This is a genomic window from Bacillus sp. PS196 (genome assembly GCF_037963555.1).
Taxonomy (GTDB): domain Bacteria; phylum Bacillota; class Bacilli; order Bacillales; family Bacillaceae; genus Bacillus; species Bacillus subtilis.
The window spans coordinates 1610718-1668388 of sequence record NZ_CP150159.1 but is presented as its reverse complement, the minus strand read 5'-3'; the positions used below and the strand labels follow the sequence as shown (position 1 = coordinate 1668388).

Below are 57671 nucleotides of genomic sequence, written 5' to 3'. Positions count from 1 at the left end.
CTCTTTCAGCACCTTGATTAAGGTTTCACCCATGACAGAAGGTGTCTCTGCAACTTCGATTCCGCATGCATTAAGGGTTTTGATTTTTTCATCAGCTGTCCCTTTCCCGCCGGAAATAATGGCGCCTGCATGCCCCATGCGCTTCCCAGGAGGTGCTGTTTTACCGCCGATAAAACCGACTACCGGTTTTGTCATGTTGGCTTTTACCCACTCTGCCGCTTCCTCTTCGGCCGTACCGCCGATTTCGCCAATCATGATGACTGCGTGTGTGTCAGGATCTTCGTTAAACGCTTTTAAAACGTCAATAAAGTTTGTTCCATTTACAGGGTCGCCGCCGATTCCAACAGCTGTAGATTGCCCTACACCCGCTTCTGAGAGCTGGTGCACCGCTTCGTATGTTAATGTTCCTGAACGTGATACAACGCCTACATGACCCTTTTTATGGATGTATCCGGGCATAATGCCGATTTTACTTTCTTCAGGCGTAATGACACCAGGACAGTTCGGCCCTATCAGTCTCGTTTTCTTGCCTTCCATGAAGCGTTTGACCTTCACCATATCCAAAACCGGGATATGTTCTGTGATACAAATCACGAGATCAAGCTCCGCATCTACCGCTTCCATAATCGCATCAGCTGCAAACGGTGCGGGCACATATATAACAGACGCGTTAGCGCCGGTCGTTTGAACTGCTTCAGCCACTGTATTAAATACAGGAACACCTTCCGCTTCTGTTCCGCCTTTTCCAGGTGTTACACCGCCAACGATATTTGTGCCGTATTCAAGCATCTGCTTCGTATGAAATAAAGCGGTAGAACCTGTAATCCCTTGCACAATAACTCTTGTATCTTTATTAATGAAAACACTCATTATTTGGTCCCCTGCCTTTCATTCTTTCTTAAACTAAGGATACGATTTTCTGCGCGCCGTCAGCCATTGATTCCGCAGATGTAATGTTTAATCCTGATTCACTAAGGATTTTCTTCCCTAGATCCACGTTTGTGCCTTCAAGACGGACGACAAGCGGCAATGTCAAACCAACTTGTCTAGTCGCTTCAACAACCCCTTCTGCGATGACATCACATTTCATAATGCCGCCGAAAATGTTGACAAAAATCCCTTTAACGTTTTGATCAGAAAGAATGATTTTAAATGCTTCCGTGACTTTTTCAGCGGTTGCACCGCCGCCCACATCAAGGAAGTTGGCCGGTTCTCCTCCATAATGCTTGATAATATCCATCGTGGACATTGCAAGCCCCGCGCCGTTTACCATACAGCCGATATTTCCATCAAGGGAAATGTAGCTTAGATCATATTTGGACGCTTCAATTTCTTTCGGATCTTCTTCATCCAAATCTCTGTATTCCATAATGTCCTTTTGTCGGTACAACGCATTGCTGTCAAAATTCAATTTTGCATCAAGCGCCATCACATTTCCGTCGCCGGTAACAACAAGCGGATTGATTTCGGCGATTGAGCAGTCTTTCTCAACAAACGCTTTATATAGTCCAAGCATAAATTTAGCAGCTTTTCCCACGAGCTCTTTTGGAATATTAATAGCGAATGCAATTTCTCTGGCTTGATAGCCTTGAAGGCCAACAGCCGGATCAATGACAGCTTTTTTGATTTTTTCCGGTGTTTTCTCCGCAACCTCTTCAATTTCCGTTCCGCCTTCTTCAGAAGCCATCAAAACGATTCTTGAAGTGGCGCGGTCAAGCACTAGACCGATGTAATATTCTTTTTTAATATCGCAGCCTTCTTCAATAAGTAAGCGTTTTATTACTTGGCCGTCCGGACCCGTCTGATGTGTAACTAGGGTCTTCCCTAATAGTTCTTCGGCATACGCTTTTACTTCGTCTAATGATTTTGCTATTTTTACCCCACCAGCTTTGCCTCGACCGCCAGCATGAATTTGAGCCTTTACGACATAAACCGAGCTGGATAAGCTCTTTGCACTCTCAACTGCTTCTTCTGCTGTAAAAGCCACTTTACCTTCAGGAACAGATACCCCATATTTTCTGAGGACTTCTTTTCCCTGGTACTCATGGATATTCATTTCCCATCCTCCTAACTTATGTAACAAAACTAAAATAGACTGCGCTTTCATTCTATAATAATACTGGAAGAATTGTCTACAGTTCGATGCAAAATCTTTTAATCCTTCTAAACATTCAAACTTTTACTTTATTAAAAACATAAATTTCAAAGGAGGATGGGGAATATTTTAGCTATTTTTTGTTTTTTACGCTTTCGTCCAATTTGTAAATGAATGAAAAAATCTCGGCTACCGTTTCATAAAGAGCTTCAGGAATTTGATCATCTACCGTCAAATGGCGCATTAATTCGACAAGGGTCCGATCTTCTTGAATCGGGACCCCTGCTTTTTTCGCTTCTTTGATAATGTTGTCAGCTACATGGCCCTTCCCTGTGGCAATCACTCTCGGCGCCTTGTCTTTTTGTTCGTCATAATGGAGAGCAACAGCTTTTCTGATCGGTGTCTGCTCTTTCATATTTTCACATCCACTTCCTGATCACTGATACTTGTTATATATTGATCGATTGAAGCCTTTTCTTCGGTGTGAACCCTTTTTTTAGCGTTTACCCCTGAAAGGCTGTACCCCATTTCCTTTAGCCCCTGTTTAAGCGCGGGCACCATCGGATCGATCGCAGCCTGCAGCTCGAAATCAGTCTCTATTGTAATGGTCATGACTTTTTGTTGTACCAAGCAATCAACGACGGTTTCTTTTAGTGTATCAAGCTGCAGCAAAAACAAAAGGCGGCAATGGGAAGGATCAAGCTTTCCATCCGCTTCTTTCTTTCCTTTAAACAGAACAGTCATGTCCTGAACCCCTGACTTCGAAAACATCGGAAATGACATTACAATTTGGCTGTATGATGGATGGTCCTGCTGCATGAAAAGCTGGCCATTTAATTTATGAAAAAGCTGATCGGCTTCTTGTTTGACTGGTTCGGCTACCTCATGCGATGCTCTTAAGGCAGAAAGAGCCAGCTTGATGGATTGCATTTCGCCAGATGTGACTGCGCTTCCTTGTTCAAACGCTTTAATGAACGCAACCTCGTCCCTTGCGCCGATTGCCGTTTTCACTTTGGATAAGAAAGAAAGAACATCTGCCTTATCCGCCAAATGGGGTGCTGTCTGCTGAACAGCCTTTAAAAAGACTTCGGCTTCCTGGTCTGTGACTTGTGCCGCCTGTAAAACAGCTGAAGCTGCAAGTGACTTACTATCACCCGATGAAGCAGCCGCTTTAATCCAATTTGCTGCTTCTTTCACAATTTGGAGACTGTTTTTTTCAGCAGATTCCGTCAGCTTCATCAGCAGCTGGCGAGCTTCTTTAATTGGAATGTCTGCTGCTGTTTTAACAGACTCTTCTTGTATGCTTCTCTGTTCTGCTGTGTGATTTGCAATCGGCAGGCTGGCTTTTCCGGGGGAGCCAGCTGGTGTGCTAAGCTCCCTGCTTCCAGCAGTATTGGCCGGAGAAGGTGCTTTCGTATTGTCGGTTAAAGAAATAAGCTTATCAATCAGCCGTTCTGCATGGACATCGATTTCACTATTTAAAAGCACCGTGACTGCTTCCTTTAGCTTTGACATCATTTGGCTCTGCTGAGGGTTTTGGTCGATTGCCTGTAGCAGCTGGGATACGTGCTGATGCAACGGAACAGGCGATTTCACAGCGTGAACACCATTCAAAATCTCGGAGTGAATGGGAAGATCACGCTTTAAAGCGAAGAGAACCGTTTCAACTGCTTTTTTTGTGTCTTGCGAAGGCAGCGTGTCCATCCAGCGGACAGCTGTTTTGATATCATTTTCTGTTACGGGTGTTTTGCTTTTCAGCATCGCTCCTGTCATCATGAGAGCTGCGTTTGACGTCTTCACTGAAATAGCATTTAAAAGTTTGCCAGCTGCATCCTGAATGGTTTTAGGATTTTGATCAAAGCTTTGAACGACCTGAAGACGGCCTGTTTGCTCTGCCGTTTTTTTTTCGTAGGAAAACCAATAGTATGCCTGAGGACGAAGCTGAGTTTCAAGTTTTCCCTGAACAGTTTGATTGCCGACTTGGATCAGGGCATGCTGATCTCCTAGTAAACGAAGCACTTTTCCTAAGAGGAGACGCTTCTCCCCGTTTAGCGCTTCGTTTACTTTTGATGTTTCCTGCGGGACGGCTGTACGCCCGAAAAGGTGCTGCAGCGCCTTTTGCACATCATTTCGTATGTTCATTTTAAAAAGGTGCCTCCTTGTCCATGGTGATTTATCTGAAAGATTGAACAGGAGCGAAAGTTTTGCGGTGCAATTCAGTTGGGCCGTATGCAGCGAGAGCTTCCAAATGTTCTTTTGTCCCATAGCCTTTATTTTTTTCAAAGCCGTACATGGGATACGTTTCGGCATAAGCGCTCATCATTCGGTCCCTCGTCACTTTTGCGATACACGCACCTGCCGCAATAGACACGCTTTTGGCATCGCCTTTTATAATTGACGCCTGAGCCGTGTCGAGCGGAAGTGTCATTGCGTCAACAAGCAAATAATCAGGTGTATCCGACAAATCCTGTATCGCTCTCACCATTGCCATTTTTGAAGCTTCATATATATTGATCTCATCAATCACAGTAGCTTCTACAATTCCTATCCCGACCGCCAGTGCTTCCTTCATAATAAGCTCGTAATATTCCTCGCGTTTTTTCTCTGAAAGCTTTTTGGAGTCTGTCAGCCCAAGTATTTCACATTCCTCTGGAAGGATGACTGCGCTGGCGACAACTGGTCCTGCCAATGGCCCCCGGCCGACCTCGTCAACACCTGCAATCAAGCGAAATCCTTTGTTTCTTGCCAGCCTTTCATAGGAAGTCATATTCACCCATTGTTCTTTCAGCGCTTTTTCTTTCGCTTGCTTTTTAAGCCATTGCTCTACAAGCGTTTGAACGCTTTTTCTCGGGTCGTTTTCGCATTGGGCAATAAATGGGTCTTGTGCATCCTTCACTTCCTGCAAACGGTCTTTAATGTCCTTTACGGTTAATGTATTCACTTTCTCTTCTCCCTTACTGTATGTATCGGTTCAGCCAAGAAAAAATAAAGACCCGCATTTCTGCGCGCCTTTACATCGTCGGCTGTTCAAATGACAGCCTGCCGAACTTTTCAGTGCGAATATCGCGAATGATGACTTCAGTCGTCTTATCGTAGTTGATGAGCCCACCGCTCATGAGACAGCCCCGCTTTTCACCTATTGCATCAAACAGCTCGGCAATGTCCTCTGGGATCTCATCAAGGCCATAACGCTCTTTAAGCCGTTCTGGGTAATGTTCTTCGAGAAAACGAAGACCAAACACGGCCACGTCCTGCAAATTGATAATCGAGTCTTTAATAGCCCCGGTGACTGCCAGTCTCAAACCGACAAGCTCATCCTCAAATTTAGGCCACAAAATTCCCGGTGTATCTAATAGCTCTAATTCTTTCCCAACTTTGACCCACTGTTGAGAAGTCGTAATACCAGGTCTGTCTCCCGTTTTTGCTATGTTTTTCTTTGCAAGCCGGTTGATGAGTGTTGATTTTCCGACGTTTGGAATACCGATAATCAAAGCACGAATCGCTCTCGGCTTCACACCTTTCGCACGCATCCGGTCAAATTTTTCTTGGAGGATCTCTTTTGATGCAGGCACAATTTGATTTAACCCTTGTCCATTTACAGAATTAATAGACAGAGAGCGGATCCCCTGCTTCTCAAAGTGCTCTTTCCACTGCTGTGTAACTGCCGCATCTGCTTTGTCAGCCTTGTTTAACAGCATAATTCGCGGCTTGTTTTTTAGAATATCTTCAATCATTGGGTTTCTTGATGACATTGGAATTCTGGCATCTACCAATTCATATACGATATCGATTAATTTTAATTTTTCGGTTACTTCCCTTCTTGCTTTTGCCATATGGCCCGGGAACCATTGAATTGTCATGTGACACGAACACCGCCTTTATCTTCAGTATGCATGATTCATTGTTGTCCTTTATGTATTTTACGATGCCTGTCCGGCATTTTCAAATTCTGTATAAAAAAAGAGCTTGTTACAGGTAACAAGCTCTTTTCGTTCGTTATCATTATCGTCTGATCTCTTTAATACGAGCCGCTTTTCCGCGAAGTTCACGCAGGTAGTAAAGTTTAGCACGGCGTACTTTACCGTAACGTACAACTTCGATTTTCGCGATTTTTGGTGTGTGTACTGGGAAAGTACGTTCAACGCCAACACCGTAAGAAATCTTACGAACTGTGAACGTTTCGCTGATTCCACCACCACGACGCTTAATCACAACACCTTCAAAGATCTGGATACGCTCACGGTTACCCTCAACAACTTTAACGTGTACACGTAAAGTGTCACCAGGACGGAACGCAGGAAGATCAGTACGAAGCTGTTCTTTTGTGATATCTTCAATTAGTTTTTGCATCGTTTTCAACTCCTTCCAACAGATGCTCTTGGCCACAAAAACCGGCACAGCGGAACATCGTTTTCAAGCTTGCAGCGGATAAGCCCGCTTAAGCCACAAGTAGTATCTTATCACAATTTCATAGCCTATGCAATAAAATCTATTCTTTTTCCCATTCAGAAATCCACTTTCTTTGCTGCTCTGTAAGCGGGTAGTCTTTCAACAGATCCGGACGTCTTAGGTAGGTCCTTCTGATCGATTCTTTATTCCGCCATTCTTCAATTTTTGCATGGTTTCCTGACATGAGTGTTTCAGGCACTTTTAAACCTTTGTAATCTGCCGGTCTTGTATAATGCGGGTGCTCTAAAAGTCCGGTGCTGAAGGAATCCTCAATATGGGAAGCCTCTTTACCCAGTACACCCGGAAGCAGTCTGACCACACTGTCTGCGATCATCATTGCAGGGAGCTCACCGCCCGTCAGAACAAAGTCGCCAATTGATATTTCATCCGTTACCAAGTGCTCGCGAATGCGTTCATCATAGCCTTCATAGTGGCCGCAAATGAACAGCAAATGCTCTTCCTTAGCTAATTGCTCGGCTTTTTTTTGGGTAAAACGCTCACCTTGCGGGCATACGAGGATAATACGCGGAGCAGCGGCTGCCTTTGATGTCAGGTCCTCAACCGCGTCAAAAACAGGCTGGGGCTTGAGAACCATGCCTGCCCCGCCGCCATAAGGATAATCATCAACAGTATTGTGCTTGTTATCAGAGTACTCCCGGAAATTTACGACTTGAAACTGCACCGCATCTTTTTCCTGGGCTTTTTGAAGAATCGATGAGCCGAGCACGCCTTCAAACATTTCGGGAAACAGCGTCAAAAAATCGATTTTCATTCGTCTATTAACCCTTCCATGAGTTCAATCTCAATTTTCTTTTCCCTGACATCGATATGTTTAACCACTGATTCAATGTAAGGAATGAGTGCGTCTTTTTTTCCTTTTCGTCCGATGACCCAAACGTCATTGGCTCCAGGCGTCAAAATTTCTTTGACCTTTCCGATGAGTTCGCCTTCTTCAGTAAATACTTCACACCCAATAATTTCGTGGAAATAAAATTCACCCTCATTCAGCTCTCCTAATTCTTCTTCAGGAACTTTAATGATTGCGTTTTTCAGCTCTTCTACTTCATTTAGGTTTTGTCTTTCTTTAAACTGCAGGAGATGAAATTGCTTATGCAGTCTATGTGTGTTTACCGTTACCTCCACTGGTTCGTTACGGCCGTCCATAAACAAATACAGCGTGTTTCCCGGCTTGTATCGTTCTTCGGCAAAATCTGTTTTTGAAATCACCCGCACTTCGCCTTTGATTCCGTGGGTATTTACGATTTTGCCTACATTAAACCATCGCTTTGTCATTATGATCACCTCTGGCGAATTTCAATTACTTTTCCGTCTTTTATGACGATGGTGTTCGCTGCTGTTTTCTCATGCCAGTCATCCCCGGCTTCAATCGTCAGCAGCGCATCGACTTCCTTTTCTTTCAACTCACTGCCAAGCGGCAATGTATGTACTTGAGCAATTTGAAAATCGATGATTTTCATATCATCTTTTCGCTTTTCTATTGCCTTTTTAAATTGTTCTATCATATCAGGGTTTTGCTGTTCTTTCTCATGTTTTCTAAGCTGAAAATAGAGCTGGCTGCATTCTCGTTCAAGCATTTGTTTCTTTTCGGCAAAAGAAGCTAAAAGCTTTTCTTTACTGCGCTCGGTTAAGACTTGCATAACGGCTACACGGTGAATAATTTGCATCGCACCAAGCTCCCCGCTTTTAAAACTTTTACTCGCCCAGGCTTTTCTATTTTGCCTAAGCTTCTATCAGTTTACCCTTTTTTTGCGTGTAAAAAAAGGGGAGGTGCCGGCCCTCTCCCTTTTAGTCAAATATTTCAAATTGAACTTTCTTAGAAGACTGTGCGCCAGCTGCAAATACAGCTGTTCGAATCGCTTTTGCAGTCCGGCCTTGCTTTCCGATAACTTTACCGGTATCTGACTTATGGACAGATAAGCGCAGCGCAATCTTTTGATCGGTTTCTTCTCTTATGACGCGAATGTCATCTGGATGATCAACAAGCGGCGTCACAATGTGGACAATCAAATCTTCCAAGTGTTGATCAGTCATTACTTGCCTTGTTTAGCGTTGTGGAATTTTTCCATGATTCCTTGGCTAGAGAACAAGTTGCGAACTGTATCAGATGGTTTCGCTCCAGTTTGAAGCCATTTAAGAGCAAGCTCTTCGTCAATTTTTACTTCCGCTGGTTTTGCAACCGGGTTGTAAGTTCCGACTGTTTCGATGAAACGGCCGTCACGTGGTGAACGAGAATCTGCTACAACAATACGATAGAAAGGAGATTTTTTTGCTCCCATACGTTTTAAACGAATTTTTACTGCCATTTTACTAGCACCTCCGAAAATATTTCAACAAGATAGTATATTAACAATGATAAAAGTGTTTGTAAAGTGTTTTTTCTTAACAACGGTTTTATCATGTATAACCGATTACATAAAAGGTAGCTTAAACCCTTTTTTCTTGCCTTTTGACATGTTTGTCATCTGCTTCATCATTTTTTTCATTTCATCAAACTGCTTAAGCAGACGGTTGACTTCCTGTACGGATGTCCCGCTTCCTTTCGCAATCCGCTTCCGCCGGCTGGCATTGATGATATCCGGCTGTTCTTTTTCAAGAACAGTCATTGATTTAATGATTGCTTCCACATGATTCAGCTGTTTTTCATCAACTTGGATGTTTTTCAGGCCTTTCATTTTACCTGCACCCGGCATCATTTGCAGAAGCTCATCAAGCGGCCCCATGTTTCTGACTTGCCCGAGCTGCTCCAGAAAATCGTCCAATGTGAAGCTCATCGTTCTCATTTTTTGTTCCAGCTCTTTGGCTTTGTCTTCATCAACGCTGGCCTGTGCTTTTTCAATCAATGTCAGCACGTCGCCCATGCCGAGAATCCTTGATGCCATGCGTTCAGGGTGGAACGGCTCTAACGCATCAAGCTTTTCGCCCAAACCTGCGAACTTAATTGGCGTGTTTGTGACAGCGCGAATAGAAAGCGCAGCCCCGCCGCGTGTGTCTCCATCCAGCTTAGTTAACACAACACCGGTTAAACCGAGCTGTTCATTAAAGCTTTTGGCAACATTCACAGCGTCCTGACCGGTCATTGAATCGACAACCAGGAAAATTTCTTCCGGATTCGCGATTTCTTTGACGTTGGTCAGTTCATCCATCAGTTCATGGTCGATATGCAAGCGGCCTGCCGTATCCAAAATGACATAGTCATAATGTTCTTCCTTGGCTTTCTCAATAGCCTGTTTAGCTATTTCTACAGGACTGACCTGATCGCCAAGAGAAAAAACAGGCATATCAAGCTGTTTGCCGAGTGTTTCCAGCTGCTTAATTGCGGCTGGGCGGTAAATATCGGCAGCAACCAGCATCGGTTTGCGATTATGCTTTTTGCGCAGCAGATTCGCAAGCTTACCGCTTGTTGTCGTTTTACCGGCACCTTGGAGACCGACCATCATAATAACAGTCGGCGGCCTTTTTGCGACGGCGATTTTGCTCTCTTCGCCGCCCATCAGCTCAGTCAGTTCCTCTTTAACAACTTTAATGACCTGCTGGCCGGGCGTCAGACTTTTCATGACGTCTTGGCCTACAGCGCGTTCACTTACTTTTTTGACAAAATCTTTGACTACTTTAAAGTTAACGTCAGCCTCAAGCAGCGCAAGACGAACCTCACGCATCATATCTTTTACATCTTGTTCGCTGACTTTCCCTTTTCCGCGGATTTTAGAAATCGTCTGCTGCAGTCGGTCGGCTAATCCTTCAAATGCCATAGTTTGCCGCCTCCTAATCTAATTTCTCAAGCGCTTCAATCAGAGCTGTAATTTCTTCCTCTTCTTTTGAACCAGAAGCAAGCTCCTTCAGCTTATTAAACATCTCTTTACGCTCCTGAAACTTTTTCAAAAGGAGCAGCTTTTCTTCATATTGTTCAAGCATCGCTTCTGTTCGTTTGATGTTATCATAAACAGCTTGTCTTGAAACCTCATATTCTTCGGCTATTTCGCCTAGGGAGAAATCGTCCAAATAATAAAGCGACATATAGCTCTTCTGTTTTGACGTCAACAACGACTGATAAAAATCAAACAGATAATTCATTCTCGTTGTCTTTTCGAGTGACATTTGAGCTCTCCCCTTTGTTAAGTCAAATCCCTTTACGATAACTTAGTTTACACGGTTTTATTGACACTGTCAAGTTTTTATCTTGTCAAAGCGACGATTAACCTTTTCCAAAATACGCTAAATATCATCCAATTTATTCCGATATTGTATATGAACCCTATTTTAAGGAGGATTTTTATGAAAAAAATCGGTTTATTGTTTATGTTGTGTCTGGCAGCCCTGTTTACAATAGGTTTCCCGGCACAGCAAGCAGACGCTGCTGAGGCACCTTATAAAGCCTCAATCACAAATATCAGCACAGATGGAGGGGTATACGGTAAAATCAATTACGGGCAAGGTCAATATTGGCGAGTCAAGTACAATATTACAGTAAGCGGCAAATTACTCGACCAAAACGGACAGCCAGTGCCAAACGCGCCCGTAAGATTTGAAGCGGACACGAAGGTCGGAAACACAACACAAACTGCTTCAGGAACAACTGATGCAAACGGAACATTTGAGGTTCCAATGTATTTGGGGCCAGCTGCTGGTTACTATACGTATTACACATCTGTTTCCGTTCATTACTATGACATCATCCCATTCAGAGTTTTTTCTGGTGAGTCAAGACTGGTATCCACTGATAACAGCCTTTATCATTTCGCCTATCAAGTAAGAAGATAAAAAAGAAAAAGGCCCCCAAGATGTTGGGGCCTTTTTCTTAATCGTCGGCTTTTTCCACTAAATCTGAAAAGAGTCCGTACACATAGGATTCTGGATCAAATTCCTGAAGGTCATCAACTTTTTCTCCTAAACCGACTAGTTTAACCGGGATGTGAAGCTCGTTGCGAATCGCAAGGACGATACCGCCTTTTGCCGTACCGTCAAGCTTCGTTAAAGCAATGCCGGTAACATTTGTTGCTTTAGAGAATTCTTTTGCCTGAGCCATTGCATTTTGGCCGGTCGTGGCATCAAGGGCAAGCAGCACCTCATGCGGAGCTTCAGGAACTTCTCTTTCGATAACACGTTTTACTTTTTCAAGCTCTTTCATGAGATTTACTTTGTTTTGGAGACGCCCTGCCGTATCACAAATTAATACATCGGCATTTCTTGCTTTCGCAGCATGAACAGCATCGTAGATGACAGCTGCCGGATCGCTTCCGGCCGTCTGCTTAATGACAGGCACTCCTGTACGCTCTCCCCATACTTCCAGCTGTTCAATGGCTCCCGCTCTGAAAGTGTCTCCGGCGGCAAGTACGACAGATTTTCCTTCTTGTTTCATTTTATGAGCAAGCTTTCCGATCGTTGTTGTTTTCCCGACACCGTTTACACCTACCAGAAGGATTACGTTTAAACGCCCATCCTGGATGTTCAGTTCTGAAATTTGCTCATCTCCGCTGTTATAAATCTCGACCAGTTTCTCAGAAATCACTGACTGGACTTCCTTTGGATCTTGAATATTTCTGCGTTTGACTTCTTTTTTCAGCTCATCTATTAATTCCATAACGGTTGTAAAACCGACATCCGCGCTGATAAGAACCTCTTCAAGCTCTTCGAAGAAATCCTCATCCACTTTACGGTAACGGGATACAAGATCATTCACTTTGTTTTGAAAGGAGTTTCTTGTTTTTTCAAGGCCATCCTTAAACTTTTCAGATACGGAATCTGTCTGTTTTGTGATTTTCTCTTTTAATTTTTTAAAAAAGCTCATCTTTTAACCTCTTTCCTCGTTACTGAACGAATTCTTTTGTTTCTTCCAGCTTAACGGAGATTACCTTGGAAACACCGGATTCCTGCATGGTTACGCCATAAAGCACATCCGCTTCCTCCATCGTTCCTTTTCTGTGGGTAATCACAATAAACTGGGTATCACTGCTGTATTTTTTTAAATACTGCGCAAACCGGAACACATTCGCTTCGTCGAGCGCAGCCTCTACTTCGTCAAGGACGCAAAACGGCACTGGACGAACCTTTAGGATTGAGAATAAGAGCGCTATAGCAGTAAGCGCACGCTCTCCGCCTGACAGGAGGTTTAAGTTTTGCAGCTTTTTCCCCGGCGGCTGAGCGATAATCTCGACTCCTGAATGAAGCAGATCGTTAGGATCGGTGAGCCTCAGTTCAGCTCGCCCTCCTCCGAATAAGGAGCGAAAAACTTGATCAAAGTGTGAGCGGATTTGAACGAATGTGTCGTTAAAGCGCTTCGTCATTTCTTCATCCATTTCTTCAATCACTTGGAACAAGGTATTTTTCGCTTCTGTTAAATCTTCTTTTTGTTCCGACAGAAACTTGTACCGTTCGTTGACCCTCTCAAACTCATCTATGCTTCCGAGGTTCACGGTACCCAGCTCTTCAATTGCGAGTTTAATCAGCTTCACGCGCTTTCTGGCTTCCTCTGGATCAGTTTCAAGCTGATATTTCTCTTTTGCCCCCTCAAAGGACAAGCTGTATTCCTCCCGTAAATATTGGAGTAAATTATCAAGCTCGACTTCCATTCGTCCGAGTTTGACTTCTTCGTCTTTTAAGAGCGTTGTTTTTTGTTTATACAGGCGTTTCATTTCTTTCAGCTCACGCTCATACGTATCAAGCCCATGCTGAAGCTTGATGCGCTGATCGCGCCTTAATGCAATCAGTTCGATCGTTTTCGTTTTGTCACTCAATTTATGTTTTGCTGCTTCTTCCAGCTTTTCTTCGCCGCTGGTGCTAGATGACATCTCTGACGTTAAGAAGCTTAAGTCTTCTTTTGCTTCTTTTAACGCAATCTCTGTTTCAGTGAGCTCTTTCTTTAATCTGGCAAGGTTGTCCTCTTCCCCCTTGCATGCCTGCTCTTTTTTGGCCGCAGCGATCTTCAGCTCAGTAAGCTCGTTGGAAAGAGACTCTTTCGTTGAGGATTGCGTTTGTTTTTGTTTTGTCAGTTTGTCTATGTCCTCTTCAAGCTGTTTCATCTTTTCAGATACGGCAGAGAGCTCTTCTTCAAGCTTGCGTTTGCGCGCTTTTTTCTCTTCATCGCTTTCTGACAGAGCAGATTTTTCTTGGTCATAGAGCTCTAAATGGGTATTGATATTTTTCTCGGCAACTTGAAGTTCGTACAGCTGGCCTTTCACATCCTGCTGCTTTAACCTTAAGCCTTCCCCGGTTTCTCTTAAGTCAGCCAGTTTTTTCTCCATATCCTGAATGGATTGTTTAAGGGTTTTGACCTCTTGTTCAAGCAGAGCTGTTTTCTCTTCCATTTCAGCGAGCCGTTTCGTCACATCTTCTAGCTCCCGGCTTCTTCCGAGGAGGGAGTTATTTTTCTTTTTAACCGCGCCGCCCGTCATTGAACCACCGGGGTTCACAACATCTCCCTCAAGGGTTACGATGCGGTACCGGTGCCCGAGAAGCTTCGCAAGCTCGTTTGCACCCTTTAAGTCCTCTGTGATCAGAACGGTTCCAAGAAGATTCTGGATGACGCTTCGATACGCAGGATCAAATGTGACAAGTTCACTTGCAACCCCGAGAAATGATGAATGCCGGGCGGCTGTTTCCGCGTCACGGCTTTGAAGCTGGCGGTCTCTAATAACAGAAAGAGGCAGAAACGTCGCCCGGCCGAAGGAATTCTGCTTTAAATATTGAATCGCTTTTCGGGCAGATTGTTCATCGTCGGTCACGACGTGTTGAGCAGAAGCGCCGAGCGCTATTTCAATGGCCGTTTCATACTTCTGTTCTGTAGAAATCAGCTCAAGAACCGCTCCGCGAATTCCGCCAAGGCGCTCTTTCGCTTTCAGCACTTCTTTAACACCTTGATAAAAGCCGGAGAAATCTCCCTGCATCGTCTCAAGCATGTCCTTTTTTGATCTCGCTTGCTGAACGTATTGGTATGCCTGATACAGAGCGGATTCATTTTTTTCGTATTGGCGCTTTTTCTGCTCATATTTTGTCTGCATATCACGATATGCACCGACTTGACTGTGAATCTCCTGCTCAATTCGGGCAAATTCCGTTTCACATGCGGCTTTACGCGCAGAAATATCACGCCGTTCCTGCAGGTGCTTTTCATTGTTGTCCGCGAGTCTCTGCAATGTGACAGCGGATTGGGACATCTGGTCATCAAGAAGCTGGAGTTCGTTGCGTATCGAAGCCTGGCTGTTTAACAGCTCAAAATAATCACTTTTCAGCTGCTCGATTTTCTCTTCGACATTTTCATTGTGAAGACTGAGAGCCTGCTGTTTTTCTTTTACTTGCGCCCTTAACTGCTTCACCTCAGCCTGAAGCGTTTCGAAGACAGCTTCCTGCTTCGAAAGCTCTTCTTTCAGAACCGTTTCTTTTTGCTGGAACTGAACGATGGCTTCTTCAAGCTGTTCTTGGTTTTGCACAGCGTTTTTCTTTCGTTCTTTCAGGACTTCTTTACGGCCTTCAAGCTTTTCCAGCTCTTCACTAGTTACCAGTAAAACTTGCTGGAGCTCATCTACTGACTCATCAAGCGCTTGTATTTTGTCCCTTGTATCCTCAATCTTTGCTTCTTTCGCAGAAATAGCAGACGATTCAGCAAGCTCTTCTTCTTTTGCCATCTGCACTTTCTCTTTAAGAGTCGACCATTTACCATGCAGCTCTTCGATATCATAGGCAGTCAGCGCAATTTCAACATGCTCCAGCTCTTTCTTTTTCTCAAGGTAGTCTTTCGCTATTGAAGCTTGAATTTTAAGAGGTTCAACCTGCCCTTCAAGCTCATGTAATATATCTTCTACCCGATTTAGATTGTCCTGTGTCTCAAACAGTTTATTTTCTGCTTTTTTCTTTCTCGTTTTATATTTAAGCACCCCGGCCGCTTCTTCAAAGATACTGCGGCGATCCTCCGCTTTACTGCTCAGGATCTCTTCCACTTTCCCTTGGCTGATAATAGAAAATGCTTCTTTACCAAGCCCAGAGTCCATAAATAAATCAATAATATCTTTCAAGCGGCATGGCTGATTGTTAATCAGAAACTCACTCTCACCTGATCTGTACACACGTCTTGTGACACTCACCTCGTGGAAGTCAATTGGCAAGAAATGATCATCATTATCAAGAGTAAGCGTAACTTCAGCTAGATTTAATCGCTTTCTTGAATCACTCCCGGCAAAAATGATGTCTTCCATTTTTCCGCCGCGAAGAGAGCGTGCCGATTGTTCGCCGAGAACCCAGCGAATGGCATCCGTGATGTTGCTTTTTCCGCTTCCGTTCGGCCCGACAACTGCTGTCACGCCTTTAACGAAGTCTACGGAAATCCGTTCTGCAAATGATTTAAATCCTATAACGTCTAAACGTTTGAGGAACATAGCGATCCTCCTTATGTAATAAGTATTTCAATTCTATCATAAACATTGGTCAAATAAGACGGCATACATACTGAAATCCCCCTGAGTCATAAGGGGGATTTTATTGTTTCGTATGGTGTTTTTGCAATTTAGCTAAAGCTTCCTGAGCAGCGTGCTGTTCGGCTTCTTTCTTTGAACGGCCGTTTCCGACTCCGAGTGGTTCACCTTTTAGAGATACGATGGCTTCAAATTCACGGTTGTGCGCAGGTCCTTTTTCGTTGGAGATTTTATACTCCAGAGAGCCTTTGCCGTCCCGCTGCACGTATTCCTGCAGCTGGCTTTTGAAATCCATCACATGAGAAAAAGCACCATCGTTAATTTTAGGGAACACATAAACTTTTAAGAAACTTTCGACCGGCTCTAATCCTTGGTCAAGGTACAAGGCTCCGATAAATGCCTCAAAAACATCCGCCAATAGAGCAGGACGCTTTCTTCCGCCTGTCATTTCCTCGCCTTTACCCAACAGGACAAGATCGCCGAATGACAGCTCGTGAGCCAATGAAACGAGAGACGGTTCGCAAACAATTGCGGCTCTCAATTTCGTCAAATCTCCTTCACTCATAGCCGGGTATTTGGCAAATAAGAATCTGGAGATCGTCAGTTCCAAAACAGCGTCACCTAAAAATTCAAGCCTTTCATTATCTTCATACGGCTTTTTCCGATGCTCATTCACATAAGATGAATGTGTAAATGCTTGATACAAAAGCTTTTCATTTTGAAAGTGAACCGAAATCCGTTCTTGAAACTCTTTAAATTGTTCTACTTTTTTATAGAACTTTTTTTTATCTTTATAATGTGAGTGTTTTGACATAGTAACCTCCATAGGCACATCAGGTTCACCGCGCTTCTCTGACTAAACCGGATACAGCGCGCGTAAAAGCGGCATGCTGTAATAACTGCACGAATAAAGGGCTAAAGCCCCGCATTTCGGCGGGACTTTTAGCATCAGCTTATTGCTGGTTTTGTATGTAGTTCACAGCGTCGCCGACTGTTGCAATCTTTTCAGCATCTTCGTCAGAAATCTCCATATCAAACTCGTCTTCAAGTTCCATAACAAGCTCAACTACATCTAGGGAATCAGCACCTAAGTCTTCCTTGAAAGAAGCTTCAAGTTTGACGTCTGCTTCATCAACGCCAAGGCGATCTACGATGATTTTCGTTACACGCTCTAATGTGTCTGCCATAGCAATTCACCTCCCCTCAAGTATTATAGTGGATTCGTTTTTAAAAAACTAGAGAAACTACGATGAAATTTTCGAGAAAAAACTTACATCACCATTCCGCCGTCAATATGAAGCGTTTGGCCTGTCATATAACGAGCTCCCTCTGAAGCTAGGAACGTGACAACACTGCTGACATCGCTAGGATCACCAAAGCGCGCGAGCGGAATTTGTTTCAGCATTTCGTCTTGAACGTCTTTTGCAAGCTTATCTGTCATATCAGTTGAGATAAATCCTGGCGCTATTGCGTTTACCGTAATATTTCGGCTGGCGAGCTCTTTAGCAGAAGATTTGGTTAAACCGATGACGCCGGCTTTTGCAGCCACGTAGTTGGCTTGTCCAGGGTTTCCGCTGACGCCGACGATAGACGATACGTTAATAATCCGGCCTGAACGCTGTTTCATCATTTGTCTTGTAACAGCTTTTGTGCAGTTGAAAACACCCTTCAGGTTAATGTTAATGACATCATCCCATTCATCTTCTTTCATTCTCATGATGAGATTGTCTCTTGTAATTCCCGCATTATTAACCAGAATGTCAATCGTAGAAAAAACAGACAATGTTTCTTTTATCATGTTTTGTACATCTTCGGGATTTGATACATCCGCTTTGACAGCAATTGCTTTTCTGCCCATTGATTTGATTTCATCAACCACTTCATTTGCTTTCGCTTCATTGCCGGAGTAGTTCACGACAACATTTGCTCCGCTTTTTGCCAGATCAAGGGCGATTGAGCGGCCGATTCCGCGGGATGCGCCAGTGACAATAGCCGTTTTATCATTAAGCATTATCATTCTCCTCCTTAAGCGTTTGAATTGCCAGCTCGATCGTTTCCGGATCTGATACAGCAATTGTTTTTAACCGTCTATTCACTTTTTTCACAAGGCCTGAAAGCACTTTTCCGGGACCGATTTCAATAAAAGTCGTAACACCCTCTGCGATCAGCTTGTTAATGCTTTCCTCAAAACGAACCGGAGAGTAAAGCTGCTCAATAAGTTTTTCTTTGATATCTGCTTTTTCAGTCATCACGTCAGCAGAAACATTTGAGATGACCGGAACGTCAGCGTCTTTTATGTCACAGGCGTCCAATACCTCTTTCAGCTTTTCAGCAGCCGGTTTCATCAGTTCAGAATGGAACGGACCGCTTACTTCAAGCGGAATTGCGCGTTTTGCGCCGTTCTCTTTTGCCAGTTCAGATGCAAGCTCGACCCCTTTAGCTGTTCCGGAAATGACGATTTGGCCAGGACAGTTGAGATTCGCAAGCTGTACAAGGTTGCCTTCCTCTGTGACTTTATCGGTTACTTGCTTTAATGCTTCAGCATCCATGCCGAGAATCGCAGCCATTGCTCCTTCGCCAGCCGGCACCGCTTCATTCATAAACTCTCCGCGCTTTCTGACGGTATAAACAGCATCTTTGAAAGACAGAGCGCCAGCCGCAACCAGTGCAGAATATTCACCAAGGCTGTGTCCTGCTGTGAAATCAGGTGTAATGCCAGATTCTTTAAATTTCTCAAGAACAGCGATGCTTGTCGTAAGCAAAGCAGGCTGCGCATTGTATGTAAGTGTTAATTCTTCAGCAGCACCCTCAAAAATAAGCGAGCTGAGTTTTGTTTCTAATGTTTCATCGGCTTCATCAAACAGACGCTTTGCAGCAGGCACCTGCTCATAAAGCTCTTTTCCCATGCCGATAAATTGTGATCCCTGACCCGGGAATAAAAATGCAATCTTACTCATGATGTAAAAACCTCCAGACTACTCATCTGTTTTTTCTTCTTTCACTTCTTCCTGAATGAGCGCAGCCACATTTTGGCTGACCATCTCTCTTGCTTGCCGAATCGCATGGAATACAGCATTTGAATCTGAAGAGCCGTGCGCCTTGATCACAGGCGCTTTTAAGCCAAAAAGACTTGCTCCGCCATAATTCGAATACTCCATTTTCATTTTCATTTCTTTCAATTTTGGCTTCAGCACAGCTGCTGCAAGCTTGGATGTCAAAGTAGACGTCATTACGTCTCTCATCATTTTAAAAATAGACAACGCAGAGCCTTCCAGCGTTTTGAGTGTAACATTCCCGGTAAAGCCGTCTGTTACTACAACGTCCGCCACATCATCTAAAAGGTCTCGCGCTTCCACGTTTCCGATAAAATTGATGTTTGCTGTTTCTTTTAAAATTTGAAACGTCTGCTTCGTCAGTTCGTTTCCTTTTTTATCTTCTGTTCCGACATTTAAAAGTCCGACTCTCGGTGAAGTGACACCGCGCACTTGCTGAGAATAAACAGAACCCATGATGGCATATTGAACGAGGTGCTCCGGTTTGGCATCGACATTGGCGCCGACATCAAGGAGAAGAAATCCGTCTCCCGAAACAGTCGGAAGTGTCGGGGCAAGCGCCGGACGGTCAATTCCTTTAATTCTTCCGACAATAAAGAGACCGGCTGTCATTAATGCACCGGTATTTCCCGCTGAAATGCAGGCGTCAGCTCTGTTTTCCGCAACCTCCTGCGCCATAAGAACCATAGATGAGTTCTTTTTTCTTCGCACGGCACGGACAGGTTCATCCGTAGGCTCAATCACTTCATCTGCGTGCAGCACCGTGATGCGATCTGATGTAGTTGTTAAATGTGATTCTATCGTTGTTTTGTCACCGACAAGTGTGATATGGAGATCATCAAATGCCTCTATACCTTTTATAACTCCGTCAATAACAGCTTTGGGAGCGTGGTCTCCTCCCATTGCATCTACAGCTATTCTCATGCATGCTCCACCTTTATGAATGTTTTGAACGATACATGTCAAAGCGTCCAGAAAAAACAATTTCTTCGCCAACGTAGCTGTTCACTTCGACAACCGTTCTTCCTTTTTCTTTTTCGACAGCCGTCACTTTCGCTTTTGCTACGACACGTTCACCCTGCTTTACCTGTCTTGTAAAGCGGATGTCTGCACTTGCAGTCAGCGCCAGCTCGTCATCAATGACTGCAACGGCCAAAGAATTCGCCTGTGCAAATAAATGGTGTCCTCTCGCAATCTGATTCCGGCTGAACACGTGCTCCTGTTTTATTTCTAAAATGGATATCGCCTGATCATCCAGCTCAAGGTCAATAATTTCTCCGATAACTTCATCAAGTGACAGAGACTTCACTTCGTCCTCAAGTGTTTTCTCTGCCACGTTCTTAATTCTTTCTCTCAGTTCAGGTATGGAAAGCTCTAAGCGGTCCAAACGTATCGTCTGGATGCTCACCCCGAATTTACCCGCTAATTCTTCATCTGTAATAAAGGGGGTTGCTTGAATCGTCTGCTGAAGTAATTCCTGGCGTTCTCTCTTATTTCTTCTCATATCTAAACACCATCCGGACAATTAAGACTAGGTACTAATAGTAGTATATAATTTCATAGATTGGAATGCAACGATTGTTTCTGGCTGAACACCAAAAACTTCTGATACTCAGCTTAATTTTTCCCCGTCCATTACTCCGCTCTTCAGCAATTCATCTCTTAACACAGCGTATTCCGGCTCCTTCCAGAACGCGTCAGAAGCCACAAGATTCGCAGCATCCTGCCTTGCCGTTTCAAGCGCTCTGTAATCATGAACCATGTCCGCCACTTTAAATTCCGGCATTCCGCTTTGTTTTTTCCCGAAGAAATCACCGGGACCTCTCAGTTCCAGATCCTTTTCAGACAGCTCGAAACCGTCATTGGTCTCCGACATGATCCTCATCCGTTCTTTCCCTGTTTCTGATTTTGGATCAGCCATCAGAATACAGAAAGATTGATGCTCACCCCGTCCAACACGGCCGCGCAGCTGGTGAAGCTGTGATAGCCCGAAACGGTCGGCGTCATAAATCACCATAATTGTTGCATTCGGAACATTCACGCCAACCTCCACAACAGTGGTTGATACGAGAATTTGACAGTGATTTGCGCTGAATTCTCTCATGACCTGGTCTTTTTCATCGGAATGCAGCTTTCCATGCATAAGGCCGACATTCCATTTCCCCCGAAAAATATCAGAAAGCAGATTGTACACGTCAATGGCGTTTTGCACATCAAGCTTGTCTGATTCTTCAATCAGCGGACAGATGATATAAGCCTGCCTGCCTTGCTTTAATTCTTTTTCGACAAATGCCAATATACGATCCAGCATGTCATGTTTTACCCAATAGGTTTCGATTCTCTTTCGTCCAGCCGGCATCTCATCGATGACAGATACATCCATTTCACCGAACACTGTGATCGCTAACGTTCTTGGGATTGGAGTGGCTGTCATAAAGAGAACATCGGGATCCTGCCCTTTGTTCCGAAGCTTTTTGCGCTGCTCAACTCCAAATCTGTGCTGTTCATCAGTAATAACGAGACTCAGCGCCTTAAACTCCACCTCGTCTTGGATTAAAGCGTGGGTTCCTACAAGAATATCAATCTCACCCGCCGCAAGACGCTCAAGCAGTTCTTTTCGCCGCTTCCCTTTAACAGAGCTTGTCAAAAGAGCAACGCTGACGTCCCATTTTTCAAATAGCGAAACGAGCGAATCAGCATGCTGCTCGGCCAGAATTTCTGTCGGCACCATGAGCGCTCCTTGGTATCCGGATAGGATCGCGGCATACAGTGCAATGGCGGCGACTGCCGTTTTTCCTGATCCAACGTCCCCTTGAAGAAGACGGTTCATTCTGTATGGAGAAGACATGTCTGCTGTTATTTCGCGAAGAACGCGTGACTGGGCGTTTGTGAGGGGAAACGGGAGGCTTTTGATAAATCTCATGAGTTCTTCGTTTGAAAAACGCTGCCGTATCCCTTGTGTCTGCTCTCTTTCCGCCTTTCGGAACGCCTGCATTTTCAACTGAAACAACAAAAATTCTTCATAAACAAACCGCCGTCTGGCAAGCTTTAATGCTTCCCTTGTTTCAGGCTGGTGCATTGCTTTTAACGCTTGATAATAGTCAGGCAGTTTATAGCTTTTTCTTAGCTTTTCCGGAAGAGGATCAGGAAGTGAGTCTGCATATTGGGTCAGCGCCTGCTGAATAAACCGCCTCATCATTTTGACGGTAACATTTTCTTTCACAGAATACACTGGTTCAATGCTTTTGTCTTCTTGATGCGGCCCGTTTTTCAACTCCTGAACAGAGATGGTTTGGCGGTGCTTGTCCCATTTACCTGAAACCGTCACCACAGAGCCGAGCGAAAGCTGCTTCTTCAAATAAGGCCGGTTAAAACATACGGCTGTAATTAAATAGTGGCCGACCAGAAGCCTGAATGTCAGCCTGTTTCGTTTTTTTCCGTAATAGGTAAGAGAAGGCTCTGAATGAACCTTCCCTTCAACTGTGACTCTTTCATCATGCTTTACTTCTTCTAAATCCCTCAGCTCGTAGTCATCATAGCGATAAGGGAAATAATTCAGAAGATCAGAAATGTCATAAATACCGAGTTCATTCAATGTTTTTTCTGTTTCCGGCCCAATACCCTTAATGTTAGCTATACTAGTTTGCTGATGTTGTTTCACGTGAACCTAGCGCTCCTCCGAAAATTTTTTTCTCTAATTCTCTTCCTGTCGGTGTTGCCGCTAAACCGCCCTGGCCTGTTTCTCTAAGTGCAGTTGGCATCGTTTGGCCTATTTTATACATGGCATCGATAACCTCATCACATGGAATACGGCTTGTAATGCCCGCCAATGCCATATCAGCGGCAATCATCGCATTTGACGCGCCCATCGCATTCCGTTTCACGCAAGGCACCTCAACAAGCCCTGCAACAGGGTCGCACACGAGGCCTAGCATATTTTTTAATGTAATGGCCATGGCTTCCGCGCTTTGTTCGGGTGTTCCTCCTGCCATTTCAACAATGGCCGCAGCCGCCATACCTGAAGCTGATCCAACCTCTGCCTGACATCCTCCGGCGGCGCCGGAAATGCTTGCGTTATTGGCCACGACAAATCCGAAAGCCCCGGCTGTAAACAAAAAGCGGATCATTTGTTCTCTTGTTGGATTCAGCTTTTCTTTTACAGCAAATAACGTACCGGGCACCACACCGGCAGAACCTGCAGTCGGTGTCGCACAGATGGTTCCCATGGCTGCATTTACTTCATTTGTTGCAACGGCTTTCGATACAGCATCTAAAATCAGCGGGCCAGACAGGCTTTTTCCTGATCGAATATAGGCCTGCAATTTAACGGCATCTCCGCCTGTTAAGCCCGTTTGGCTCGTAACTCCCTCGAGTCCTTTCTGAACCGCCGCTTCCATAACAGACAGGTTATGATCCATCTGCTGAAAAATGTCCTCTTTTGTTTTTTCTGTTACTTCCATCTCTTGAGCTATCATCACATCAGAGATCAATATTTGTTTTTCTTTAGTAATCTCAATTAATTCTTTTACATTACGAAACATAACTGGCTCCTCCTGACCCTTTTCGCTAGTCAGCAATCTTTGTCACTTGAATAATATTCGGCAGTTTCGACAGCTCGTCGAGAATGTGGTCGTCAATATTTTGGTCGACCTCTATTGTCATCAGCGCAAGCTGGCCGATATCTTTCCGGGCTACTTCCATATGTCCTACGTTGATTGAAAATTTCGCCAGAACATTGGCAACACCGGCAATTGTGCCAAACTTGTCATTATGAACAACTAATATGGCCGGATGATTTCCTGACAGCCGGAGCTCAAAACCATTCAATTCTGTGATTTCAATCTTTCCTCCGCCAATCGAAATACCCGTCAGTTCAAGCTCACCCTTTTCATCAGAAATGGTGATTTTTGCTGTGTTCGGATGGACCGGGACTGCGTCTTCTACCCGAAACTCTATATCAATTCCTTTAGCTTCTGCAATTTGTATAGCGGTTTTAATCCGTTCATCGAATGTATCAAAATCAAGCAATCCGCCGATAATCGCGACATCTGTGCCGTGGCCCTTATACGTTTCCGCAAACGAGCCGTAAAAAGATACAATGATGCGCTCAGGCTCTCTGCCAAATAAACTTCTGGCCACTCTCCCGATTCTAGCAGCTCCCGCTGTATGAGAGCTGGACGGACCGATCATAACCGGGCCGATAATATCAAAAACGCTTCTGTATTTCATGCTATTCCTCCTTATGAACCAGAGCTTATTAGCGCTTTGCTTCTAGACTAATTGATCAGATATAAAATGGCAAGCGGGCGCGTTACAGCGCTGCCGCACTTAAAAGCAGACATAAGAATAGAAGGGCAAATTGCCCTTCTATTCTGCAGAAACTATATACGAATACAGAGGCTGTTTCCCATTGTGGATCTCAACCTCAATCTCCTCGTACTTTTCACTGAGAAACGCTTCAAGCTGCTCAGCTTCTTCCTGAGACGCATCCTCACCATATAGAATGGTCACGATTTCATCATCTTCTCCGATCATTTCTGACAGCAGCATTTTCGCGGCTGACAGCTGATTTTCAGAAGTGCCGATAATCGTTCCATTCAGAATGCCCATAAAGTCGCCTTTTTTAATATCTTTACCGTCAATATGAGTATCTCTGACTGAGAACGTCACCTGTCCGCTTTTTACTTGCTGAATGGCGCTTAGCATATTGGCCTCGTTCGCTTCAGCTTCTTGATCCGGGTTAAAAGCCAGCAGGGCTGACATCCCTTGCGGAACCGTTTTAGCAGGAATGACAAAAACCTGTTCATCCACTACGCTGGCCGCTTGGTTAGCAGCCATGATAATGTTGGAGTTGTTAGGCAGGATAAATACCGTATCTGCATATACAGACTTCACGGCATCAACAATATCCTCAGTGCTTGGGTTCATGGTCTGGCCGCCTTCAATCACAACAGAAGCGCCAATGCTTTTGAATAGGTCTGAAATTCCTTCTCCCATCGCTACAGTCACAATGCCATACGGCTGTTTTGCCGGCGGTATTTCGTTGTCTGCAGGTTTGCTTTCTTGACTGATGATAGAGGTATGCTGTTCTCTCATATTTTCTATTTTTATTTTGATCAATTCACCGTAATGCTGGGCGTAGTTTAACACGTTTCCCGGCTCTTCAGCATGAATATGAACCTTCGCCAGCGATTCATCCGCAATCACAAGCAGAGAATCTCCGAACTGGCTGAGGTCTTGCCTGAACGTACCTTCGTCGAACTCTCTTTTTGTCTGATCAAGCCTAACCATCACTTCGGTACAGAATCCAAATTCAATATCTTCGGTATTCATCATGCTTTGCGCGCTCTTGTGATGCTCCGCGCTGACCATGTCGTCAAGTGACGGAAGAACTGCTTTCTGAGGTACAGTTTCACCTTTTAATGAAGCAAGGAAACCTTCATACACACAAAGCAGGCCTTTGCCCCCGCTATCGACAACTCCTACTTCCTTTAGGACAGGTAGCAATTCAGGGGTGCGGTTTAAAGACACCTCTGCTTCTTCTGTCACTGCAATCATCAGCGCAGTGATATCGGTTTCTTTTTCTGCTAAGATCATCGCTTTTTTTGCAGCGTCTTTTGCAACTGTTAAAATGGTGCCCTCTACAGGTTTCATGACAGCTTTATACGCCATGTCTACACCTGCTTGCAGCGCAGCGGCAAACTCAAGTGCATTAATTTCTTTTTTCGTTTCAATGCTTTTGCTAAATCCGCGGAACAATTGGGATAGGATAACTCCTGAATTTCCGCGTGCTCCCATGAGCAGCCCTTTAGATAACGCGGAACCCACCTTCCCGATATCATCCGTATCCATTTGTTCAACTTCTCTTGCTCCGGAAGTCATCGACAGGTTCATATTTGTTCCCGTATCACCGTCCGGCACCGGAAACACGTTCAGTGCATCAACTGCACTGGCATTTTGAGACAGATTCTGCGCTCCCGCAAGAATCATCTCGGCAAAGGTTCTGCCGTTTAATGTTCTGATAGACAATCCTACTCCTCCTAACTACGGGTTCGTCACTCGTACGCCTTGGACATAAATATTGACAGAGTCCACTGCCAGTCCGATGGTTTGATTTACTGTGTACTTTACTTTTGTTTGGACATTATGTGCCACTTCAGAAATTTTCGTGCCGTAGCTGACAATGATATACATGTCGATATGTATCTGTTCTCCTTCTTGGCGAACTTGGACACCCCTGCTGAAATTCTCTTTCCGAAGGATTTCAGTCAGTCCGTCTTTAATCTGGTTTTTAGAGGCCATGCCGACAATGCCGTAACAGTCAACCGCCGCGCCTCCTGCAACCATCGCGATGACTTCATTAGATATATCAATCTGTCCGTACTTCGTTCTTAATTCAATGGACACACTAGTTCCTCCTTCGAATGCATAGAGTTACAGCTATTCTACTATATGGTTTCCATTATGAAAAGACCAGGCAATAATCGCTGGCCGTACCTCTACATATACTATAGCGCTGCTGTTTCCGCAAGATGTCAAGTGAATTTTCTTGAAAGATGATGAAACAATAGTTGCAAACGTTTTTTAGCTGTGGTAAATTATTTAAAGTATCCATATCGAAAGCATCTAAGATTATATGAATGTTAAAAAGTAGATGTTTTGTGCAAGTGAGGAGGGAAACAAATGGCACGTAAATGCGTTATCACAGGTAAAAAAACAACAGCTGGGAATAACCGTTCTCACGCAATGAACGCTTCTAAGCGCACTTGGGGCGCGAATCTTCAAAAGGTTCGTATCCTTGTGAACGGAAAACCTAAAAAAGTATATGTATCTGCTCGAGCTTTGAAATCCGGTAAAGTTGAGCGTGTATAACAAAATGAACGCCTGCCCCGATATGTGGCAGGCGTTTTTATGTGGTGAAAGAGGGCTTTGAACCCCTGGGCATTAATCTTTTCTAAATGAGCCCAGCATCGCCCGGACAATTCCTCCTAAAAACTTCGGCAATTTAATGGTGTAAAATTTCATTTTTGTCCCCTCCTATAACGTCCCGTAACCGCCTTGTTCATTGTTTTCAGCAATTGAATGAAAGCACATGCTTAATCCGTGCTTCTTATCATTATTAATATGCCTTTTGCAAACGAAAAAGTACCTCGTGAATGAATGAGTTCGTTACTAATACATAGTGTTGAACCGAGCGTAATATGACAATTATTTAGAGGATATTTAAAACCGGTCAGGGTCAGCTCATGTATGTCTTCGGAAAACGGTATGAAGGAGATATATCGCTTATTTTCATCCTTCTCAATATCATATTCACCAGGAGGGAACATTTGAATATGATTTTGTTTGTCTATCAGCCTAATTTTTATGTTCGTTTTTACACCTCTATACAGTAGCTGAATGTTTCCTAAAAAATGATCAGCTCTGCCGCCTGTAATGCCGAAAATCTGAATAATATCCGGCTGCTTTTCCAGCGCCCAATCAAGGGCGAGGTCTAAATCTGTTTGATCTTTTTCTGCTTGATACACATGAAGGGCGGGAGCGGCTTTTTCTATTCGCCGGCGTTCTTGCTCCGTTATGCTGTCAAAATCTCCGAAGGCTTCAACAGGAATGATCCCGGCATCTAAGAGAGTGACGGTGCCTTTGTCAACACCGATCCAAAGCGTGTGTTCATCCGTATAGCCGGTTAGATCGGGAATGAGATTTTTCGGGCCTCCCGCAACGATATTAATTGTTTTCATCTCTGATTCCTTTCTCTGCATACAGGAAAAAGAGCTTAGGCTATTGTATGCCCAGCTCTTTTCTAAAGCTGCTTATTTACTTCCTCTGATTTCAGAAATTGCTTTTTTGCGGTCAGACTGGCCATAAACAGCTGAACCGGCAACGAGTAAATTTGCGCCCGCTTCAATGACGAGCGGAGCGGTTTCTTTGTTGACGCCGCCGTCTACTTCAATGAACAGATCTTTTTTTCCTTTTTCATCCGCCATTCGCTTAACCTCTTTTATTTTAGGAAGGACTGAATGAATAAATTTCTGCCCGCCGAAGCCCGGGTTCACCGTCATTAAAAGAACAAGATCGAGATCGTCGAAAACATGCTCGATGACTTGTACAGGGGTATGCGGGTTTAGAACCACTCCGGCCTTCACTCCTTGCTCTTTAATGAGCTGGATGGTACGGTGCAGGTGCGGACATGCCTCAGCATGCACAGACAGGATATCTGCGCCTGCTTTCGCAAAAGCCGGGATATAACGATCCGGCTCTTCTATCATTAAATGGACATCAAGCGGCAGATCCGTTACCGGCCGGACGGCTTCTACAATCAGCGGACCGATTGTGATATTCGGGACAAAATGGCCGTCCATAACATCAATATGAATACAATCGGCTCCGCCTTTTTCTACATCTTTAATCTCATTGCCTAAAGCGGCAAAATCAGCGGAAAGAATAGATGGTGCAACCTTTATCATTATGCTAATACCTCGGCTTTCTGTCTTTAATCTCCGTCATAAATTCAACATAATGGTCATAGCGATACTGCTTTAATTCTCCGTCTTCAACAGCTTGTTTCACCGCGCATTTCGGCTCTTTCAGATGTAAACAGCCTCTAAATTTGCATGAAGAGCTTTTTTCTCTGATATCAGGGAAGGTATAGCCCAGCTCTTCTTCCTCAATGTCTGTAAATTCAAGCGAGCTGAATCCCGGTGTATCTGCAACCAAACCTCCGGACGTATGAATCAGCTCCACGTGGCGGGTTGTGTGTTTCCCGCGGCCCAAATGCTCAGAAATCTCGTTTGTTCTTAATCCAAGCTCCGGACTGATCGCGTTGAGAAGCGAGGATTTCCCAACACCGGACTGACCGGCAAATACCGTTGTTTTATCCTGAAAATGCGGGATGATGTCCGCTAAACTGTCTTGGTCCTTAGAGGAGGTAAGGTATACGTCATAACCAATATTCCGATAGTCCTCTGCATAGGCTTGTATCGTATCTTCTGTATCTTGATCTTCAATCAGATCCATTTTAGTAATGCATATAATCGGCTGAATATCATTGGCCTCAACGAGAACCAGGAAGCGGTCGAGCAATGCCGTGCTGAAAGAAGGCTGAACCGCTGAGAAAACCAGGACCGCTTGATCAACGTTGCAAATTGGCGGCCTGATAAGCTCGTTGGTTCTTTCTTTAATTTCCATTAGATATCCTTCTTTGTCATTTTCAGCCTGGTACACAACGTAATCACCGACAAGAGGGGTAATTTTGTTTTTTCTGAAAATGCCTCTTCCTCTGCATTGTATTACTTTATCTGAATCCTCTGATTCATCCAGTACATAGTAAAAGCCGCTTAGCGCCTTAATAATTTTGCCCTCAGGCATATTTTCCCTCCTTGTTATTCATCTTTCGGATACTCAATGGTTTTGTAGCTGACAACTTTATTGTTTACCATTACTTGATAGTACCCTTTTTGGCCGGGTTCAATCTTTAGTTCGATCGTTCGTTCAGTCGGCTCTTTTATCTTAAATTCTTCGTAAGTGTCAGAGATGCTGTGATCCGCATCGTCAACCGCGATTTGCACTTGAAGCTCGTCCCCTTCATTTTCTGGTTCGTAGGGGATCTTGACCTTTTCTTTCACTGTTTTCGCAGGTTTTTTCTCTGGTCCGAGAGAGAATGTCACTTCAACTTCGTTCCCCGGCTTTACTGCCGTACCTGCTGCTGGTTTTTGTTTGACAACCTGTCCTTCTGGAACATCATCTGAGTATGCTTCTTTTTCTACAAGCTTCAATCCGTTGTCTTCCAGATATCCAGACGCTGCTTCTTTACTGTAGGTTTTCAAGTCTCTAAGCGTAATGTCTTCGGGTCCGATACTGACTGTAAGTTTGACTTGATCTTCACTCGGGACAAGCTCAGTCCCTGCTGAAGGATTTTGGTCAATGACAGTGCCCGCGTTTTTCTCGTCATTCACTTCATTTACCGTTACATGTTTAAACCCTTGGTCCTTCAACGCTTTTTTTGCCTGGTCGACCGTTTGGCCTGTCACATCACCGATCTCCGTTTTTGCTTTTCCGGTGCTCTTATAAAGGGTGACCGTGGCGCCTTCTTTGACTGTGGTATCCGCTTTAGGATCCGTTTTTACCATCAGGCCCTCTTCAATTTTTTCATCTGAGATTTCCAACACCTCGGAATCAACCTGTAAACCTTCTTTTTCCAAGAGCCCTGCGGCTTTTTCGTATTCCATTCCGGAGACATCAGGTATTTTGACATCCTTAGGCATGAAAAGCGACGGAAAAACAGTGACAGCAAGAATTCCAGCTGTGATAAAAACGAGGCATATCGTGAGCAAAACCCACGGCCACTTTTTTCTTTTGCCGTTCTTCTTTGTTTTGTTTTCTTGTGCGGTTGTCACTTCAGCTTCTTTTTCGCCAGCCGCTTTAGCGAGTTCTTCATCTTTAATGATAGGTATCGCTTTTGTCATTTCTTCATCTTCTTGAATCGTAAATCTCTTTTCATTGAGTCTGTCGGCATCAAAAGCTGTTTTTATGTCTGCTTCCATGTCTTCAGCCGTTTCGTAGCGATGAAAAGGATCTTTGGCAGTTGCCTTGAGTATGATGTTTTCAACGCTTTGGGGGACCGATGGATTCCACCTTTTTGCCGAAGGAGTTTCCGCTTGAAGATGCTTCAAGGCGATGCTGACTGCTGACTCTCCATCAAACGGAATACGGCCGGTTAAAAGCTCAAATAGAACGATTCCAAGCGCATAAATATCCGATTTCTTTGTGGCTAAGCCGCCTCGGGCCTGTTCAGGTGATAAGTAATGGACCGAGCCCAGAACTGAATTGGTATGGGTGATTGTGGTCGAACTTAGTGCCGTCGCAATTCCAAAATCCGTTACTTTGATATTTCCCATATGATCAATCAAAATGTTATGCGGCTTGATGTCTCTGTGAACAATCTGGTTTTGATGGGCATGAGCGATGGCTGAGACAATTTGCTCCATGATGTTCAGCGCTTCTTTAGGGTGAAGCGGCCCATTTGCTGTTATGTATTCTTTAAGCGTCATGCCTTCAACGTATTCCATGACAATATAATAAATATCATCTTCCTCGCCCAAATCGTAAATGCTGACAATATTCGGGTGATCGAGGCTTGATGCGGATTGGGCTTCTCTGCGGAAACGTCTGATAAATTCATTGTCATTTGCATAGTCAAACCGTAGGATTTTAATTGCGACTTCACGGTCTAGAATGATATCCTCAGCTAAATACACGTTGGCCATTCCCCCGCCGCCTATGACGCGGAGAATTTGGTAACGCCCGCTGATCCGCTTGCCGATTAGCACTGATCTTCACCCTCTTCAACTTGTAAAGCAAGCTCAAGCAAAACTGCTGTTATGTTGTCTTCTCCGCCATTCTGATTGGCTTTGTCCACAAGCAGGTTTACTTTTTCCTGAGGAGCTGAATCGCTTTGCAGGATGTCTTTTAACTCAGTGCCTTCCACTTTATTCGTCAGTCCGTCAGAACATAGAAGCAGTTTGTCTCCGGGTTCTATATCAAAGGAACAGGTGTCAATACTGACTGACTGGTCTGTTCCAAGCGCCTTCGTCAACACATTTTTTCGCGGATGATGTTCAGCGTCTTCTCTGGAAATCTCTCCAGTGCGAACCAGTTCATTTACAAGCGAATGGTCTTCTGTCACTTGAACGAAATCATCGTCCTGAAGCAAATAGCATCTGCTGTCTCCGATATGGGCAACAGAAACCGTTTTCCCCGTAAAAAGCGCACATACAATCGTCGTCCCCATGCCTTGGCATTCTTCGTGGGCTTGAGCGTGATCGTATATTTTGCTGTTTACCGAAAGAATCTGTTCAATGAGCCATTTTTCACATTCCGAGGGCGCAGTTGGAATCGTCTCTGCTTCATTCCATTTCTCCCCCATGGCTTTCACAGCCATCTTGCTCGCAACATCTCCAGCAAGATGGCCGCCCATGCCATCAGCGACAACCGCTAATATAAATTCATCTTTCCCCTTGAATATCCCCGCATCATCTTCATTATGCTGGCGGATTTTTCCTGTATCTGTTTTTAAGGCTGTTAACAACCCTCATCACCTCGTCTCGTCTTGACGCTCCTTCGCGCGAAGCTGACCGCAGGCTGCGTCAATGTCATGTCCTTGCTCTCTTCGGATTGTGACATTTACTCCGCGGGATTTCAGCGTTTTTTCAAAAGCAAAAATCTGATCACGCGGTGTGCGCACATAGTCCCGTTCAGGCACGTAGTTTACCGGAATCAAGTTCACGTGGCATTTGACTCCTTCCAGCAAGTCGGCAAGCTCTTCGGCGTGTTCCACCTGGTCGTTTACGCCTCCGAACAGCCCGTATTCAAAGCTGATACGGCGTCCTGTTTTATTAATATAATATTTAACGGCTTCCATTAGATCAGGCAGTTTATATGCTCTGTTAATCGGCATCAAACTGCTTCTAATTTCTGTGTTCGGCGCGTGCAGAGAAATTGCAAAGTTAATCTGCATTTGCTGATCAGCAAATTCGTAAATTTTCGGGATGATTCCACTCGTAGAGACCGTAATATGGCGAGCACCGATATTCAGGCCCTTGTCATGGTTAATGATTTTCAAGAAAGCGAGCATTTCGTTAAAGTTATCAAAAGGTTCGCCGATTCCCATGATCACGACAGAGCTGACGCGTTCATCCGTTTCATCAAGAGCTTTTTGCACTTTGACTACTTGAGCGACAATTTCCCCTGCTTCAAGGTTTCGTTTTAAGCCTCCAAGCGTTGACGCGCAGAATGTGCAGCCAATACGGCAGCCGACTTGTGTCGTTACACATACAGAATTGCCATACTCGTGTCTCATTAAAACGGTTTCGATGGTATAACCGTCATGAAGCTCAAACAAAAACTTCATCGTACCGTCTTGAGAAGTTTGTTTAACAGCCGTTTTCAGCGTTGTTAACACAAAGTGAGTGTTTAATTTCTCACGCAGATCCTTTGAGAGGTTTGTCATTTCTTCAAAAGAAGATACGCGTTTTTCATATAGCCATTCAAAGATCTGAGCCGCACGGAACGGTTTCTCTCCGTTGTCTGTCAGCCATTGTTTAATTTCATCTAATTCAAAAGAATAAATAGACGGACGCTCTGTCCGCAATTCTTTTCTTACTTTTGTTTTATTAAGTTCTGCCATTGCTTATCCCTTCTTTCTCATGCTGCAAATAAAGAAACCATCTGTTCCGAAATAATGAGGAAGGATTTGAAGCCTTCCATCCCGAACAAAGGGTCTCACCTTTTCAGGCAGCCGCTTTTCAAGAGACAAATCGGGTTCAAAATCAGGATGTTCTTGTATAAACGCATGTATTACTTCATCATTTTCTGTCCGGTCCATTGTACACGTACTGTAGACAAGAGTGCCACCTTTTTTTACTAATGGTGCGATTTCCCTCAAGATCGACAGCTGGATTTCAGCTAGACGGGCGCTGTCGTCAGGCTTTTTCGTGTATTTCATGTCCGGCTTTCTTCTGATAACACCGAAACCTGAGCACGGGGCATCGACCAATATTCGGTCAAACTGTTCGTTTTCAAACGTTTCCCCCGCTTTTCTAGCATCCATTGTTTCCGCATGAATGATTGTCAGGCCAAGCCGGTCTGCCGCTTCTTTGATCAGCTTCACTTTATGTTTGTGAAGATCAAGCGACGTAACGCTCCCCTTGTTCTTCATTAATTCTGCGATATGAGCCGACTTTCCGCCAGGCGCCGCACACGCGTCAAGCACTGTTTCATCTGACTTAGGATCAAGGGCGCGGGCGACGAGCATGGAGCTCTCATCCTGGATGGATACTTCGCCGTTTTGGAAGAAATGAGTTCCGGCAATTGTTCCCTTTAAGAGCTTCACTGCATCTTCAGCGAGGTCGCCTTTTTCAACTTCGATTCCCTCAGCAGCCATTTGGTCAAGCAGCTCAGCTCTGTCTGCTTTCATTTCATTGACACGCAGCGTCTGCTTCGGCGGAATGAGATGGATGCGGCAAATCTTTTCCGCAGCTTCAAATCCATACGCATCCGCCCACTCTTTCACAAGCCATTCCGGATGGCTTGTTTCTGTCGCCAGCCGGCGTACAGGATCTTCGATCGCGTCAAAGGATGGAACACCTTCGCGCTGAATAGAACGGAGCACGCCGTTGACAAATGAAGCAATGCCTTTGTGACCGCGGATTTTAGCAATCTCAACCGCTTCATGGATGGCTGCCCTGTCTGGAATCTTCTCTAAATACTCCATTTGATATAAGGATAGGCGAAGAAGCTGAATCACCCACGGCTTTACCTTTTGAGGCTTATTGATAAACGGTTTAAGCATATAATCAAGCGCGATCTTATTTTGTAATGTACCATAGACAAGTTCAGTCAAAAGCCCTCTGTCCTGATCACTCAGTTCATTTGATTTAATGACCGATTTCAGCAGCAGGTTGCTGTATGCCTGGTTTTGTTCTAATTTGATCAGCGCCTCAAGGGCGATGTCACGAACACTAGTTTTTTTCATTGTTTACTCCTAACACATCACCGGCTTCAACATGAGCGCCTCGCACAAAGTCTTCGCCTTTCATTCGTTTTTTGCCTGCCGGCTGGAGTTCGGTTAATAACAGAGCCGTATCGTTACCTGTGGCAACGATAATCCCTTCCTTTTCAACCGCAACGACTGTGCCTGGCTCAGCTTTGGTTGGTGCGGGTGTTTTTTTAGATTCCCACACTTTCAAGTTTTGTCCATTAAGCGTCGTATAGGCAACAGGCCATGGATTTAAGCCGCGGATCTGGTTGTAAAGCTCTTCGCCCGTTCTGGACCAGTCGAGCAGCTCTTGCTCTCTTTTGATATTAGGCGCGTATGTCGCTTTCTCTTCATCCTGCTTTTCAGGTGAAATGCTGCCGGCAATAACGTTTGGAACCGTTTCAGACAATAGCTTCGCGCCAGCAACGCTTAATTTATCGTACAATGTTCCGACATTGTCGGTTTCTTCAATGTCCACTTCCACTTTTGAGATCATGTCCCCGGCATCCAATTTTTCTACCATATACATAATGGTAACCCCGGTTTTTTTCTTTCCCTGCAGAATGGAATAATGGATCGGAGCACCGCCGCGCAGTTCCGGCAAAAGGGATGCGTGAACGTTAATGCAGCCGTATTTTGGACTGTCGAGAAGCTCTTTAGGCAAAATTTGTCCGAATGCCGCCGTTACAATCAGGTCAGGCTTTAATGCCAGCACTTTTTCAATTTCTTCTGTCAATCTGACTTTTTCCGGCTGAAGAACCGGGATGCCGTGGCGCAATGCCTCTTCCTTTACCGGAGGAGGTGTCAGTACTTTTTTTCTGCCCTTCGGACGGTCCGGCTGTGTGACGACCCCCACTACTTCATATCCGTCCTCTATCAGGGTTCTTAAAACAGGAACTGAAAAATCCGGCGTTCCCATAAATACGATTCTCGTCATCAAATCATCCTTCCATATCGGCTAGTTCATCTTCTGTATAGTATTTACTTATTTTAGATGTAAACAGCACACCGTCTAAGTGGTCCATTTCATGCTGCACGGCTCTTGCTAAAAAGCCTCGCGCTTCCAGAATGAACGGTTTTCCCTGACGGTTAAACGCACGCACTTTGACATAATCGGCACGTGTGACATCACCATAGACGCCAGGAAAGCTCAAGCATCCTTCAATTCCGGTTTGCTCGCCGCTTTTTTCTAAAATTTCAGGATTAACGAGATCAATTCTCCCTCTGTCATCCCCGATATCTACGACGGCCGCTCTTTTTAAAATGCCGATTTGCGGCGCTGCCAGTCCGACACCATCCATTTCAAGCATGGTGTCGTACATATCATCAAGCAGTTTTTTTAGCTTTTTATCAAAAACAGTCACGGTTTCCGCAGGTGTTTCCAAAACCTCCGCAGGATGTGTGACGACCTTTTTTACTGCCAATTTGTTACCCTCCAAGACGTGAGATCTTACATCATCATATAAGGATTCATATCAATTGAAATCATTACATGTTTTTGTTCAATTTCGCGTTTATAATGTTCCAGTATCTTCTTCAATAAAGCGGATAACTGGGTTTCCTGTTTGTATTTTATCACGCATTGATAGCGATATCTATCTTTGATCCTGGCTATCGGCGACGCGCTTGGTCCGAGAATTTTCGTGTCAGCTCCGCAGTTTGCTTTCAAAAAATGAGCGATCTTTTCAGCTGTAACCGCTGCTTTCGCCACTTCCTCATGAGAAACAGTCACAAGAGCCAAATAGTAGTATGGCGGATAGGATTGCTCTCTCCTGTGCGCCATTTCATGCTGATAGAACGTTTCATAATCGTGTGTTTTCGTCAGCTGGATACTGTAATGAGACGGTGTATACGTTTGAATGATGACATGGCCGGGCTTTTCATGCCTGCCTGCCCGGCCGCTGACTTGCGTTAACAGCTGAAATGTTTTTTCAGCCGATCTGAAATCAGGAATATGAAGTGTTGTATCAGCACTTAACACTCCGACAAGCGTGACATTCGGAAAATCAAGCCCTTTCGCGATCATTTGCGTTCCGAGAAGAATATCCGCTTTTCCTTCTCCGAAAGCTGACAGTAATTTTTCATGGGCGCCTTTCCGTGATGTCGTGTCAACATCCATCCGAATCACTCTCGCACTTGGCAGCACTTTTGTCAGCTCTTCCTCCACTCGCTGTGTTCCCGTTCCAAAAAAGCGGATATGCTCGCTTGCGCATTCAGGACAAGTGTGCGGAACAGGCTCTTCATGTCCGCAATAATGGCATTTCAGCCTTTGGCCGTAACGATGATACGTCATGGAAATGTCGCAGTGCGGGCATTGCGGGACATAGCCGCAATCCCTGCACATCACAAAGGAAGAATAGCCCCTCTTATTTAAAAACAGCACCGCCTGCTCACCCTTGGCAATCGTTTCTTCAAGCTTTTCCATCAATTCAACTGAAAACATCGAGCGATTGCCGTTTCTAAGCTCCTCTCTCATATCGACAAGCGAAACCTCGGGCATCACCCGATGGTTAACACGGTGCTTCAGTGAAAGAAGCTCGTATACGCCCTTTTGCGCTCTAGCATATGATTCTAATGTCGGCGTAGCACTCCCTAATACAACCGGGCAGCTGTGATGCTCAGCCCGCTTGATTGCCACCTCTTTCGCATGATAGCGCGGCATTTCTTCCTGTTTATAGGAAGACTCGTGCTCTTCATCGATGATTATCATTCCGAGATTTTCAAACGGAGCAAAAATGGCGGATCTGGCACCGACGACAAGCCGTACTTCCTTCCGGTGGATTTTACGCCACTCGTCATATTTTTCTCCTGTGGATAAACCGCTGTGCATGACTGCCACCTGGGAGCCGAAGCGGCCCTTGAAGCGGTTGACCATTTGCGGCGTCAGCGATATTTCCGGTACGAGGACGATGGCTTCTTTTCCTTTCGCCAGTACTTTTTCAATTGATTGCAGATAAATTTCGGTTTTTCCGCTTCCTGTCACGCCGTGAAGGAGGAACACTTTATGCTCATCGCTGTCCAATGTCTCGCGTATGGGCTCGAAGGCAGCCCTCTGTTCGTCTGTCAGCGGCAGGGGCTCTGTTTTTTTGAACATTTTGTCCTGATAGGGATCTCTGTAAACCTCTTCATAGCTTTCCTTCAAAAGCCCTTTTTGGATAAGGGTTTTGATGGTTGCAGAGCTCGTGTCCGTTTTTTTGCACAATTCCGCCGCAGGAATTTTCACACCTTCCGGCTCAGAGATGAGAAAGTGAAGAATCGCCTGCTGTTTTGCTGCTTGGCGGGACAATCCCTCAGCCTGCTTAGCAAGCTCTTCTTTACTCGCATTTGCCTGAATATGCCTGACCATTTTTTTATTGGTTTTTTGCGCGACTTTATACGTCACGTCAATGGCACCTTTTTGAACATGCCTTTGAATCAGTTTCAGCGTATCATGATCGGGTATATCTGAATACAGCAGCGTCTTTGTTTCAGAAAACAGCCGTTCCACTTGCGGCGGAAGATCGGCGCCGTGTGCAATTTTTAATTCTTTTTCATATTTCGCCTTTAAGGCGGCAGGCAGCATTGCTTGAAGCGCCGTTATTTTAAAAGACAGCGTTTTGTCTGACAGCCATGATGACAGATCCATAAGCTCCTCTGTCAGAACAGGTGTAAGATCTAATAAATCCTCTACTTCCTTGACAGATTTTCCCGATAGGTCAGATGCTTCTTTGACTGCTGTCACAAACCCTTGAATCTTACGGGGGCCAAACGGAACAATGACCCGCATCCCCGTTTTGATCATGCCCTTCAGATGGTCTGGGATTTTATAATCAAAAGGCCTGTCTATATTTTTGGTGCTGACATCAACGATGACTTCTGCAAAATTCATGAGCGCTCTCCGGTTTGTTTTGAGAGGGCTGCGATCTCCTGAAGGATTTCAAAAGAAACATCGAGCTTAGACATAATCGGGAGTTCGCGTTTATGCCCGTCTTTGAAAAAGATTGTCACGATATTCGTATCAGCACCAAAACCGGCCCCATTTGCTTTCACATCATTTGCCACAATCAAATCAAGGTTTTTAGCGGCGAGCTTTTTACGTGCATAGTGTTCAATGTCTTGTGTTTCGGCGGCAAATCCGACCAAAATCTGCTCTTTCTTTTTCTCGCCCAATTCTTTCAAAATATCGACTGTTCTTTTCAGTTCTAAGGTCATGCCGCCGTCTTGTTTTTTCATTTTATGGTCAAATACTGTTTTCGGCGTAAAATCGGCTACCGCAGCTGTTTTAATGACTATATCGCTTGCGTCATACACAGAGAGCACAGCTTCGCGCATATCCGCAGCCGATTGAACAGGGATAAACTCAGCAAGGCCTTTAGGCTGATCAAGTGAAACAGGCCCAGAAATTAAGGTTACCCGTGCGCCGAGCTGAACAGCAGCCTCCGCTAGTGCGTAGCCCATTTTGCCCGTCGATTTATTGGTAAAAAACCGGACAGGATCAATCGCTTCCCGCGTTGGGCCGGCTGTAATGACCACATGCTTGCCTTCTAAAGGAGCGGATGTTTCTTCAGCAAAATGTTTTTCGGCCAGCTTTACGATGTTTTCCGGCTCTTCCAATCTGCCTTTTCCTACGTAACCGCATGCTAAATAGCCCTCACTTGGCTCAATAAAACGATAACCGTCCTGATAAAGAACAGAAATGTTTCGTTTGACTGCCGGGTGGTCATACATATGAACGTTCATCGCCGGCGCGATCCAAACGGGAGCCGTTGCTGCCAACAATGTTGTCGTCAGCATATCATCAGCGATGCCGTTTGCCAGTTTTCCAATCACATTAGCCGTAGCCGGCGCTACGATAATCAAGTCGGCCCAGTCTGCGGCATCAATATGAGAAATAACGCTTGGATTTTGTTCTTTAAATGTATCTGTATAGACTTCGTGGCGGCTCAATGCCTGAAATGTCAGCGGTGAAACGAATCGGCAAGCGGACTCAGTCATAATCACTTTGACATTTGCTCCTGCCTGAACCAGCTTGCTCGTTAACGCACAGGCTTTATAAACAGCGATGCCTCCGCTCACGCAAAGTAACACATTTCGATTGTTTAGCAATGAATTCTCCCCCTCTGCACTTTACAAAACCGCACGGAAAAAAATAACAACCTACATGTGATATAGGTTGCTACTTGTGCTACTATTCGCGGTCTTCCTTTTCAAACGAAAGCAGGCCTGCATCAATTTCTTCTAAAGCTTTGCCTACATATTTGTGTGAAATCGTATGTTCAATCATTTGGTCTTTTTTGATTTGCATTTCACGTGCGCGTCTCGCAGAAACAGTCACCAGCGTATATTTTGAATCTAATTTATTCATTAAAGAATCAATTGACGGATCTAACATTGATTATTCAACCTCCAGCATTTTCTTATATCTTGGTGCAACGCGTTCACGCTTCAAATGTTCAGCAAGAACGATTGCTTTGATTTTATCGCAAGCCGTTTCGACATTATCGTTTTCAACGACATAGTCATAAGCATCCATCATTTCGATCTCAGCTTTTGCGGCTTTCATTCGATTTTCAATCAGAGCGTCTGTTTCTGTGCCTCGTGTCACGATTCTGTTTTTCAGTTCAGAAAGGCTTGGAGGCGCAAGGAAAATAAACAGGCCTTCCGGGAAAGCATTTCTCACTTGAAGAGCCCCTTGAACTTCAATTTCTAAAAAGACGTCTTTTCCATCTTGAAGCGTCTGTTCAACATAATCGACTGGCGTGCCGTAATAATTGCCGACATACTCTGCCCATTCAAGCAGCTTGTTGTCCGCAATCATTTGTTCGAATTCGTCTCTTGTTTTGAAAAAATAATCGACTCCGTTCACTTCGCCCTCTCTTGGACTTCTTGTGGTTACTGAAATCGAATATTCAAATTTTGTGTCTTCCTGCGAAAAGATCGCTTGTCGAACCGTTCCTTTACCAACTCCTGAGGGACCTGAGAGAACGATTAATAACCCTCTTTCTTTCATGCGGCAATTACCCCTGCCCTTCATCCATAATTTCTTCTTTAACAGAAAGTCTGTGTGCAACTGTCTCAGGCTGGACGGCAGATAAGATAATGTGATCACTATCCATGACGACAACTGCACGGGTTCTTCGTCCGTATGTAGCGTCAATTAGCATTCCGCGGTCTCTTGCATCCTGAATCATCCGTTTGATTGGCGCAGACTCCGGGCTGACAATCGAAATCATCCGATTGGCGGAGATGATATTGCCAAATCCGATATTAATCAGTTTAATCGTCATCTTCTACGTTCCCCCTGTAAAATAGACGTCTCTAGTTTAGCCTAGTAAGACCGTCTGTAAACAATACGCACAGTCACTATTCTATATTTTGCACTTGTTCTTTTATTTTTTCAATAGAACTTTTCATTTCAACGACAAGCTTTGTGATCTGATGATCATTTGCTTTTGAGCCGATCGTATTTGCTTCCCGATTGAGCTCCTGAACAAGAAAGTCGAGTTTGCGCCCGACAGCTCCGCCACTAGCTAATATATCACGAAACTGGGCGAAGTGGCTCTTCAGCCTTGTAATCTCTTCAGTGATATCAGAGCGGTCTGCAAAAATAGCGCATTCTGTTACAAGCCGGCTCTCGTCTAATACGTCTTCAGTCCATTCTTTGATTCTGGCGTACAGCCGTTCCCGGTAACGAGATACGACATCTGCAGCCAGCAATTCAGTTTCTCTCACCAGCTCTTCAAGCTGATCAATATGCATCAGGCAGTCTTTCGCTAAGAGCAGCCCCTCTTTTTCACGCATTTCACAGAGACCTTTTACCGCTTCTTCTGCAGCATCGATGATCAACGCCTCCAGCTTGTCATTTTGCGTCTGTTCTTCATGAATCTGGACGACATGATCAAGCTTAAAGAAATCCATTACATCGGGCTCTGCAGACAATTGATACCGCTTCTTCATATCTCTCGCGGCTGCGACAAACTCATCGAGCAGCGGCCAATCAATTTCAAGCCTTTTCTCAACAAGCATATCGCTGTCAACAGATACGAAAAGCTCAATTCTTCCGCGCTGAATATGCTGCAGAATGGTCTGTTTCAGCTTATCTTCAAAATATAGCAAAGGCCTTGGCAAACGAGCGTTCACTTCTTTAAATCTGTAGTTCACAGATTTAAGTTCAACGCTTACAGAGAGATCGTCTTGTGTTTTGCTTGCACTGCCGAAGCCTGTCATACTTCGTATCATTTTAAAACACCCAATTCTTCCCTGTTCTCATAATAAAAGGGCAATAGACACGCTATTACCCCTAAGATTATATCATATGAATTTATTTTTTTCTTGTTAAAAGTGATCCCGCCAGCAAAAAAGTAGGGATGGCGGACATACCGATGACGAGCATCCAATCCCCCGGCGTGATGGCTACAGTATGGAAAATCGGCTGAAGCGGCGGATAGTAGATTACTACAAGCATCAGCAAAATGGATGACAATACCGCGCCGATTAAATACAGGTTTTGAAACGGATTTCTAGAGAAAACAGAAGTTTCGCTGCGGCAGTCAAACACGTGAATAAGCTGAGCGAGCACCAATGTGGCAAACGCGATCGTCTGGGCATAAGCTAAGTTTTCCGGATTGCGGTGGTACACAATGATAAACGCTAAAATAGTGGCAACTCCGATTAAAAATCCTCTGGAAACGACCTTCCATCCTAGCTTGCGGGCAAATACCCCTTCTTTCGGATGACGGGGCTTGCGCTTCATGACATCTCCTTCAGGTTGATCCATGCCGAGCGCCATCGCCGGCAATCCGTCCGTCACCAAGTTGACCCACAAAATCTGAATCGGAACGAGCGGTAAAGGAAGGGCGAGTAGCATCGCAAACAGCATGACAAGGATTTCTCCGACGTTAGACGCCAGCAGGTATCTGATAAACTTCCTGATATTTTCGTAGATGTTCCTGCCTTCTTTTATCGCCGATTTAATCGTCGCAAAATTATCATCCACGAGAACAAGAGATGATGCTTCTTTGGCTACATCTGTCCCGGTAATGCCCATAGAGACGCCGATATCAGCTTGTTTAATGGCAGGAGCATCATTGACGCCGTCTCCCGTCATCGCCACAATATGCCCGTTCTCCTGATAGGCTTTTACGATTTTTAGTTTATGTTCAGGGGAAACGCGGGCAAATACATACACATCCTCCACCACATGAGAAAGCTCTTCTTGAGAAAGTTCATTCAGCATCTTGCCGTCCATGATTTTGCCGCTTTTCGGAAGGAGGCGCAAGTCTTTCGCTATCGCTTTAGCGGTTTCTACATGATCACCTGTAATCATAACGGTCTTAATTCCTGCTTCACGGCATTCTTTTATCGCCTGCCTGACTTCCGGCCGCGGGGGATCAATGATACCTGAAAGGCCAAGCATGGTCAGATCTTTTTCCGCCTGCTCCATTGACGGTGTTTCGCCTGCTTTTATCGGCCTGTAGGCGACCGCTATCGTTCTGAGTGCCTGTGATGCCAAATGTCTTAATACCGCCTCTGTTTCTGCTTTTCTTTCATTTGAAAAAAGAGCCGCTGAGCCGTCATAATAAATACGGGAAGATCGCTGCATCAGTACATCCGGTGCACCTTTTGTAATGATATAGCGCTTTCTGTCTTGATCCTCTACGATGACAGTCATCATTTTCCGTGCAGAATCAAACGGAAATTCTTCGACCACCCGGTAGTTTGATTCAACAAACTCCTTTGAAAAACCGCCTTTTCTTGCCGCGGTGAGCAGCGCTCCCTCTGTCGGATCTCCGTCAAGCACATATTCGCCGTCTCTTTTCTCAATATTGGAGTTGTTACAAAGCGCTCCGAACAGAAGCATCTGCTGAAGCGGCTTATGTTCATTGACACTGATCTCTTTTTCGTTTAGTGTGAAGCTTCCTTTCGGTTCATAGCCGGCCCCTGCCACTCTCCATGTTTTCCCTCCGGACCAGACATGTGTCACCGTCATTTTGTTTTGGGTCATTGTCCCTGTTTTATCTGAACAAATGATAGACGCACACCCAAGCGTTTCAACAGCAGGAAGCTTTCTAACAATGGATTTTTGTTTAATCATCCTCTGTACACCAAGCGAAAGCGCCACTGTCACAATCGCCGGCAGCCCCTCCGGAATAGCGGCTACCGCTAACGAGACACCTGCTAAAAACATACTGTACAGATCATGACCCTGAATAACACCGACAGCAACGACAAGTACGGTCAGAAGCAATGCAACAACAATCAAAATCTTCCCGAGCTGCTCCAGTCTTCTTTGCAGCGGGGTTGACAATGTCCCTGCCGATTCAAGCATGTCGGCAATTTTCCCCATAGCCGTATTCATTCCTGTCCCGACGACAACCCCGACACCGCTGCCGCGGGTCACAATCGTACCCATAAATGCCATATTGGTAATATCGCCGAGTGAAACATCCGGTTTTTTCAATTTATCAGCATGCTTCACAACCGGGATTGATTCCCCGGTTAGCGCTGATTCTTCTATTTCAAGGCTTCTCGCTTCAACAATTCGAACGTCTGCGCCAATTCTGTCCCCGCTCGTAAATTTCACAATATCACCCGGCACCAGTTCCTTAGAAGGAATCTTTGTCCAGCTTCCTTCCCTGAGTGCCATGACGTGCGGTGTTGAAAGCTCTTTTAAAGCCTGAAGAGATTGCTCAGCACGCCTTTCTTGAAAGAAACCGAGTATGCCATTCACAAACACAATCGCAATAATCGCAACCGCATCTACATATTCACCAAGAAATCCTGAGATTAACGTTGCCGCCAGAAGCACAAGCACCATAAAATCTTTGAACTGCGCGAAAAACAAGAGAAGCGCTGAAGTTTTTTTCCCTTCTTGCAGCTCGTTTGGTCCATGCTTGTCAAGGCGTTTTTTTACCTCTTTTTCTGTTAATCCTTGTTTCATGGACGTATTGGTTGCCTCTAGTAAATCTGTTTGTCCCATTTCATGAAACTTCATTCCGCTCGTCCACTCCCCTGCTCTCTTATAGAGATATCACTCTATAAGCATGCTTATTCTGACTCGTCCCATTTCATGCTATAATTATCGAATGCAGGAAGAATGAGAGGGTGTATTGCATATGTCGTTTGATGGCATGTTTACATACGGAATGACACACGAACTTAACGAGAAAATAATGGGCGGACGAATTACAAAAATCCATCAGCCATATAAGCACGATGTGATTTTCCACATCCGTGCCAAGGGAAAAAACCAAAAACTATTATTATCGGCACATCCGAGCTATTCACGGGTGCATATCACGGCACAAGCTTATGAAAATCCAAGCGAACCGCCAATGTTTTGCATGTTGCTGAGAAAGCATATCGAAGGCGGATTCATTGAGAAAATTGAACAAGCGGACTTAGACCGCATTATGATTTTTCATATCAAAAGCCGAAACGAAATTGGCGATGAAACCGTACGAAAGCTTTATGTAGAAATTATGGGCCGCCACAGCAATATCATTTTGACTGACGCAGCAGAAAATGTGATCATCGACGGACTTAAGCATTTATCACCGTCAATGAACAGCTACCGTACAGTACTGCCCGGCCAAGATTATAAGCTTCCGCCTGCTCAGGACAAAATATCGCCTCTTGAGGCGTCAGAAGATGATATTTTGCGTCACCTCAGCTTTCAAGAAGGAAGGCTTGATAAACAAATTGTCGACCACTTTTCAGGCGTGTCTCCGCTTTTCGCCAAAGAAGCGGTTCACAGAGCAGGCCTTGCCAACAAAGTCACACTGCCAAAAGCGTTGCTGGCACTGTTTGCCGAAGTGAAAGAGCACCGTTTCATTCCCAACATTACGACTGTAAACGGAAAGGAATATTTTTATTTACTGGAGCTGACTCATCTAAAGGGCGAAGCGCGCCGTTTTGATTCATTAAGCGAACTGCTCGACCGTTTTTATTTCGGAAAAGCTGAACGAGACCGGGTCAAGCAACAGGCTCAGGATCTTGAGCGTTTTGTTGTGAACGAACGGAAGAAGAATGCCAACAAAATCAAAAAATTAGAGAAAACCCTGGAGTATTCGGAAAACGCGAAGGGGTTTCAGCTTTACGGAGAGCTTTTAACCGCTAATTTATATATGCTGAAAAAAGGTGATAAACAGGCTGAGGTCATCAATTATTATGATGAAGAAAGCCCGACAATCACGATTCCTTTAAACCCAAACAAAACGCCTTCTGAAAACGCACAGGCCTATTTCACGAAGTATCAGAAAGCGAAAAATTCGGTCGCAGTTGTCGAGGAGCAAATCAGGCTGGCACAGGAAGAGATCGAATATTTCGATCAGCTGATTCAGCAGCTTTCGTCCGCTTCTCCCCGGGATATCAGCGAAATCAGGGAAGAGCTTGTTGAGGGCAAATATTTGCGCCCTAAGCAGCAAAAAGGCCAGAAAAAGCAAAAACCGCACAATCCGGTGTTAGAAACATATGAATCCACCTCAGGCCTGACAATTTTAGTGGGTAAGAACAATCGTCAAAATGAATATTTAACGACCAGAGCGGCGGCCAGAGACGATATCTGGCTTCACACGAAGGACATTCCCGGCTCCCACGTTGTGATCAGAAGCAGCGAACCTGATGAGCAAACAATCATGGAAGCCGCGACAATTGCAGCTTATTTTTCAAAAGCTAAAGATTCAAGTTCAGTGCCTGTAGATTATACAAAAATCAGGCATGTCAAAAAACCAAACGGCGCGAAACCCGGTTTCGTCACTTATGACAGCCAGCATACCGTCTTTGTCACGCCTGATGCTGATACTGTCATCAAGCTCAAAAAAAGCTGAGCCGCATAAAGAAAAGCCAGAGCATTTGTATGCTCTGGCTTATTTCTTTCTTCTCACCTGATAAAGCCTGTTCACTTCAGCAACAAAATCGCCGTCAATCAGCTTATCCACGTTTTCAGCAAGCTCTTTCGTGTGCTTTGGACTGGCTCCGCTTGTAGAAACAGACACAGTGACATGCCCTCTTTTTACGATTTTCGGCATATATACATTGCCAAGCTCAGCGTCACTAACACAATTGACAAGCTGAAAAGGCGAAGCGGATTGGGCAATTTCTTTGTTCACTGCCGCATTATCCGTCGCAGCAATAATGAAGAAAGCATTGAGATAATCTTCTTTTTCAATTGTCCGTTTTTCCCATTTGATACGCCGCTCTTCTGCCATTTGCTTGATTTCCGGTTCCACATCCGGACTGACAAGCGTTATATCAGCTCCCTCAGAAATCACCGTTTTCAGCCTTCTGAGAGCGATGCTTCCGCCCCCCGCAATCACAACCTTCTTCTTTTCCAGGCTAATGTGCAGCGGAAGCATATGAACCTCCATCAAAATCAAATTGTCCCTCAGAATTTGCCGCAGTTTCTCTCACACGGTTCAAAAATGCGTTTTTCACATGAGGATGAAAACCGATATAGGAAGAGAGGTAGACGTTCGGATTATGGGCTTTTAATTTCTGAACCTCTCGTTCGATTTCATTCATCAGCATACCCGTAAAAAGCAAATATGGAACGATAAAGGTTGTTATGCCGTCATCTTTTTTAAGTTCTGAAAAAACCTCTTTGTAATTAGGGCCGCATGCTGTCAAAAAGCACGGAATGACTTCCTTGACTGGAATCATTTCCTGAAGAAGATTAGCAATACCGGTTACGTCTCTTTTGACATCTGGATCTGAACTTCCCCTTCCGATGAGTACCACTCTGGCATTTTCATATGGAACACCTATGTCTTTCATTCGGTGATATACAGCCTTGACTACTTCTTCGTCAATCCCGATCGGCTTTCCGTATGAAATGCGGACTGACGGATATCGGGATGCAACACGGGCAATTTCTTCCGGAATATCATGTTTTGCATGCGCAGCTGTTAAAAGAAGCAGAGGCACCACTGCGATATGAGTGGCGCCTTGCTTCACACATGCTTCAAATCCTGTCTCAATTGTCGGCTCCTGAAGCTCTAAAAAGCTGATTTCTTGTACTGGCACAGAGATGTGGGCCTTACATCCTTCCAAAAAGGCTGCGGCTTCTTGCTGCGCTTTTTTGACCCGGCTGCCGTGGCCGACATATAAAATTGCTTGTTTCATTTTTACAACGCCTCGCTTAAATCTTGTTTTTTCAGTTCAGATTCAAACCATTCCAGCTTATAGTGATAATTTACAACATTTCCAATGACAATTAAACTCGGATTTGTAATGTTTTCTTTTATCACCGTTTCTGAAAGGGTGTCAACTGTACAAAAAACAGATTTTTGCTTGTCCGTTGTTCCCCAATGAATAAAGGCTGCCGGCGTAGAACCGTCCCGGCCATTTTCAAGGAGTTTTCTCTCAATCTGCTGCACGTTTTTGATACCCATATAGATGACAAGTGTATCAATTCCTGTAGCCAGCGCTTTCCACTTTTCCTCAAAATCTTCTTCTTTTTTATAATGACCCGTTACAAAAGCGACGTTAGAGCCCGCCTCCCGATGAGTAACAGGAATCCCGGCATAAGCGGCTGCCGCGATTCCAGACGTAATGCCGGGGATGATTTCAAACGGAATTCCGTTTTCAGAGAGACATTCCGCTTCTTCTCCCCCCCTGCCGAACACAAAAGGGTCTCCGCCTTTCAGCCTGACAACGGTTTTCCCTTTTTGCGCATACTTTACAAGAAACCGATTGATGGTTTCTTGCTTCATCGTATGAAAATCTGGAAGCTTCCCGCAGTAGATCAGGTCTGCTTGCTCTTTGGCATATTGTAAAATCTCTTTATTTACTAATCTGTCGTATAAGATGACATCAGCTTTTTCAATGGCTTTCAGCGCTTTAATTGTCAGCAGATCAGGGTCACCGGGACCCGCTCCTACAATATATACTTTCCCCATCGTATTTCCCCCGATCTATTCGAGTTCTTCCAGAGCATTCGCTGTGATGATGTTCTCGCTTGCATTCCGGCATCTGAGAAGAACGCAGCAGATCATATTCAGCTCAATTTTTGTTTAACAAACTCGATCAGCTGATTTTTACACGCTTCACGGTCATGCTGTCCTGAATCAAGAACGAGCTCTGGAGCTTCCGGTTCTTCATAAGGTGAATCAATTCCTGTAAAAAACGGAATCTCGCCGTTTCTTGCTTTTTTGTAAAGTCCTTTCGGATCTCTTTGTTCACAAATATCAAGGTCGCATTTAATGTAGACTTCATTAAATTCGCCCGCTTCCACAAGCTCGCGAACCTGTTGCCTGTCCTCGCGGAAAGGAGAGATAAAAGCAGTAATCACAATGGTTCCCTGCTGAACAAAAAGCTTTGCCACCTCTCCGATTCGGCGGATGTTTTCTTTTCGGTCTTCATCAGAAAAACCAAGATCCTTATTTAAGCCGTGACGGATATTATCCCCGTCAAGCACAATCACTTGGTAGCCTTGCTCAAACAATTCTCTCGCAGCGGCGTTGGCAATCGTTGATTTGCCTGAGCCGCTTAACCCTGTCAGCCAGAGAATGGAGCTTTTATGCTTGTTTTTTTGCTGGTACTCTTCTTTTGTGATAGAGGCTTCATGCCATACAATATCGCGATTTGTCACTGCCAGTCCTCCTTAAGATACGCCTACTTCTTCTTTTTTCTTCATCCCTTTGATTAACACTTCTACGACTTCTTTTCGACTGAATTCAGCAGGCGGCAGCACACCGTCTCTCAGCATACCTCTTACCTTAGTGCCTGATAAAATGACGTGATGCTCTCTGCCATGAGGGCATGTTTTCGCTGTTCCCATATTTCCGCATTTTTTACAGAAGAAGCTGTGCTCAAATTTCAGCGGTGTAATTCCGAGTTCTTCAGGTTTAAATGTGTCAAACAGCTCCTGTGCTTCGTATGTTCCGTAATAGTCGCCTACACCTGCATGATCACGGCCGACGATGAAATGTGTGCAGCCGTAGTTCTTTCTGACAAGCGCGTGGAAAATTGCTTCTCTCGGGCCTGCATAACGCATCGCCGCTAAAAAGACACCAAGGAAAACGCGATCTTTCGGGTAATAATGATCAAGAAGCACTTGGTAGCTTTCCATCCGTACATCAGCTGGAATGTCATCAGATTTTGTTTCACCTACTAACGGATTCAAGAACAAGCCGTCTACTGTTTCAAGAGCCGTTTTTTGAATATATTCATGCGCTCTGTGAACAGGGTTTCTTGTTTGGAAACCGACAATGGTTTCCCAGCCTTTTTCCGCAAACTGGCGTCTCGTTTCTGACGGTTCAAATGTAAATTCAGGGAACTGTTTTGAAGCTTTTTTAATCAACGTAATCGGTCCGCCGACATATGTATTGCCGCGGCTGAACAGCTTTTTAACACCAGGATGCTCCTGTTCATCTGTTTTGTACACATTGACAGCTTCTTTTTGTTTGTCAGGCACGTACAGGTCTTCGATTTGGATAACGCCGTATGTTTCTCCTTCATACGTTAACTTTACCGTTTCACCAACTGACAGTTCCGCCGCTTTTTGCGCATCGACCGGAAGCGTGATTGGAAGAGACCAAACAACACCGGAAGAAAGACGCATGTTTTCGACAACAGATACGTAATCTTTTTCATTAAAGAAACCTTCAATCGGGCTGTATGCACCGATACCGATCAATTCCAAATCCGCGAAAGAAATTAAATCAAGTTCAATTTCTTTTTGAGTGCCGCTCACATCATATGATTCATCTACTCTGTTTACTAATGTTCCTCCGTGTGGTGCTAAGCTCATAACATCCATCTCCTCCTAGTTAACTTATAAAATTACTCAGATTAATGATCAGATTCCCCCGCCTTGTTCGTGGACTGAGCGTCTCTCTTTACGAATGGCCTTTGTCAGGCTGACGGCACCGCCCGCCGCTAAAAGCACACTTACCATGATAAAGATCGAATAATAATCTGCTTTTAAAAACAAGGATACAAGCAGATAAGAAATCGATAAAGATAAAAACGGCGATACGATCCATACCTTCAGCATCGTTTGAACAACTTGTTTATGGAACACGTTCGGACCGTTTTTTGCCATGCCTATTCCGATAATAGACGATGACGTGACTTGCGCCAAGGGCACCGGCATCCCAAATACAGAACTGATGATCACCAGTCCAGCTCCTGTACCGGATAAGAGAATGCCTTCCCCTTTGGAGAATCTCGTAATTTTCTTCCCGTTTGTTTCTAACACACGCCGGCCTAATAACAGTGCGCCAAGAGCAACAAAAGCTCCCCCATACAAGGTTCCTTTTCCGACATCAAGCACACCGGCAGCTACTAACGGGCCAACAGCATTCGCCACGTTATTCATGCCGGCAGAGAATGCTTCGAAAAATCCGGCAACTAGCAAAACAATGCCGAGGATTTTTTGCTTTTTAGAAGATTTTACTTCAATCTTAAAATAACGAAACAGCTTAGATACGAAATAGGTGAAGCCGAAAGCGAACAGCGGGACAAAAACCCAAAATGACACAATGATCAGAAGATTGTTCACAAACAATACTTTATAAGCCACTCCCACGCCGACAACCGCGCCGACTGTTACTTCACTTGTCGACAAAGGTATGCCGAGCAGATTAGCAGTAAAGAGCGACAGGGCAGCAGCTCCAATAATGATGCAAACAATCGTCAGTGTAATCGTCTGCTCAGGAATAATGCCGGAGCTGATTGTTTTTACAACCTCGCCTCCGCCAATGACCGCCCCGGCAAAGACACCGACTGCGCATAGGATCAAAGCGTAGGTTTTCTTTTTGATGGCTCCGGAGCCGTAAGCAACCCCCATCGAAGCTGCAGCGCCGCTTGCACCAATATTCATCGCGAAAAACAAGCTAAATAAAATAGCGGCTAATTCCATTTTGCAGCTCCTTATTCATGCAGTCCGCATTCTGTTTTCGCCATACCATTCCATCTGCCTGAGCGCAAATCCTCCGCTGTAAAAGCGGGAGCAGTGCAAGGCGCACAGCCAATACTTGGATATCCTTGGTCATGAAGCGGATTGTAGTCCAGTTCATTCCGGGATGTGTATCTCCAAATGTCTTTCCAAGTCCAATGGATAAGCGGGCAAACTTTTACTGACTTGAATTTTTCATCTTTGTTTAAGAAATTCGTATTGGCACGGCTTGGCCCTTGATCACGGCGCAGGCCGGAAAGCCAGGCTGGATGTCCTGAAAGCGCCTCTCTTAAAGGAACGACCTTTCTAAGATAGCAGCACTGATTCGGCTCTCTTTCCCACAGTTTGTCACCATGTTCTTCGGCTTGTTCCTCAAGGGTGAGATCTGGTTTTTTCAGGATGATATTAAGACCCGGATAACGCTCTTTCACTCGTTCAATTGTTTCATAGGTTTCTTTAAAATGAAGTCCTGTATCAAGAAACACAATCTCTGCGTCTTTTTTCACTTTATAAATTAAGTCAATCAGAACGATTCCCTCAATTCCGAAACTGCAGGCATAAACAAGCTGATCGCCGTAATGGCCGTATGCCCATTTTAAAACTGACAGCGCTCCTTTATAAGGATCGTCTTCCGGAAATGTAATCGTTGGTTCTTCCCAATTATCATACGTTAACATTTCTTCTTTCCTCCTTTCGGAGACAAACAAACAGTAGCTTTCTGCCGGTTGTCTTTTCCCATGTAATGTGATTCGCGGCTGCTGATATACAGATAGCCTTTTTACCTCTTAAAATAAAAAACTTTCAATCCGGCGGAAAGAAAGACAGGAACAGCATGTAGCCCTTATCTTTCAAAATGGAATTCATTTTGCTGGAAGTAGCACCTTACAAACTTTGCAGGTTGCCGGGCTTCATAGGTCCAGTCCCTCAGCCGCTCTTGATAAGTTTTTAGATTTGTAGTAAATTTTAGCACAATTCTAACATAAGTCAACCCGACTTTTTTTATAGGATTAATAAAAAAACAGGCCTCACAGCCTGTTTTCAAGTACATCAAGGCTTTGAAGCCTCTTTATATCATTTGAATTTATTTTTTATTTTTTAAACCAATCTTTTGACTCGGGATTTCGTTTCCATGTTTGCAGCTTTTTTAGATCATCTGAATGAATATTTCCGTTTTCAAGCGCGACCTCTGTGAGCGTATCATAATCAGTTAATGAGTAGTATGGCAGTTCTGCCTTTGCGAAGGCTTCCTCCGCTTTAGGAAGTCCGTACGTAAAGATTGAGACGACACCAAGCACTTCACAGCCGGCCGCTTGTAAAGCTGCACAAGCTTCAAGCACACTGCCTCCTGTGGAAATTAAGTCTTCAATGACAACTGTTTTTTGCCCTTCTTGCACAGCTCCCTCAATCTGATTGCCTTTTCCGTGCGCCTTCGGCTTGCTCCTCACATAACACATCGGAAGATTCAAACGGTCAGCCGCAAGAGTAGCATGAGGAATACCGGCAGTTGCTGTTCCCGCAATCATTTCAGCTTCAGGAAAATGCTCTTTGACAAGCTTGCTGATACCTGAGGCGACATCGTTTCTGACCTCTGGGAAAGATAGCGTAAGGCGGTTGTCACAGTAGATTGGTGATAAAATGCCGCTTGCCCATGTGAACGGCTCGTTCGGGCGTAAAAATACAGCTTGGATGTCTAATAGATGTTTTGCGATGATTTGTTTCAAGATTTGATTCCCTCCCATTCAAGTCTGACAGCCTTATAGGCTTTTACCGGGTCTTCCGCTTTTGTAATCGAGCGTCCTACTACAATCGCTGATGAACCTTTCTCTCTTGCAATGGCAGGCGTCGCTACGCGGACTTGGTCATTCGCAGCGTCCTCTGACATTCTGATCCCCGGAGTGACAGTCAGAAATGAAGGCGACACCGCTTGGTAAATGGCTTTTGCTTCATGAACAGAGCAGACCACTCCATCCAGTCCGCTTTCTTCCGCCTGTTTGCTGTAGTGCACAACCGTATCAATCAGAGACTTTTCGATCAGCAGTTCATCTTTCATGATTTGTTCAGATGTGCTTGTCAGCTGGGTTACCGCGATAAGTGACGGACGTTTTTTTCCAGCCGGCGTACCTTCTTCTAAGCCTTCGAGAGCTGCCTGCATCATTTTTTTGCCCCCGGCAGCATGAACATTGACGAGGTCTACTCCAAGACTGGCAAGGCGCTTCATCGCTTTGTTTACAGTAGTCGGGATGTCATGAAGCTTTAGATCTAAAAATAGCTCGCAGTTTCTTTCTTTTAGTTGTTTCACGATAGATGGCCCTTCTTGATAAAAAAGCTCCATCCCAACCTTTACAAATAACGGTTCTTGCTGAAAAGGCGCTAAGAATGCAAGTGTTTCTTCAGCTGACGCAAAATCAAGCGCGATGATGGGCAGGTTGTTTTTCATGATTCCAGCTCCTTCCGATGCATTCTTCAATCGATTGATAGCCGTATTGGCGCAAAACAGATGGGAGCTGTTCAATAATCTCTGGACATGCAAAAGGATTCACAAAGTTTGCTGTTCCGACAGCGACTGCGCTTGCTCCCGCGAGAAGAAATTCCAGGGCATCTTCAGCCGTCTGCACGCCTCCCATTCCGATAATCGGGATGTTGACTGCCTGGCTGACTTCATACACCATGCGAATGGCAACCGGCTTCACAGCAGGGCCTGAAAGTCCCCCTGTTTTATTCGCTAATATCGGTTTGCCGGTTTTTAAATCGAGTCTCATGCCGATTAATGTGTTGATCATCGTAAGACCGTCCGCTCCGGCTTCCTCGATCGCTAAGGCAATTTCTGTGATATTAGCCACGTTCGGAGAAAGCTTCACATAAACGGGTACATCCGAAACCTCTTTCACCGCTTTTGTCAAATCGGCAGCCATCTCAGGATTCGTGCCAAAAGCGATTCCGCCTGTTTTCACATTCGGGCAGGAAATATTCAATTCAAGAGCATGAACATTAGGCGCTTTGCTGATACGCTCTGCGACTTCAACATAATCCTCGACTTGAGAACCTGCGACATTTGCAATGATCGGCGTATCAAACTGCTCAAGCCACGGCAGCTCATTATGCAACACGCTATCCAGCCCCGGATTTTGGAGACCGATCGCATTGAGCATTCCAGCACCAGTCTCAGCTACCCGCGGCGTCGGATTCCCGAAGCGCGGCTCCTTTGTCGTAGCCTTAATCATGATGGCTCCAAGACAAGACAAATCATAAAAACGTGAAAATTCTTTTCCAAACCCGAAGCAGCCTGATGCAGGAATGATTGGATTTTTCAAATCAAGTCCCGGCAATTTCACCTCTAGCATTACAGCGCCACCTCCTGAGCTTTAAATACAGGCCCGTCGAGACATACTTTTACATAGGATGTCTCACTTTCGTTTGTATGGCACACACACGCGAAGCATGCGCCGATTCCGCAGCCCATTCGTTCCTCCATGGACAGATATACTTCTTTATGGGCATATTCCTGTTTTAACGCCTTGAGCATCGGTGTCGGCCCGCAGCTGAGGAGGATATCAAACTCTAGATTTTTCCGTTTAATCACATCTGTGACAAATCCGGTTTCCCCGTAGCTTCCGTCAGCTGTTGCCACATACGTGTCTCCGTACTGCCTGCATTCTTCCTCGTAAAATACATCCTTTGCCGATTGGAATCCTAAAACGTGGATGACATTAACCCCTTTTTCATTCAAGCGTTTCGACAGCTCTTGGAGAGGCGGCACACCTACTCCGCCTCCTACCAGCAAAGCCGTCTTTCCGGGTTGAACTTCATTAACAGGAAAGCCATTTCCCAAAGGCCCGAGGACATCCACAAGTTCTCCCTGCTGCTTCAGTGACAAGAGTCTTGTCCCTTCCCCATCTACCCGATAAATGATGGTGACTTCATTTTTTTCAAAGTTGACATCTGCGATGCTGATCGGCCTTCTCAAAAGAGGCGTAACCGCTTCGCTCACTTTAAGATGAAGGAACTGTCCCGGGGTTGTAAACCCTTGGACAAGCTCCCCTTTCAGAACCATTTGATACACCCGGTCTGCAATTTGCTGGTTAGAACATACTGTCAAATACGCTTTTTTCATATAGTGACTGCCGCCTCCTGATTTGTGTTGACTGCCGGCATTTGATCAGCACGGAATATCATGCTTTCCAGCACTCGTAATATCGCCTCTGCCGTATCTAAAGATGTTAGGCAGGCAACACCATTTTCTACTGATTCACGTCTGATTCTAAAACCGTCTCTTGCCGGCTGCTTTCCTTTTGTCAGCGTATTGATGACAAACTGCGCTTCTCCGTTTCTGATGACGTCAAGCAAGTTCGGGCCATCCTGACCGATTTTTCCGACGACCTTCGCTGGAATGGAAGCTTCTTTCAGGTAGCCTGCCGTTCCTTCCGTCGCTAAAATGTTGTAGCCGATCGCGTGGAACCGCTTAGCAATGGCAAGCCCTTCTTCTTTGTCCTTATCAGCTACTGTTAAAAGCACGGAACCGTAGTTCGGGATTTGAATACCTGAAGCAATCAAGGCTTTGTAGAGCGCCTTTTCAAGTGTCGAATCTTTCCCCATGACTTCACCTGTTGATTTCATTTCAGGCCCTAACGTAATGTCCACTCTTCTCAGCTTGGCAAAGGAGAAGACCGGCGCTTTTACAAATACACCTTGCTGTTCAGGCTGAAGGCCCTCTGTATAGCCAAACGCAGCCAGCTTTTGACCAAGAATGATTTTTGTTGCGAGATTCGCCATTGGGATACCCGTAATTTTGCTTAAAAACGGTACGGTTCTGCTTGATCTCGGATTCACTTCTAGCACGTACACCTCACCTTGCGACAAGACGAATTGAATATTGAGCAAACCGACAATATTCAGCCCTTTAGCCAAAGCGATCGTGTATTGTTCAATTTTTTTCTTAATGTCCTCTGTGAGAGACTGAGGCGGATAAACAGCGATTGAGTCTCCGGAGTGAACGCCCGCACGTTCAATGTGCTCCATAATTCCCGGAATGACGACTGTTTCACCGTCGGATACTGCATCGACTTCAATTTCTTTTCCAGTCAAGTATCTATCAATTAATACAGGGTGCTGCGGATTGATTTTGACTGCATTTTTCATGTAATGAAGCAGCTCCTCTTCATGGTACACAATCTCCATCGCCCGGCCGCCAAGTACATAGGAAGGACGCACCAGTACCGGATAACCGATATCACTTGCGATGCTTACCGCCTGATCAACTGATGTCGCTGTTTTGCCAAGCGGCTGAGGAACACCAAGTTCTCCAAGCGCTTGTTCAAATTTATCCCGGTCTTCCGCACGGTCTAAATCTTCTAATGAAGTTCCAAGGATTTTCACTCCGCGTGCAGAAAGCTCGTCAGCAAGGTTAATCGCAGTTTGTCCGCCGAACTGTACGACAACGCCCATTGGCTGTTCGAGGTCAATGATGTGCATGACATCTTCAATCGTAAGCGGTTCAAAATACAGCTTGTCTGAGATGCTGAAGTCTGTTGAAACGGTTTCCGGGTTGTTATTGACAATAATGGCTTCATAGCCTGCTTGTTTAATTGCCCATACAGAGTGAACCGTCGCATAGTCGAACTCGACACCCTGACCGATTCGAATCGGACCCGAACCAAGCACCATCACACTTTTCTTATCTGTAACGACAGATTCATTTTCTTCTTCATATGTGCTATAGAAGTATGGCGTTTCTGACTCAAATTCCGCCGCACATGTATCTACCATTTTGAATACCGGCGCAATCCCCGCTTGTTTTCTCAAGCTGTAAAGCTCAGATTCTTTCATTTTCCATTCACGGCTGATGTACTGATCAGAGAAGCCGAGTTCTTTTGCCCGTCTCAGCACATCTGTATCGCCCGCATTCGCCTTCAATTCTTTTTCAAACTGTACGATTCCGAACAGCTTATGCAAGAAGAAGACATCGATAGCGGAAAATTCATGGAGGTCTTCTACCGTGTAGCCTCTTCTGTACGCTTCAGCTAAGTAGAATAAGCGTTCATCACCGGCCTTTTTAATTCGCTTTTCAAGAAGCTCATCTGAAATGTCAGCGGCGTCCTTCAATTCAAGATGATACACATCCGCTTCCAGTGATCTCACTGCCTTCAGCAATGACTCTTCAAGCGTGCGGCCGATTGCCATGACCTCACCTGTCGCTTTCATTTGCGTGCCAAGCTTTCTGTTTGCTGATTCAAACTTATCA

At 44.9% G+C, this 57671-nt stretch carries 59 protein-coding genes and 1 riboswitch (2 of these 60 cut by a window edge); of the genes, 3 read left to right on the top strand and 56 right to left on the bottom strand.

Going from position 1 to position 57671, the window contains the following annotated elements; all coding sequences use genetic code 11:
• From sucD to NST79_RS08760, 14 genes are all read right to left on the bottom strand, one after another.
• Nucleotides 1-870, bottom strand: partial view of a succinate--CoA ligase subunit alpha gene (gene sucD / locus NST79_RS08825; protein ID WP_212060484.1) — the 5' portion only. Its footprint begins 33 nt before the window's first position; the window shows 870 of its 903 coding nt (coding positions 1-870); its start codon is at nt 868-870; the stop codon falls past the left edge of the window.
• Between the two features lie 28 nt (nt 871-898).
• A complete protein-coding gene (gene sucC / locus NST79_RS08820) occupies nt 899-2056 on the bottom strand; it encodes an ADP-forming succinate--CoA ligase subunit beta (RefSeq protein WP_003244732.1) in 1158 nt (385 codons plus the stop codon).
• Nucleotides 2057-2228: 172 nt separating this feature from the next.
• Nucleotides 2229-2510 (bottom strand): FlhB-like flagellar biosynthesis protein, encoded by a 282-nt coding sequence (locus NST79_RS08815; protein WP_003232001.1) that lies wholly within the window; start codon nt 2508-2510, stop codon nt 2229-2231.
• On the bottom strand, nt 2507-4237 hold the full coding sequence (locus NST79_RS08810; protein ID WP_212060486.1) for a hypothetical protein: 1731 nt from the start codon (nt 4235-4237) through the stop codon (nt 2507-2509). Before NST79_RS08810 ends, NST79_RS08815 begins: the two co-directional genes overlap by 4 nt.
• Before the next feature lie 31 nt (nt 4238-4268).
• Nucleotides 4269-5036: a ribonuclease HII gene (rnhB, locus tag NST79_RS08805; protein WP_029317794.1), complete on the bottom strand. Its 768-nt coding sequence runs from the start codon at nt 5034-5036 to the stop codon at nt 4269-4271.
• A 70-nt stretch (nt 5037-5106) separates the two neighbouring features.
• The gene (gene ylqF, locus NST79_RS08800; protein ID WP_003232007.1) at nt 5107-5955 is read right to left on the bottom strand and encodes a ribosome biogenesis GTPase YlqF; all 849 of its coding nucleotides are present in this window, start codon (nt 5953-5955) and stop codon (nt 5107-5109) included.
• 142 nt (nt 5956-6097) lie between these two features.
• Nucleotides 6098-6445: a 50S ribosomal protein L19 gene (rplS, locus tag NST79_RS08795; RefSeq protein WP_003220825.1), complete on the bottom strand. Its 348-nt coding sequence runs from the start codon at nt 6443-6445 to the stop codon at nt 6098-6100.
• 139 nt (nt 6446-6584) lie between these two features.
• On the bottom strand, nt 6585-7316 hold the full coding sequence (gene trmD, locus NST79_RS08790) for a tRNA (guanosine(37)-N1)-methyltransferase TrmD (protein ID WP_015715877.1): 732 nt from the start codon (nt 7314-7316) through the stop codon (nt 6585-6587).
• A complete protein-coding gene (rimM, locus tag NST79_RS08785) occupies nt 7313-7837 on the bottom strand; it encodes a ribosome maturation factor RimM (RefSeq protein WP_003232013.1) in 525 nt (174 codons plus the stop codon). Before rimM ends, trmD begins: the two co-directional genes overlap by 4 nt.
• A 5-nt stretch (nt 7838-7842) precedes the next feature.
• A complete protein-coding gene (locus NST79_RS08780) occupies nt 7843-8229 on the bottom strand; it encodes a YlqD family protein (protein WP_015715875.1) in 387 nt (128 codons plus the stop codon).
• A gap of 121 nt (nt 8230-8350) precedes the next feature.
• A complete protein-coding gene (locus NST79_RS08775; protein WP_014476792.1) occupies nt 8351-8596 on the bottom strand; it encodes a KH domain-containing protein in 246 nt (81 codons plus the stop codon).
• Nucleotides 8596-8868 (bottom strand): 30S ribosomal protein S16, encoded by a 273-nt coding sequence (gene rpsP, locus NST79_RS08770; RefSeq protein WP_003220815.1) that lies wholly within the window; start codon nt 8866-8868, stop codon nt 8596-8598. Before rpsP ends, NST79_RS08775 begins: the two co-directional genes overlap by 1 nt.
• Nucleotides 8869-8973: 105 nt before the next feature.
• Complete coding sequence (gene ffh, locus NST79_RS08765) at nt 8974-10314, bottom strand: signal recognition particle protein (protein WP_014113771.1); 1341 nt, start codon at nt 10312-10314, stop codon at nt 8974-8976.
• Nucleotides 10315-10327: 13 nt separating this feature from the next.
• On the bottom strand, nt 10328-10660 hold the full coding sequence (locus NST79_RS08760) for a putative DNA-binding protein (RefSeq protein ID WP_003238590.1): 333 nt from the start codon (nt 10658-10660) through the stop codon (nt 10328-10330).
• Nucleotides 10661-10837: 177 nt separating this feature from the next.
• Here NST79_RS08760 and NST79_RS08755 point away from each other — a divergent pair, with 177 nt between their 5' ends.
• On the top strand, nt 10838-11323 hold the full coding sequence (locus tag NST79_RS08755; protein ID WP_003245834.1) for an Ig-like domain-containing protein: 486 nt from the start codon (nt 10838-10840) through the stop codon (nt 11321-11323).
• A 37-nt stretch (nt 11324-11360) separates the two neighbouring features.
• Here NST79_RS08755 and ftsY read toward each other — a convergent pair whose 3' ends face one another.
• The 13 genes from ftsY to NST79_RS08690 all read right to left on the bottom strand — a co-directional run bounded on the left by ftsY (nt 11361) and on the right by NST79_RS08690 (nt 26426).
• On the bottom strand, nt 11361-12350 hold the full coding sequence (gene ftsY, locus NST79_RS08750) for a signal recognition particle-docking protein FtsY (RefSeq protein WP_003232026.1): 990 nt from the start codon (nt 12348-12350) through the stop codon (nt 11361-11363).
• Between the two features lie 19 nt (nt 12351-12369).
• On the bottom strand, nt 12370-15930 hold the full coding sequence (smc, locus tag NST79_RS08745; protein ID WP_015252105.1) for a chromosome segregation protein SMC: 3561 nt from the start codon (nt 15928-15930) through the stop codon (nt 12370-12372).
• Nucleotides 15931-16030: 100 nt separating this feature from the next.
• Nucleotides 16031-16780, bottom strand: coding sequence for a ribonuclease III (gene rncS / locus NST79_RS08740; protein WP_003232030.1), 750 nt, complete (start codon nt 16778-16780; stop codon nt 16031-16033).
• Between the two features lie 139 nt (nt 16781-16919).
• Nucleotides 16920-17153: an acyl carrier protein gene (gene acpP / locus NST79_RS08735; protein WP_003154310.1), complete on the bottom strand. Its 234-nt coding sequence runs from the start codon at nt 17151-17153 to the stop codon at nt 16920-16922.
• A gap of 83 nt (nt 17154-17236) precedes the next feature.
• Entirely contained in the window at nt 17237-17977 is a 741-nt protein-coding gene (fabG, locus tag NST79_RS08730) for a 3-oxoacyl-[acyl-carrier-protein] reductase (RefSeq protein ID WP_042975760.1), read from the bottom strand.
• Nucleotides 17970-18923: an ACP S-malonyltransferase gene (gene fabD / locus NST79_RS08725; protein ID WP_015383644.1), complete on the bottom strand. Its 954-nt coding sequence runs from the start codon at nt 18921-18923 to the stop codon at nt 17970-17972. Before fabD ends, fabG begins: the two co-directional genes overlap by 8 nt.
• Before the next feature lie 18 nt (nt 18924-18941).
• Nucleotides 18942-19943 (bottom strand): phosphate acyltransferase PlsX, encoded by a 1002-nt coding sequence (gene plsX / locus NST79_RS08720; RefSeq protein WP_003232041.1) that lies wholly within the window; start codon nt 19941-19943, stop codon nt 18942-18944.
• A gap of 13 nt (nt 19944-19956) precedes the next feature.
• Nucleotides 19957-20523: a transcription factor FapR gene (gene fapR / locus NST79_RS08715; RefSeq protein ID WP_003232044.1), complete on the bottom strand. Its 567-nt coding sequence runs from the start codon at nt 20521-20523 to the stop codon at nt 19957-19959.
• 108 nt (nt 20524-20631) lie between these two features.
• Nucleotides 20632-22680, bottom strand: coding sequence for an ATP-dependent DNA helicase RecG (recG, locus tag NST79_RS08710; protein WP_212060488.1), 2049 nt, complete (start codon nt 22678-22680; stop codon nt 20632-20634).
• The gene (gene sdaAA, locus NST79_RS08705; protein ID WP_003232049.1) at nt 22658-23560 is read right to left on the bottom strand and encodes an L-serine ammonia-lyase, iron-sulfur-dependent, subunit alpha; all 903 of its coding nucleotides are present in this window, start codon (nt 23558-23560) and stop codon (nt 22658-22660) included. Before sdaAA ends, recG begins: the two co-directional genes overlap by 23 nt.
• A gap of 25 nt (nt 23561-23585) precedes the next feature.
• Nucleotides 23586-24248, bottom strand: a complete 663-nt coding sequence (sdaAB, locus tag NST79_RS08700) for an L-serine ammonia-lyase, iron-sulfur-dependent subunit beta (protein ID WP_003232050.1) — start codon at nt 24246-24248, stop codon at nt 23586-23588.
• A 138-nt stretch (nt 24249-24386) separates the two neighbouring features.
• Nucleotides 24387-26048 carry a DAK2 domain-containing protein gene (locus NST79_RS08695; RefSeq protein WP_212060490.1) on the bottom strand — a complete coding sequence of 554 codons (1662 nt, stop codon included), beginning with the start codon at nt 26046-26048 and terminating at the stop codon, nt 24387-24389.
• A gap of 15 nt (nt 26049-26063) precedes the next feature.
• Nucleotides 26064-26426, bottom strand: a complete 363-nt coding sequence (locus tag NST79_RS08690) for an Asp23/Gls24 family envelope stress response protein (protein ID WP_003232054.1) — start codon at nt 26424-26426, stop codon at nt 26064-26066.
• A gap of 276 nt (nt 26427-26702) precedes the next feature.
• Between NST79_RS08690 and rpmB the strand changes: the two genes are divergently transcribed.
• Entirely contained in the window at nt 26703-26891 is a 189-nt protein-coding gene (rpmB, locus tag NST79_RS08685) for a 50S ribosomal protein L28 (RefSeq protein WP_003221548.1), read from the top strand.
• A 72-nt stretch (nt 26892-26963) separates the two neighbouring features.
• On the opposite strand, the gene spoVM is transcribed toward rpmB, so the two are convergent.
• The 17 genes from spoVM to NST79_RS08600 all read right to left on the bottom strand — a co-directional run bounded on the left by spoVM (nt 26964) and on the right by NST79_RS08600 (nt 44527).
• A complete protein-coding gene (gene spoVM, locus NST79_RS08680) occupies nt 26964-27044 on the bottom strand; it encodes a stage V sporulation protein SpoVM (RefSeq protein ID WP_003221545.1) in 81 nt (26 codons plus the stop codon).
• A gap of 71 nt (nt 27045-27115) precedes the next feature.
• Entirely contained in the window at nt 27116-27760 is a 645-nt protein-coding gene (locus tag NST79_RS08675) for a thiamine diphosphokinase (RefSeq protein WP_014479765.1), read from the bottom strand.
• Nucleotides 27761-27832: 72 nt separating this feature from the next.
• Nucleotides 27833-28486 carry a ribulose-phosphate 3-epimerase gene (gene rpe / locus NST79_RS08670; protein ID WP_088325864.1) on the bottom strand — a complete coding sequence of 218 codons (654 nt, stop codon included), beginning with the start codon at nt 28484-28486 and terminating at the stop codon, nt 27833-27835.
• 4 nt (nt 28487-28490) lie between these two features.
• Nucleotides 28491-29387, bottom strand: coding sequence for a ribosome small subunit-dependent GTPase A (gene rsgA / locus NST79_RS08665; protein WP_003232060.1), 897 nt, complete (start codon nt 29385-29387; stop codon nt 28491-28493).
• 14 nt (nt 29388-29401) lie between these two features.
• Entirely contained in the window at nt 29402-31348 is a 1947-nt protein-coding gene (gene prkC, locus NST79_RS08660; RefSeq protein WP_015252109.1) for a serine/threonine protein kinase PrkC, read from the bottom strand.
• Nucleotides 31342-32106 (bottom strand): protein-serine/threonine phosphatase PrpC, encoded by a 765-nt coding sequence (gene prpC / locus NST79_RS08655; RefSeq protein ID WP_116315508.1) that lies wholly within the window; start codon nt 32104-32106, stop codon nt 31342-31344. Before prpC ends, prkC begins: the two co-directional genes overlap by 7 nt.
• A 6-nt stretch (nt 32107-32112) precedes the next feature.
• Complete coding sequence (rlmN, locus tag NST79_RS08650) at nt 32113-33204, bottom strand: 23S rRNA (adenine(2503)-C(2))-methyltransferase RlmN (protein WP_212060492.1); 1092 nt, start codon at nt 33202-33204, stop codon at nt 32113-32115.
• Between the two features lie 3 nt (nt 33205-33207).
• The gene (gene rsmB, locus NST79_RS08645) at nt 33208-34551 is read right to left on the bottom strand and encodes a 16S rRNA (cytosine(967)-C(5))-methyltransferase RsmB (protein WP_144482465.1); all 1344 of its coding nucleotides are present in this window, start codon (nt 34549-34551) and stop codon (nt 33208-33210) included.
• A complete protein-coding gene (gene fmt, locus NST79_RS08640) occupies nt 34538-35491 on the bottom strand; it encodes a methionyl-tRNA formyltransferase (RefSeq protein WP_212060494.1) in 954 nt (317 codons plus the stop codon). Before fmt ends, rsmB begins: the two co-directional genes overlap by 14 nt.
• A 4-nt stretch (nt 35492-35495) precedes the next feature.
• Nucleotides 35496-35978: a peptide deformylase gene (gene def, locus NST79_RS08635; RefSeq protein ID WP_015383630.1), complete on the bottom strand. Its 483-nt coding sequence runs from the start codon at nt 35976-35978 to the stop codon at nt 35496-35498.
• Between the two features lie 26 nt (nt 35979-36004).
• Nucleotides 36005-38422, bottom strand: coding sequence for a primosomal protein N' (gene priA, locus NST79_RS08630; protein WP_041351111.1), 2418 nt, complete (start codon nt 38420-38422; stop codon nt 36005-36007).
• The gene (gene coaBC / locus NST79_RS08625) at nt 38419-39639 is read right to left on the bottom strand and encodes a bifunctional phosphopantothenoylcysteine decarboxylase/phosphopantothenate--cysteine ligase CoaBC (RefSeq protein WP_015252114.1); all 1221 of its coding nucleotides are present in this window, start codon (nt 39637-39639) and stop codon (nt 38419-38421) included. The genes priA and coaBC overlap by 4 nt, the downstream gene beginning before the upstream one ends.
• A gap of 82 nt (nt 39640-39721) precedes the next feature.
• Nucleotides 39722-39925, bottom strand: a complete 204-nt coding sequence (gene rpoZ / locus NST79_RS08620; RefSeq protein ID WP_003221520.1) for a DNA-directed RNA polymerase subunit omega — start codon at nt 39923-39925, stop codon at nt 39722-39724.
• A 3-nt stretch (nt 39926-39928) separates the two neighbouring features.
• Entirely contained in the window at nt 39929-40543 is a 615-nt protein-coding gene (gene gmk / locus NST79_RS08615) for a guanylate kinase (RefSeq protein ID WP_003232083.1), read from the bottom strand.
• Between the two features lie 7 nt (nt 40544-40550).
• Nucleotides 40551-40820: an extracellular matrix/biofilm regulator RemA gene (gene remA, locus NST79_RS08610; protein ID WP_003154355.1), complete on the bottom strand. Its 270-nt coding sequence runs from the start codon at nt 40818-40820 to the stop codon at nt 40551-40553.
• Nucleotides 40821-40896: 76 nt separating this feature from the next.
• Nucleotides 40897-41772 carry a YicC/YloC family endoribonuclease gene (locus NST79_RS08605; protein WP_015252115.1) on the bottom strand — a complete coding sequence of 292 codons (876 nt, stop codon included), beginning with the start codon at nt 41770-41772 and terminating at the stop codon, nt 40897-40899.
• Nucleotides 41773-41854: 82 nt separating this feature from the next.
• Nucleotides 41855-44527: a calcium-translocating P-type ATPase, SERCA-type gene (locus NST79_RS08600; RefSeq protein WP_015252116.1), complete on the bottom strand. Its 2673-nt coding sequence runs from the start codon at nt 44525-44527 to the stop codon at nt 41855-41857.
• Nucleotides 44528-44648: 121 nt separating this feature from the next.
• Here NST79_RS08600 and rqcH point away from each other — a divergent pair, with 121 nt between their 5' ends.
• On the top strand, nt 44649-46361 hold the full coding sequence (gene rqcH, locus NST79_RS08595; RefSeq protein WP_212060496.1) for an NFACT RNA binding domain-containing protein: 1713 nt from the start codon (nt 44649-44651) through the stop codon (nt 46359-46361).
• A 39-nt stretch (nt 46362-46400) separates the two neighbouring features.
• Here the strand turns inward: rqcH and sirC are convergent, their stop codons facing one another.
• From sirC to carB, 12 genes are all read right to left on the bottom strand, one after another.
• Nucleotides 46401-46889 (bottom strand): precorrin-2 dehydrogenase, encoded by a 489-nt coding sequence (gene sirC, locus NST79_RS08590; RefSeq protein WP_015715866.1) that lies wholly within the window; start codon nt 46887-46889, stop codon nt 46401-46403.
• Nucleotides 46870-47655 (bottom strand): sirohydrochlorin chelatase, encoded by a 786-nt coding sequence (gene sirB / locus NST79_RS08585; protein ID WP_038428938.1) that lies wholly within the window; start codon nt 47653-47655, stop codon nt 46870-46872. Before sirB ends, sirC begins: the two co-directional genes overlap by 20 nt.
• 2 nt (nt 47656-47657) lie before the next feature.
• The gene (cobA, locus tag NST79_RS08580; protein WP_015715864.1) at nt 47658-48431 is read right to left on the bottom strand and encodes a uroporphyrinogen-III C-methyltransferase; all 774 of its coding nucleotides are present in this window, start codon (nt 48429-48431) and stop codon (nt 47658-47660) included.
• Between the two features lie 98 nt (nt 48432-48529).
• Complete coding sequence (gene cysC, locus NST79_RS08575) at nt 48530-49123, bottom strand: adenylyl-sulfate kinase (protein WP_015252120.1); 594 nt, start codon at nt 49121-49123, stop codon at nt 48530-48532.
• 12 nt (nt 49124-49135) lie between these two features.
• Entirely contained in the window at nt 49136-50284 is a 1149-nt protein-coding gene (gene sat, locus NST79_RS08570) for a sulfate adenylyltransferase (RefSeq protein WP_212060498.1), read from the bottom strand.
• A 48-nt stretch (nt 50285-50332) separates the two neighbouring features.
• Complete coding sequence (gene cysP, locus NST79_RS08565; protein WP_029317784.1) at nt 50333-51397, bottom strand: sulfate permease; 1065 nt, start codon at nt 51395-51397, stop codon at nt 50333-50335.
• Nucleotides 51398-51408: 11 nt separating this feature from the next.
• Entirely contained in the window at nt 51409-52110 is a 702-nt protein-coding gene (locus NST79_RS08560; protein WP_029317783.1) for a phosphoadenylyl-sulfate reductase, read from the bottom strand.
• A gap of 161 nt (nt 52111-52271) precedes the next feature.
• Nucleotides 52272-52377, bottom strand: a riboswitch (SAM riboswitch).
• A gap of 144 nt (nt 52378-52521) precedes the next feature.
• Nucleotides 52522-53154, bottom strand: coding sequence for an orotate phosphoribosyltransferase (gene pyrE, locus NST79_RS08555; protein WP_284692391.1), 633 nt, complete (start codon nt 53152-53154; stop codon nt 52522-52524).
• A complete protein-coding gene (gene pyrF / locus NST79_RS08550) occupies nt 53151-53870 on the bottom strand; it encodes an orotidine-5'-phosphate decarboxylase (RefSeq protein WP_003232107.1) in 720 nt (239 codons plus the stop codon). Before pyrF ends, pyrE begins: the two co-directional genes overlap by 4 nt.
• Nucleotides 53839-54774, bottom strand: coding sequence for a dihydroorotate dehydrogenase (locus tag NST79_RS08545; RefSeq protein ID WP_212060502.1), 936 nt, complete (start codon nt 54772-54774; stop codon nt 53839-53841). The genes pyrF and NST79_RS08545 overlap by 32 nt, the downstream gene beginning before the upstream one ends.
• Nucleotides 54774-55544 (bottom strand): dihydroorotate oxidase B electron transfer subunit, encoded by a 771-nt coding sequence (pyrK, locus tag NST79_RS08540; RefSeq protein ID WP_017694839.1) that lies wholly within the window; start codon nt 55542-55544, stop codon nt 54774-54776. Before pyrK ends, NST79_RS08545 begins: the two co-directional genes overlap by 1 nt.
• On the bottom strand, nt 55541-57671 hold the 3' portion of the coding sequence (carB, locus tag NST79_RS08535; protein WP_212060504.1) for a carbamoyl-phosphate synthase (glutamine-hydrolyzing) large subunit. Its footprint extends 1085 nt past the window's final position; only the last 2131 of its 3216 coding nucleotides appear in the window; its start codon lies beyond the right edge, outside the window; it ends in the stop codon at nt 55541-55543. Before carB ends, pyrK begins: the two co-directional genes overlap by 4 nt.

What these genes read in the sequence shown, in the direction of transcription:
- sucC (WP_003244732.1), bottom strand. Translation starts at nt 2,056, where the DNA reads ATGAATATCCATGAGTACCAGGGAAAAGAAGTCCTCAGAAAATATGGG.
- NST79_RS08815 (WP_003232001.1), bottom strand. Translation starts at nt 2,510, where the DNA reads ATGAAAGAGCAGACACCGATCAGAAAAGCTGTTGCTCTCCATTATGAC.
- NST79_RS08810 (WP_212060486.1), bottom strand. Translation starts at nt 4,237, where the DNA reads ATGAACATACGAAATGATGTGCAAAAGGCGCTGCAGCACCTTTTCGGG.
- ylqF (WP_003232007.1), bottom strand. Translation starts at nt 5,955, where the DNA reads ATGACAATTCAATGGTTCCCGGGCCATATGGCAAAAGCAAGAAGGGAA.
- rplS (WP_003220825.1), bottom strand. Translation starts at nt 6,445, where the DNA reads ATGCAAAAACTAATTGAAGATATCACAAAAGAACAGCTTCGTACTGAT.
- trmD (WP_015715877.1), bottom strand. Translation starts at nt 7,316, where the DNA reads ATGAAAATCGATTTTTTGACGCTGTTTCCCGAAATGTTTGAAGGCGTG.
- rimM (WP_003232013.1), bottom strand. Translation starts at nt 7,837, where the DNA reads ATGACAAAGCGATGGTTTAATGTAGGCAAAATCGTAAATACCCACGGA.
- NST79_RS08780 (WP_015715875.1), bottom strand. Translation starts at nt 8,229, where the DNA reads ATGCAAATTATTCACCGTGTAGCCGTTATGCAAGTCTTAACCGAGCGC.
- NST79_RS08775 (WP_014476792.1), bottom strand. Translation starts at nt 8,596, where the DNA reads ATGACTGATCAACACTTGGAAGATTTGATTGTCCACATTGTGACGCCG.
- rpsP (WP_003220815.1), bottom strand. Translation starts at nt 8,868, where the DNA reads ATGGCAGTAAAAATTCGTTTAAAACGTATGGGAGCAAAAAAATCTCCT.
- ffh (WP_014113771.1), bottom strand. Translation starts at nt 10,314, where the DNA reads ATGGCATTTGAAGGATTAGCCGACCGACTGCAGCAGACGATTTCTAAA.
- NST79_RS08760 (WP_003238590.1), bottom strand. Translation starts at nt 10,660, where the DNA reads ATGTCACTCGAAAAGACAACGAGAATGAATTATCTGTTTGATTTTTAT.
- NST79_RS08755 (WP_003245834.1), top strand. Translation starts at nt 10,838, where the DNA reads ATGAAAAAAATCGGTTTATTGTTTATGTTGTGTCTGGCAGCCCTGTTT.
- ftsY (WP_003232026.1), bottom strand. Translation starts at nt 12,350, where the DNA reads ATGAGCTTTTTTAAAAAATTAAAAGAGAAAATCACAAAACAGACAGAT.
- smc (WP_015252105.1), bottom strand. Translation starts at nt 15,930, where the DNA reads ATGTTCCTCAAACGTTTAGACGTTATAGGATTTAAATCATTTGCAGAA.
- rncS (WP_003232030.1), bottom strand. Translation starts at nt 16,780, where the DNA reads ATGTCAAAACACTCACATTATAAAGATAAAAAAAAGTTCTATAAAAAA.
- acpP (WP_003154310.1), bottom strand. Translation starts at nt 17,153, where the DNA reads ATGGCAGACACATTAGAGCGTGTAACGAAAATCATCGTAGATCGCCTT.
- fabG (WP_042975760.1), bottom strand. Translation starts at nt 17,977, where the DNA reads ATGCTTAATGATAAAACGGCTATTGTCACTGGCGCATCCCGCGGAATC.
- fabD (WP_015383644.1), bottom strand. Translation starts at nt 18,923, where the DNA reads ATGAGTAAGATTGCATTTTTATTCCCGGGTCAGGGATCACAATTTATC.
- plsX (WP_003232041.1), bottom strand. Translation starts at nt 19,943, where the DNA reads ATGAGAATAGCTGTAGATGCAATGGGAGGAGACCACGCTCCCAAAGCT.
- fapR (WP_003232044.1), bottom strand. Translation starts at nt 20,523, where the DNA reads ATGAGAAGAAATAAGAGAGAACGCCAGGAATTACTTCAGCAGACGATT.
- sdaAA (WP_003232049.1), bottom strand. Translation starts at nt 23,560, where the DNA reads ATGTTTCGTAATGTAAAAGAATTAATTGAGATTACTAAAGAAAAACAA.
- sdaAB (WP_003232050.1), bottom strand. Translation starts at nt 24,248, where the DNA reads ATGAAATACAGAAGCGTTTTTGATATTATCGGCCCGGTTATGATCGGT.
- rpmB (WP_003221548.1), top strand. Translation starts at nt 26,703, where the DNA reads ATGGCACGTAAATGCGTTATCACAGGTAAAAAAACAACAGCTGGGAAT.
- spoVM (WP_003221545.1), bottom strand. Translation starts at nt 27,044, where the DNA reads ATGAAATTTTACACCATTAAATTGCCGAAGTTTTTAGGAGGAATTGTC.
- NST79_RS08675 (WP_014479765.1), bottom strand. Translation starts at nt 27,760, where the DNA reads ATGAAAACAATTAATATCGTTGCGGGAGGCCCGAAAAATCTCATTCCC.
- rpe (WP_088325864.1), bottom strand. Translation starts at nt 28,486, where the DNA reads ATGATAAAGGTTGCACCATCTATTCTTTCCGCTGATTTTGCCGCTTTA.
- rsgA (WP_003232060.1), bottom strand. Translation starts at nt 29,387, where the DNA reads ATGCCTGAGGGCAAAATTATTAAGGCGCTAAGCGGCTTTTACTATGTA.
- rlmN (WP_212060492.1), bottom strand. Translation starts at nt 33,204, where the DNA reads ATGGCAGAACTTAATAAAACAAAAGTAAGAAAAGAATTGCGGACAGAG.
- rsmB (WP_144482465.1), bottom strand. Translation starts at nt 34,551, where the DNA reads ATGAAAAAAACTAGTGTTCGTGACATCGCCCTTGAGGCGCTGATCAAA.
- fmt (WP_212060494.1), bottom strand. Translation starts at nt 35,491, where the DNA reads ATGACGAGAATCGTATTTATGGGAACGCCGGATTTTTCAGTTCCTGTT.
- priA (WP_041351111.1), bottom strand. Translation starts at nt 38,422, where the DNA reads ATGAATTTTGCAGAAGTCATCGTTGATGTCAGCACCAAAAATATAGAC.
- rpoZ (WP_003221520.1), bottom strand. Translation starts at nt 39,925, where the DNA reads ATGTTAGATCCGTCAATTGATTCTTTAATGAATAAATTAGATTCAAAA.
- gmk (WP_003232083.1), bottom strand. Translation starts at nt 40,543, where the DNA reads ATGAAAGAAAGAGGGTTATTAATCGTTCTCTCAGGTCCCTCAGGAGTT.
- remA (WP_003154355.1), bottom strand. Translation starts at nt 40,820, where the DNA reads ATGACGATTAAACTGATTAATATCGGATTTGGCAATATCATCTCCGCC.
- NST79_RS08605 (WP_015252115.1), bottom strand. Translation starts at nt 41,772, where the DNA reads ATGATACGAAGTATGACAGGCTTCGGCAGTGCAAGCAAAACACAAGAC.
- NST79_RS08600 (WP_015252116.1), bottom strand. Translation starts at nt 44,527, where the DNA reads ATGAAGTTTCATGAAATGGGACAAACAGATTTACTAGAGGCAACCAAT.
- rqcH (WP_212060496.1), top strand. Translation starts at nt 44,649, where the DNA reads ATGTCGTTTGATGGCATGTTTACATACGGAATGACACACGAACTTAAC.
- sirC (WP_015715866.1), bottom strand. Translation starts at nt 46,889, where the DNA reads ATGCTTCCGCTGCACATTAGCCTGGAAAAGAAGAAGGTTGTGATTGCG.
- sirB (WP_038428938.1), bottom strand. Translation starts at nt 47,655, where the DNA reads ATGAAACAAGCAATTTTATATGTCGGCCACGGCAGCCGGGTCAAAAAA.
- cobA (WP_015715864.1), bottom strand. Translation starts at nt 48,431, where the DNA reads ATGGGGAAAGTATATATTGTAGGAGCGGGTCCCGGTGACCCTGATCTG.
- sat (WP_212060498.1), bottom strand. Translation starts at nt 50,284, where the DNA reads ATGAGCTTAGCACCACACGGAGGAACATTAGTAAACAGAGTAGATGAA.
- cysP (WP_029317784.1), bottom strand. Translation starts at nt 51,397, where the DNA reads ATGGAATTAGCCGCTATTTTATTTAGCTTGTTTTTCGCGATGAATATT.
- NST79_RS08560 (WP_029317783.1), bottom strand. Translation starts at nt 52,110, where the DNA reads ATGTTAACGTATGATAATTGGGAAGAACCAACGATTACATTTCCGGAA.
- pyrF (WP_003232107.1), bottom strand. Translation starts at nt 53,870, where the DNA reads ATGAAAAACAACCTGCCCATCATCGCGCTTGATTTTGCGTCAGCTGAA.
- NST79_RS08545 (WP_212060502.1), bottom strand. Translation starts at nt 54,774, where the DNA reads ATGCTAGAGGTGAAATTGCCGGGACTTGATTTGAAAAATCCAATCATT.
- pyrK (WP_017694839.1), bottom strand. Translation starts at nt 55,544, where the DNA reads ATGAAAAAAGCGTATTTGACAGTATGTTCTAACCAGCAAATTGCAGAC.